Origin of the sequence: Mycetocola sp. CAN_C7 (assembly GCF_015752285.1) — a bacterium.
In the GTDB taxonomy this organism is placed as follows: domain Bacteria; phylum Actinomycetota; class Actinomycetes; order Actinomycetales; family Microbacteriaceae; genus Mycetocola_A.
In genome coordinates this window covers 346029-403699 of the sequence record NZ_JADOUY010000002.1, presented here as the reverse complement: position 1 = coordinate 403699, position 57671 = coordinate 346029, and the positions used below count along the sequence as shown (strand labels likewise).

Below are 57671 nucleotides of genomic sequence, written 5' to 3'. Positions count from 1 at the left end.
CCTCGTGCTCGGCATCGTACTTGCGATCGGCACCGCATGGACCGCTTTGCTGCTCTGGCCGGGCAGCCCGCCGTTCTGGCTTCTCGTCGTGCTGCTCGTTGTTCTCGGTGCCGGTGGCCCCGGGTCGCTCATCGGGTTCGATTTCGCCCGCACCTTCAACCCGGTTCGGGTCCTCGGATCCGCGAACGGTGTGGTCAACGTCGGCGGTTTCATGGCCAGTTTCATCATGATGTTCTTCATCGGGCTCATTCTCGACTCGCAGGCAGGTCCCGGCGCATCGACCGGCGAGCTGTACAGCCTGGAGTCGTTCCGGCTCGCCTTCCTCGTGCAGTACCTCGTCATCGGTTTCGGCGTCGTCATGCTGTTGCTCGCCCGGCGACGGACCCGTCGGAGAATCATTGAGGAAGAGGGAATACAGGTGGGGCCTCTCTGGGTTGCAGCCATGGAAGCTTTTCGGCGCCGTCACCCGTAGAGGCCGCCAGTGCCTCTCAGCGCACCGTGGCTCTCGGTTCCCACAAACCGTGACATAATGTGAAGTAAGGACCCGTTCAAGTCCGTTCTGCCGCCGCCTCCCGAGGCGTGCCCAGCGCAAAGACTTGACATGGGTCTTAGTAATGTCCGAAAACAATCTGGGCCCTCAGCGCTCGTCCGTGACAGCGGCGCTCCGGGACTGAAAGGTGCTCCCATGGCCACCAAGGCCGCACAAACTTCGGCAACGGAAGATCCACAGACGGCAACGAAGGCCGCAACGAAGTCCGCGGAGACGACTCCCGCGAAGAAGGCGCCAGCAAAGAAGGCACCTGCCAAGACCACGACGAAGGCAGCAGCTGCGAAGAAAGCTGCAGAGACTGACGCTCCGGCCGCGAAGGCGCCGGCGAAGGCGCCCGCGAAACGTGGCCCTGCCAAGAAGAAGGCAGACGAGCACGACGAAGAGGTGCACGTCGATCAGACGGATGCCGAACGCGACGAAGCCGAAGAAGCCCGCAAGAAGAAGGCCGAAGAGGCTGAAGCACTCCCTCAGGGTGCCCTCGTGCTGTCGCTCGTCGACGACGAGGACGAAGTACCCGTCTACTCGTCAGCGATCACCGGCGCAACCGCCGACCCTGTCAAGGACTACCTCAAGCAGATCGGAAAGGTCGCTCTCCTCAACGCGGCCGAAGAAGTCGAGCTCGCCATGCGGATCGAGGCTGGTCTCTTCGCCGAAGACAAGCTCTCGCAAATGGATGACACCGAGAAGCGCACGCAGCTTGGTCGCGAACTGCAGTGGGTCGCCAAGGATGGCGCACGCGCGAAGAGCCACCTGCTCGGAGCCAACCTGCGGCTCGTCGTCTCGCTCGCCAAGCGATACACCGGTCGTGGAATGCAGTTCCTCGACCTGATCCAGGAAGGCAACCTGGGCCTCATCCGTGCCGTCGAGAAGTTCGACTACACCAAGGGGTTCAAGTTCTCCACCTACGCCACCTGGTGGATCCGTCAGGCGATCACCCGTGCCATGGCCGACCAGGCCAGGACCATCCGCATCCCGGTGCACATGGTCGAGGTCATCAACAAGCTCGCCCGTGTCCAGCGCCAGATGCTGCAGGACCTGGGTCGCGAACCCACGCCTGAAGAGCTGAGCCGCGAACTCGACATGACCCCCGAGAAGGTCATCGAGGTGCAGAAGTACGGTCGCGAACCGATTTCGCTGCACACCCCGCTCGGTGAAGACGGTGACAGCGAATTCGGTGACCTGATCGAAGACACCGAAGCTGTCGTGCCTGCTGACGCGGTCGGGTTCACCATGTTGCAGAAGCAGCTGGAGAGCCTGCTCGACTCCCTGAGCGAGCGTGAGGCCGGCGTCATCCGGATGCGCTTCGGTCTCGGTGACGGTATGCCGAAGACCCTCGACCAGATCGGTGACACCTTCGGCGTGACGCGCGAACGGATCCGCCAGATCGAGTCGAAGACGATGGCGAAGCTGCGCCACCCGTCGCGGTCGCAGTCGCTTCGTGACTACCTTGAGTAAACCGACCGGTCTGCACTACGTCCTTCCCATCCTCGCCGGCCGCCTGACGCGTTTCGCTACGCGCCTGCGCGGCGGTGGCAGTGCGATGCCCGGCGTCGTCGTCCAGAAGCTCGCACCGAACGTCATGCGTGATGTGGCGTCGCAGCTTCCGTATGGTGTCGTCTTCGTCCTCGGGTCGAACGGCAAGTCGACGACGACGAATCTGCTGTCAGCGATCATGCGCGAACACGGACTGCGGGTCTTCACGAACCCATCCGGTGCGAACATGCCCCAGGGCATCGCATCGGCGATGCTCGCTGAGACGTCACTGACCGGCCGGATGGATGCGGACATCGCCATCCTCGAAATCGATGAGGGCTACGGTGCGGTCATCGCCCGTCAGCTCAAGCCGGACACGGCCGTGATCCTCAACCTGCTCGTCGACCAGATCTACCGGTTCGGTGAACCAGACAAGGTCGCTCAGATGTTCCGAGGCATCGCCGCCGAGATCGGGTCATCGATCGTGCTGAACCGTGACGACAACTTCCTCGGAACGCTCGGTAGCGAACTCGAGGCCGAGGGCCGGCTCGCCGTCGAATACTTCGGGGTGACTCCCGAGGTACAGGCGTCAGCCCCGCACGGTCAGGTGTCTGCCAGGGACTTCTCCGGCGCTGCGGCCGCCGAGCTCCGCCACGCGGTCGCCGAAGTGGTGCACGCAGACGGATACGACGCGAAAATCAGGTTCGGTGACACCATTCACGACGTTCGGATGCCGTCGCGCGGCATCCACTACGCGGTCGACATCGCCGCGGCGTTCACTCTTGCCGCTCGCAACCTCGGACCGAAGTTCGACATCGCCAAGGCTGTCTCCGCGGTCCAGACCACGAAGACGGTCTACGGGCGTGGAGAAATCCTCACGGTCGACGGCGTCGAGATCGAGATCCTCATGCTGAAGAATCTCGCGAGCCTGCAGCTCAACCTCGACTACCTGCAGGGCACCCCGGATTCGGTGCTCTTCGCGTACGACGAATCGAGCAAGGATCCGTCATGGCTCTACGCTGCCGACCTCAGCCGTCTCGACCACGTCGACGTGATCTCCGGGCCGAAGGGCGCATTCGTCGCGCTGCGGCTCGCCTACGAAGGCAAGGACTTCGGTGTCATCGAGCCTGACGTCACGAAGGCAGTTCAGAGGATGCTGGATGGCCCCGTTCCCGCCAGCGGTCGCCACACCTTCTTCCTCGACTACGACCAGATGATGGCCACCCGCCGATACCTCGGCTACAAGGACCTGGAAGCGGGTGCTGCATGACGATCCGAGTCCTCGAGCTCTACCCCACCGATCTGTCGCTGAACGGCGATGTCGGCAACCGCACAGCTCTTGTTCGGCGAATGCGCCTCGCTGGTCTCGACGTCGAGGAGCTCAGCTACTCCCCGGGGAGCGAGCTTCCGGCATCCGCCGACATCGTGCTCATCGGTACGGGATCGTCGAGCGCCGTGCGTTCGATCGCGTCTGACGTGGAGCGGATCGCGCCAACGCTGCGGGCCTGGTCTGACGACGGCGTGGTGATGGTGGCGGCCGGAGCCGGATTCCATCTGCTCTCCGCATCCGTCCGGTTGAGCCCCACCGAGGTCATTCCCGGGGCAGGCGTGTTCGGAGGTTCGGTCGACAACACGTCGCGCCGGATCATCACAGAGGCGTTCGCCATCCAGAGCGATTTCGGTCTGCTGATCGGTACCGAGAATCACACATCCACCTACACCGGTCTGCCTGATCAGAAGCCGCTGGGGCGGGTCAGGAACGGATTCGGTAACGGAGACGGCACCGACGGCGCCGTCGTGCGCAACAGCCTCGGCACCCACTGTCACGGGCCTTTCCTCGTGCTCAACCCGACGATGGCTGATCACCTCATCCGTCTGGCGGCGCAGCGTGCGGGGGAGGACTACCGTCCAGGTCCCGAGCACGCCGACCTCGACCAGGTCGTCGACCTCGCCCGCAACATCCTCCTCGCGAAGCTGCCAGCAGCCTGACCGTCTGGTCGGCATCTGGCCCCCGCATTCGCCGGGGCCGGGTGTCAGCCCTGGTGGAGGTCACCAGCCGCTCCTGATCGGTGTGTGTCCGTCACGAGCGTCGTCAGGCAGAGTCATTTCGGCGCGGAAGCCGAGCAGGCGGATCGGTCTGCCCTCCTCGATCCGGGCGACGAGGTCAAGCGCCCGGGCACGTACGACCTCCTGGTCGACGGTCTGCGGGATCTTCTTCGTGAAAACCCGGGTGACGAACGGCACATACCGCACCTTAAGTGTGAGACCGATGACGGGGCGTGATTCAGCCGCGACGTCCTCGAGAACGCGGGCTACCAGTTCGCGCGCCGCCGTCTGAACCTCATCGGATGTGACCAGGTCCTGCTGGTAGGTCGTCTCCCTGCTGTGACCGCGGGCCACCCACGGTGTGTCGTCGACCACACGGCCGCCCTCACCCCGCGCCAGCTGACGATACCAGGGCCCCATCTTCGGACCGAACTCCGTAACCAGCTTCTCCGCCCCTGCGGCAGCGAGATCGGCGACCGTGACGATGTCGAGCCCGGAAAGTCGACGGGAGATCTTCGATCCGACACCCCACAGATCGATGGTCGGCCTGTCGCCCATCACTTCCAGCCAGTTCGCGGCAGTCAGCCGGAACACCCCCTGCGGTTTGCCGAATCCGGTCGCCACTTTGGCCCGGACGAGGGTGTCACCGATGCCTACGCTGCAGTGCAGCCGCGTGCGCTCGAGGACCGCTCGTCGGACCTGCAGCGCATAGGCCTCGGGGTCATCGCTTTCGATCCCGAGAAACGCCTCATCCCAGCCCAACACCTGCACCCGCGCACCCGGCTGCTCGCGCAGTGTTGCCATCACCTCCCGCGACGCCGCCGTGTACGTGTCTGCGTCGACGGGCAGGAGCACCGCGTCCGGCACCTTACGGGCTGCGATTCGCAGGGGCATCCCGGATCGAACACCGAACGCGCGGGCCTCGTACGAGGCAGTAGACACGACGGCACGCTCGGTGGGGTCGCCGCGTCCTCCGACGATCACCGGAATGCCGGCCAGTTCAGGATGCCGTAGCACTTCGACGGCAGCGATGAACTGGTCGAGGTCAACGTGCAGCACCCACGGTTCGCGCTCTGAACTCACGCGACCAGTCTGCCGTCGGTGCGCCGTTCTGCCTAGAGGAGCGGCCGGGTCCGGGCAGGCCGACACCGGGCAGACAAAAAGCCGCCGCCCGGATCGGGCGACGGCTTTCGGTCGTTTCGGACGTTGCCGGGTCAGGCGCGCTGGTCGTTGAGGAGCCTCGACGACTCGTCGTGCCAGCTGTGGGCGATCGCCGACAGCTTGTCCTGGTACTTCTTGCCGTGGTGCGCGCAGAACAGCAGTTCGCCACTGTTCACAACGACACGGATGTAAGCCTGTGCTCCACAGCTGTCGCAGCGGTCTGCGGCGGTCAGCTGCGGCTCAAGGGTGTCGACACTGCCGGTTTCAACTCGACCGGTACCGTGTTCTCCTGATGACATGAGCTCCTCCTGACCTTGGCGTGCAAGCATCTGTTGTCCCCTAATGAAACCACGCGATGCTGGATATCTTCCTATCCGGCCGGCTATTTCGCTGTACGCGTACGGGTAGTCCCCGAAATCGTGTCACTTCCGGCCGTTCCCGGCTTCGTCGGTAGGCTTGAATATTGTGAGTTCCGACTATTCCGCCCGCCATCTTTCCGTCCTCGAGGGACTGGAAGCGGTGCGTAAACGTCCCGGGATGTACATCGGCTCAACCGACTCCCGCGGCCTCATGCACTGCCTGTGGGAGATCATCGACAACTCGGTCGACGAGGCGCTCGGCGGCCACGGCGACCACATCAACGTCGTCCTGCACGAAGACGGGAGCGTCGAAGTGCGCGACCGCGCCCGAGGCATCCCTGTCGACATCGAACCGAAGACCGGGCTGAGTGGCGTCGAGGTGGTGTTCACCAAGCTGCACGCCGGAGGAAAGTTCGGGTCGGGTTCGTACGCGGCATCCGGTGGGCTTCACGGTGTCGGTGCATCCGTCGTCAACGCATTGAGCGAACGGCTCGATGTCGAGGTCGACCGCGACGGCAAGACCTGGGCGATGTCGTTCCACCGCGGCGAGCCGGGAATCTTCACCGACAGCGGAGAGCCGAGCCCGGATGCTCCGTTCACGCCGTTCGAGTTCGGGAGCGAACTCCGCGTGGTCGGCAAGGTCAAGAAGGGCGTCACGGGTTCCCGTGTTCGCTACTGGGCCGACCGGCAGATCTTCACCAAGGGTGCCGCGTTCCAGATGGATGACCTCATCGGGCGTGCACGTCAGACGGCGTTCCTCATTCCCGGTCTCGGTCTCACCATCGAGGACCGCCGCGCCGGCGAGACCACAGACGCCGACACCCACCTGTTCCAGTACGAGGGCGGAATCTCCGAGTTCGTCGAGCACCTCGCAACAGACACAGCGGTCACGGACACCTGGCGTCTTCACGGCAGCGGTACGTTCACCGAGACCGTGCCGGTGCTGACCGATTCCGGCGCCATGGTTCCCACTGAGCTGCAGCGCACCTGCGAAGTCGACATCGCCCTCCGCTGGGGCACCGGGTACGACACCGTCGCGAAAAGCTTCGTCAACATCATCGCGACGCCGAAGGGCGGGACGCATCAGCTCGGTTTCGAACAGGGGCTGCTGAAGTTCCTCCGCCAGCAGGTCGAGCAGAATGCGCGACGGCTCAAGGTCGGGTCGGACAAACTCGAGAAGGACGACGTGCTCGCCGGTCTCACCGCCGTGCTCACCGTTCGGCTGCCTGAGCCGCAGTTCGAGGGTCAGACCAAGGAGATCCTGGGCACGCCTGCTGCCCGCAGCATCGTGGCGAGCGTGGTGACGAGCGCCCTCAAGGAGCGTTTCGGCTCCGCGAAGCGCGACGACAAGGCGCAGACCGCCCTCGTGCTCGACAAAGTGGTCTCCGAGATGAAGTCCCGGATCTCCGCCCGGGCCCACAAAGAGACGCAACGGCGCAAGAACGCGTTGGAGAGCTCGTCACTCCCGGCCAAGCTCGTCGACTGCCGCAGCAACGACGTCGCCAACAGTGAACTGATGATCGTCGAGGGCGACTCTGCCCTCGGAACGGCGAAGAACGCCAGGGACAGCGAGTTCCAGGCGTTGCTCCCGATCCGCGGCAAGATCCTCAACGTGCAGAAGGCGTCGGTCTCCGACATGCTCTCGAACGCAGAGTGCGCCGCCATCATCCAGGTCATCGGTGCCGGTTCCGGCCGCAGCTTCGATATCTCGGCGGCGCGGTACGGCAAGGTGATCATCATGAGTGACGCAGATGTCGACGGCGCCCACATCCGCACCCTGCTGCTGACGTTGTTCTTCCGCTACATGCGACCCATGATCACCGAGGGCCGGGTGTTCGCGGCCGTCCCGCCGTTGCACCGGGTCGTCGTGATGAACTCCGGTTCGAAGCCCAACGAGACCATCTACACGTACTCGGAGCAGGAACTCCACACCCTCCTGGCGAAGTTGAAGAAGTCGAACCGGCGATACAAGGAACCCATCCAGCGATACAAGGGACTCGGCGAGATGGATGCCGACCAGCTCGCGACAACGACGATGGACCGTAAACACCGCACCCTTCGCCGGGTGCAGGTCGGTGACGCGGAACAGGCAGCACATGTGTTCGAGTTGCTCATGGGCAATGATGTCGCCCCGCGCAAGGAATTCATCGTCGAAAGTTCGGACCGACTGAACCGCGACCGTATCGACGCGTAGCGTCCGGCGCGACGCGGGATTCATCCGTCGCGTCTGACAGTCGCGACGGCCCGAACCCGACATTCGCGACGGATGAATCGTCGCATCCACAGAGTGCCGCCGCTCATCCGTCACGTATGACGGTTGTGACGGCCAAAACCCGACGGTCGCGACGGATGAAGCCGCGAGTCGAACGAACGGTCCTCGCCGTCGCCGCGGCATCCGTTCGTTCAGGTCACCCAGCCGATCAGGCCGTCGCGATCTCCGCGCCGATAGAGCCGATGATGGAGTCGATCGCCGTTCCGGACCCGTCGCGCTTCGCCCCGGCTTCGGGGAGCGTGCGAGCGGAACCGTCGACGCCCACCGCGTGAGCCGGCGCCGGGCCCACCCAGGCAAGAGACAGGCCGTCTTCACCCTTGAGGAAGGCGTGCGCCCGAACGCCGCCCGTCGCCCGACCCTTCGCCGGGAACTCGGAGAAGAACGAGACCTTGGCGCGGCCGGGATCGGTGCCCAGGATTGTTCCGGATGCCACCGAAACCGTCGTCACGACATTCTCGGCTCCGGGGTCGACGGCTCCGAAGAAGAGCACGTGCGTGTCTGCAGTAAGGTTCATGCCGGTCATTCCGCCGGCGGCGCGGCCCTGTGGTCGAACAGCTGACGCCGGGAAGTGCAGCAACTGCGCTGCCGAGCTGACGAAGACCAGTTCAGCCGAGTCCGGGGCGGCCGCGGCCCCGATGACCTCGTCGGAGGGCTTGAGCCCGATGAGTTCGAAATCGGGCTTGTTCGGCCAATCGCCCGGGGTGACCCGTTTCACCACGCCGAGCCGGGTTCCGAGTGCGATCGGTTCGCTGCTGTCGAGAGAGACGAGTGCGAGTACCCGTTCAGCCTTGTTGGGCAAAGCCAGGTAATCGGCGATCTTCACACCGGCTGCAAGCTGCAGGGAGTTCGATGGCACGACGGGCAGGTCGACGGCGGTGAACCTGATCAGCCGACCCAGGGAGGTCACCGCTCCGATCTCGGTGCGGGATGTCGTGTCGAGAACGGCCCGGATCGCATCGTGCTTGCTGCGCCGACGAGCCCGCTCGGGGCCGGGTATCTCTTCGCCCTCGACCCTGTCGATGCGCACTGCTCGACCCGTCGTGCTGAGGAACACCCGGCACGGGGTGTCTGCGACCTCGAGCTGCGCAGGCTGGCGTCGGGATGCCGCCGTCGCGATACTCGGGCGTGCTTCGGTGAGCAGAGTCCGTCGCGGGGTGCCGAAGCGCTCGGCGACGTCGGCGAGTTCGTCGGAGACCTGTTTGCGGATGAGCGCCTGGCTGCCGAGGAGTCGCTCGAGATCGGCGATCTCGGCCTTGAGTTTGTCTCGCTCGGTTTCGAGTTCGATGCGGGAGAAACGGGTGAGGCGACGCAACCGCAGCTCGAGGATGTACTCAGCCTGGGGTACAGACAGGTCGAAGACGTCGATCAGCCGCGTCCGGGCCTGATCGGTGTCGTCGCTCGCGCGAATGACCTGGATGACTTCGTCGATGTCGAGGATGGCGATGAGCATCCCCTCGACGAGGTGCAGTCGTTCCTTGCGCCGAGCCAGCCGGAACGCCGACCGCCGGGTGACGACCTCGATGCGGTGATCGACGTACACCTGAAGAAGCTCGCGCAGGCCCAGTGTCTGCGGTCCGCCGCCGACGAGAGCGACGTTGTTCATACTGAAACCGTCTTCGAGGGGCGTGTACCGGTACAGCTGCTCGAGGACGGCTTGCGGGCTGAACCCGGTCTTGATCCCGATCACGAGCCGGAGCCCGTGCTTGCGGTCGGTGAGATCGGTGACGTCCGAGATGCCACTGAGCTTCTTGTTGGTGACGCCGTCCTTGATCTTCTCGATCACGCGCTCGGGGCCGACCAGGTATGGAAGCTCTGTCACGATGAGGCCGCTCTTGCGGGCCGACAGACTTTCGATGCTCACCTTCGCCCGAGTTTTGAAACTTCCGCGTCCCGTCGCGTAGGCATCTTTGATCCCGTCGAGACCCACAATGGTTCCGCCGGTGGGCAGGTCAGGGCCAGGAACGTATTCCATCAGGTCGTCGAGGGTGGCGTTCGGATGCGACAACAGATGCCGCGCAGCGCCGATCACTTCGATGAGGTTGTGCGGCGCCATATTCGTCGCCATGCCGACGGCGATTCCGCTCGCGCCGTTGACGAGGAGGTTGGGGAACGCGGCAGGCAGCACGTCGGGCTGCGTCAGCTGATTGTCGTAGTTGGGAACGAAGTCGACGACATCTTCGTCGAGCTCGTCGGTCATCGCCAGCGCTGCGGCTTCGAGCCTCGCCTCGGTATACCGGGCAGCGGCCGGGCCGTCGTCGAGGGAGCCGAAGTTGCCGTGCCCATCGATGAGCGGCACGCGCAGCGTGAACGGCTGGGCGAGCCGCACGAGCGTGTCGTAAATGGCCGAGTCGCCGTGTGGGTGAAGCTTGCCCATCACCTCGCCAACGACCCGGGCGGACTTCACATGCCCACGGTCAGGACGGAGCCCCATGTCGGTCATCATGTACAGGATGCGTCGCTGAACGGGTTTGAGACCGTCGCGGGCATCCGGCAGTGCTCGCGAGTAAATCACCGAGTAGGCGTACTCGAGGAACGAACCCTGCATCTCGACGGAGACATCGACGTCTTCGATGCGTTCGGTGACGTCGTCTGCTGGCGGTGGTGTCTGTGAGCGGGGCATCCGGAGTTTCTTCGGGAAGGGGCAGGGCGTCGAGGCCGGGGAACCGGCGACCGCGTCGCGGTTGTGCCAGAATTGCCCGGATGGCCACCATGCTACCCACCGAGAAAGCCGGCGCCCGGAGCCTTGCCGATGTTCTGCCGAATTCGGTGCGAGCACTCGCGGGCGAAACCAATGATCTCGACCTCAGCGCGGTGCGCAGCGTGGTGGTCGTGGTGGTCGACGGGCTCGGCCGCTCACAGCTGGCCGCCCGGGCCGGTCACGCACGGTTCCTCGCCTCCCACCCTCGCGAGGCCGTCACGTCGGTGTTTCCGACGACCACCGCTGCAGCCCTGACCACCCTGACAACCGGGACGATGCCTGGGCAGCACGGGCTCGTCGGCTACCGCACCCTGGATCCAGCACGTGACCGGCTGGTGAATCAGCTCACCGGGTGGGACGACGGGATGCGCCCCGAAAGCTGGCAGCGCCAGCCGACGGTGTTCGAAAGGGCAGCGGCAGACGGCATCCGCAGTTTCGCCGTCGGTCCTGCGCGGTTCCAGACGTCGGGTTTCACTCGGGCCGTTCTTCGTGGTGCGCGGTATCGGGGGGCGAACTCTCTTGGCGAGCGATTCGCCGAGACCCGCGCGATTCTGGCGACCGGTGAGCCGTCGCTCACCTACCTCTATATCCCCGAGCTCGACAAAGCGTCCCATCAATACGGCTGGGAGTCGCCGCAGTGGTTGGGTGCCCTCGAAGCCGTCGATGCCGAGTTGCAGTCGTTCACCCGCTCCCTGCCGCCACGGGTCGGCGTTCTCGTGACCGCCGATCACGGATCGATCGACGTGCCGCACTCCGCACACATCCTCTTCGACCAGGTCCCTGAACTCATCGCTGGGGTCAGGCATGTCGGCGGCGAACCCCGGTGCCTGCACCTCTATCTCGACCCGGATGCCACGGACGCCGACCGTGCTGCGCTGGCCGGCGTGTGGGAACAGAGCGAGGGTGAACGCGCCTGGGTGGCGTCACGCCAGGATGCCGTCGCCGCCGGCCTGTTCGGCGAGGTCGACGACACGGTTCTCCCACGCATCGGTGACGTGCTCATCGCCGCACGCAAGCGGGTCGTCTATTACGACTCCCGCCCGGCGGACCAGTCGGCGCGCAACATGATCGGGCAGCACGGGTCGCTCACACCGGACGAACGCATCGTGCCGCTGGTCAGACTCGGGGCGTTCCAGCGCTGAGGGACGGCCCGAGTTGCCGTGAATCGTCGCCCCGGTTGTTCGTGGGCGACGAATCGCGGCAGTTCACTCCCGAACGCCTGGATCTCCCGACGCCCGGACCTCAGGGGACCAGTGGCCCCGGAGCGTCAGTCCTCGTCGGTCCGCGCGCCGAACACGATCTCGTCCCACGACGGCATCGCAGTGCGGCCGCGCTTCTGACGTGTTCCGGACGCTGAACCGACCGACGACGGCTGAGCGGCGGCCGATGGGGGTGCCGATGACGGTGTCGGTGACGGCTTGTCAGGAGCGGACTCGTCGCCGAGTGCTTCGAAGTCGAGTGGAACGTCGACGAGCCGGGGTGACGAGTGAGCAGAAGACTCGTCGTCCGGCCGGTGCGCCGATTCGCGTTCGCCCCGGCGCTTCCTCAGCGCTTCGAGCAGGTCTGCCGTCTGGTTGGACTGCGCACCGGGGTCTTCGGCACGGTTGATCGCCGCGGCCGCTGCCTCTTTCGACGAGGACTGCGGGCGCGCGACGATCTCGATGTGCGGGCTGAAGTCTCCGTTGTCACTGGCGTCGCGGAAGTTGAAAGCTCCGCTGTCGAACCGGCTGTCGTCCGGGTGGGCGTCATCGCGCTCAACCGCGCGGAGCCGGGGGATGAGCACGGTGGGCAGCTCACCCTGCTTGGACAAGGTCACCGCCTCGCCGTTGAGCGGAGCGAGCGCCTGTTTCTTGGGCTCGAAACTCCACCGGGCATCATGGTCGATGGAGCCGGCGGTGAACGACAGCTTCACGGTCCAGCCGCCGCCGGCTTCCTTCCAGCTCGTCCAGCGCTCGTCGCTGGCCCCGAGTGACTCGAGTCTCGCGCGAATGGCAGAACCGAACGTGGAGTCGTCCTCATCGGTGGTCGGTTCGATCGCGGTCAGGACCTGCACGGCGAGCGCCGCTCCCACGATGTGTTCGCGCTCGGCGAGAACCGGTCCCTCAAATCGCTGGATGTACTCGACATCCGCTCCAGTGAGGCGGGCGACCTCCTCCGCGGACAATCCCGACCGGATGTGCGCCTGCACCTCGCGGGGGCTGAGCTTCGGCGCGGTCGACGGATCCTGGCGACTGCGTCGCACGTGCGACTGCAGCACCTCGTCGATGAGCAGGCGGAAACGCTCCCCACTCTCGGTGGCGGCAATGAGCGCGCCGTCCTCGACACCAATGACTTTCAAGTCGTGCATGATCAACTGCCTCTCAGGCTGCGATTTGTTAGCTAAATGGTGACACGGCTTGGCCGTTTCGCCGGGAATACCGTGGGCGTGCCGTGGGTTCTGATTGCAGTGGCGACAGCCGGACCCGCGCCGGTTTGCTATTCAGGTCGCGATGATGCAAACTATCGCCGCCGACAGCGATCGGACGATGACATAAGAAGTGGATGGACATGGCAACGGATTACGACGCCCCCCGCAAGACCGACGATGATTCGGAGTCGATCGAGGCCCTCAAGGAGCGCGTTCCAGACAAGCTGTCGGGTTCTGTCGACAACGATGACGCCGACAACCCGGGCGGTTTCGATCTTCCGGGTGCGGACCTCTCCGACCTCGATCTCGACGTCGTCGTTCTCCCGCCTCAGGCTGACGAGTTCACCTGCGTGAACTGTTTCCTGGTGAAGCACCGCTCGCAGATCGACCACGAGTCGAAGCTGGGACCGATCTGCGCGGAGTGCGCAGCCTAACGACCCACCTGGGCATCATCTGGCCGTTGCGATCTCACGATCGCGGCGGCCAGTTCTCGTGGGCGACGCGTCGACAGCAGCCAGTATGGCGTCGGGTCGGCCGGGTCCGTGATCGGCACGGTCACGACGGGGTCGATCGATCCGCGGATAAGAAGCCACGCCCGCACGTCGAGCCGCTGCCCGCGCTCCAGTGAGGCCTCCTCGCCGGTGAACGCAGACGGCTCACCGATCTCCGACAGCGGGATCGATGCGCGGCCGGCGCGCAGCATCCCGTCGCGAACTTCGATCGTCGGGGCTCCGAGTACGAGCAGGGCGACGCACCCGCCGTACAGGACGAGAGCGGTGACCACCCCGGCCGGGAACGAAATCGGGGCGAGCACGAGCAGGCTCGCAGGGATGACGAGAGCCGTGGCGATCAGCATCCAGGGCGCAGGCCACAAACGTTCACGATATGGGGTCATCGGCTCATCTCATTCATACTTCTGCACTACCCTCGACACGTGACCGAAAGCGTTGACGTACTCATTATCGCCCCGGAGCTCCCGGCATACGCCCACCCCGGCGACGCAGGCGCCGATCTGAAATCGACGGATGCCCTGACGCTCGGCCCAGGGGAACGCGCGATGGTGGGAACCGGCGTCTCGATCGCCCTGCCGGACGGCTATGTGGCATTCGTCGTTCCACGGTCGGGCCTCGCGTCGAAGCACGGCATCACCATCGTCAATGCCCCAGGGACCGTCGACGCCGGGTACCGCGGTGAGATCAAGGTCACACTTCTCAACACCGATCAGTCGGCCCCGTACACGATCGAACCGGGAGACCGGATCGCGCAGATGATCGTCATGCCGGTCAGCAAAGCGCGTTTCGTGCCCGTTGAGACGCTGCCGGGAAGCCTTCGCGGCGAGCAGGGTTTCGGCTCGACCGGCTACAGCACGCGACAGACAGGACTCCAGACATGAGCAGGAAAAAGAAGAACGCCGAGATCGAGGTCACGGACGCCGACCTCGAGACGCCCGCGGTCGACGCTGAACTGGCGACCACGGATGGCGACAGCGAGGAGGCCGGTACCGACCTGTCGAAGTCGGCACCGGAAGACCGCGAGACCGAAGGCCCGCTCGATGAAGCGGAGGCAAACTCCGTCCGACCATACATCGATCTCGGCGGGGTGAAGATCCTGCCGCGTGAAGGACTGAACCTGCGCCTTGAGGTCGAGGAGAGCACGAAACGCATCGTCGCCGTCGGGTTGGACTACGCCGGTTCGACGCTGCAGGTGCAGCCATTCGCCGCCCCGAGGAGCACAGGTCTCTGGAACGAAACGCGCGTGCAGATCCAGGAGCAGATCGCGAAGCAGGGTGGTACCGCAACGGAGCGCGACGGCGTCTTCGGGCCGGAACTCATCGCGGAAGTCCCCGTCGTTCAGGGAGCAGAGGGCAGCGCGGGAATGCGCATCGCCCGATTCGTCGGTGTGGACGGCCCCCGTTGGTTCCTTCGCGGAGTCATCGCAGGAGAGGGCGCAACCGACCCGGCCGCCGCCGCCAGGGTTGAAGACCTCTTCCGCAGTATCGTCGTCGTCCGCGGCTCATCCCCGATGCCGCCACGCGATCTCATTCCGTTGAAGATGCCGGCGTCGGCGACACCGACCGACTGATCGACACCGCGATGACAGGTCACCCACAGGACGAATCCAGCAAACCGGCAGAACCCGAAACCGCAGAGGCGCTGGCCGCTGCGATCGGGGGAGCAGCCCAGAAGTCTGGGCTCGGCGCGCTCGCGAACGCGGACAAGCCGAACGGCAAGGTCCTCCTGGAGGCCATGGGGGGAATCCGGGGCATCGTCGAAGCCACTGTTCCCGGCCTTCTCTTTCTCCTCGTCTACACGGTGGACCAGAATCTTCCGCTCGCACTCGGCATCTCCGTTGGCGTTGCTGCCGTTTTCACTGTCCTCCGGTTGGTACAGAAGACGCCGGTGTCATCAGCACTCGGTGGGCTGATCGCGGCAGGCGCCTCCGCGGCACTCGCCCTGCTCACCAACCGGCCTGAAGACAATTTCGTTCTGGGTTTCGTGACCAACGGCGCCTACGCCGCCGCCCTGCTCATCTCGATCGCCGTCGGGTGGCCGCTGATCGGGCTCATCGCCGGCTACCTCATGAACGAGGGGACCGCCTGGAGGCGTGTCGCCATCAAACGGAGGGTCTTCGTCATCCTGACCCTGTGCTGGGCGGGGATGTTCATCCTGCGCCTGGCCGTGCAACTGCCCCTCTATCTCGCCGGGAACGTGGAGTGGCTTGCAGCGACCAAACTTCTCATGGGTATCCCGCTGTACGCGCCGCTGCTCATTCTGACGTGGCTCGTCGTGCGCGCGGTGTACCGCAAGCTGCCAGCGTCAGCCTGATAGAGTTATCTCGACATCGAGATAAATCGGGTCGGTTTTCCCGCTGATTCCTGCAGTGCTGGTTAGGTTCGCCTTGCTAGCCACGCACGCGGTCGGGAAACCACTATTGACCTATGGCAGGCGAGTTCGTGCCTGTGCCAACGAAGGAGAAGGCCACGTGTCTACCGTAAACAGCTTTGGGGCGAAAAACACACTCTCAGTCGGGGGCACCGACTATGAGATCTTCCGCCTGGATTCCGTCGAGGGTTCGGAGAAGCTCCCGTTCAGCCTCAAGGTTCTCCTCGAGAACCTCCTGCGCACCGAAGACGGCAAGAACGTCACCGCCGATCAGATCCGCACACTCGGCAGCTGGGTTCCGACCGCAGAACCCGACACGGAGATCCAGTTCACACCCGCGCGCGTTGTGATGCAGGACTTCACCGGTGTGCCGTGCATCGTCGACCTGGCGACCATGCGTGAGGCCGTGGCCGAGCTCGGCGGCGACCCCACCAAGATCAACCCGCTCGCTCCTGCCGAGCTCGTCATCGACCACTCGGTCATCGCCGACCTGTTCGGAACCGAGGATGCCCTCGAGCGCAACGTCGAGATCGAGTACGAGCGCAACGGTGAGCGGTATCAGTTCCTCCGCTGGGGACAGACCGCGTTCGAAGACTTCAAGGTGGTTCCGCCAGGAACCGGCATCGTTCACCAGGTGAACATCGAGTACCTGGCCCGTGTCACCTACACCCGCACAGTCGACGGCGCCCTTCAGGCTTATCCCGACACCCTCGTCGGTACCGACTCGCACACCACGATGGTCAACGGCCTCGGCGTGCTCGGCTGGGGCGTCGGCGGAATCGAAGCCGAGGCGGCCATGCTCGGCCAGCCCGTTTCGATGCTCATCCCGAAGGTTGTCGGTTTCAAGCTGTCCGGCGCCATCCCGACCGGCGTGACCGCGACCGACGTGGTCCTCACCATCACGCAGAAACTCCGTGAGCACGGCGTCGTCGGCAAATTCGTCGAGTTCTACGGCGAGGGTGTCGCTGAGGTTCCGCTGGCAAACCGCGCAACCATCGGCAACATGAGCCCCGAGTTCGGCTCGACTGCCGCCATGTTCCCGATCGACGACGTCACCCTCGGATACCTCCGACTCACCGGTCGCAGCGAAGAGCAAGTGAAGCTCGTCGAGGAATACTCGAAGATCCAGGGCCTGTGGCACGACCCGGCCATCGAACCGGTATTCAGTGAATACCTCGAGCTCGACCTGTCCACCGTCGTTCCGTCCATCGCCGGCCCGAAGCGCCCGCAGGACCGCATCGAACTCAGCCGGTCGAAGGACCAGTTCGAGCTCGACCTGAACAACTACGCCGAGATCGACCACGATCTCGTCGATCTCGAGATCGCCGAGTCCTTTCCGGCATCCGACCCTCCAGGGAACACCCCGGAGAACGGCCAGAGCACGCACACGCACCACCACCACAGCCACGCTCCGTCGACCGCGTCGAAGCCCAGCCGGGTCACCCTCGAGGACGGTTCGTCGTTCACGCTCGACCACGGCGCCGTCACGATCGCCGCGATCACGTCGTGTACCAACACGTCGAACCCGTCTGTGATGCTCGCTGCGGGCCTGCTCGCCCGCAATGCCGCGAAGAAGGGCCTCACCTCGAAGCCCTGGGTCAAGACGACGCTGGCGCCGGGCTCCAAGGTGGTCACCGATTACTACGCGAAGGCCGGACTCACCGACGACCTCGAGGCCCTCGGCTTCTACACCGTCGGCTACGGCTGCACCACCTGCATCGGCAACTCGGGCCCGCTTCTCGACGAGGTGTCCGCTGCGATCAACGACAACGATCTGGCCGTCACCGCTGTGCTGTCCGGTAACCGCAACTTCGAAGGCCGGATCAACCCGGACGTGAAGATGAATTACCTGGCCAGCCCGCCCCTGGTCATCGCATACGCTCTCGCTGGTTCGATGAACTTCGACTTCGAGACGGATGCTCTCGGGACCGACCATGACGGCAATGACGTCTTCCTCAAGGACATCTGGCCGGATGCCGCCGAGGTGCAGCAGACGATCGACACGTCGATCGACACCGACATGTTCACCCACGAGTACGCCTCCGTCTTCGAAGGTGACGAGCGCTGGCGTTCGCTGCCGACCCCTGCAGGAAACACCTTCGACTGGGATGCCGAGTCCACTTACGTGCGCAAGCCTCCGTATTTCGAAGGCATGACGATGGAGACCACCCCCGTCGCAAACATCACCGGCGCTCGCGTGCTGGCGAAGCTCGGCGACTCGGTCACCACCGACCACATCAGCCCCGCAGGATCGATCAAGGCCGACAGCCCCGCCGGCCGGTACCTGACTGACCACGGCATCGACCGCAAGGACTTCAACTCATACGGCTCGCGCCGTGGAAACCACGAGGTGATGATCCGCGGCACCTTCGCCAACATCCGCCTCAAGAACCAGCTCCTCGATGGCGTCGAGGGTGGGTACACCCGCGACTACACCCAGGCGGATGCCCCCCAGTCGTTCATCTACGACGCCTCGCAGAACTACCAGGAAGCCGGCACCCCTCTCGTCATCCTCGGCGGCAAGGAGTACGGTTCGGGCTCATCGCGCGACTGGGCAGCGAAGGGCACCAGCCTCCTCGGAGTGAAGGCCGTCATCACTGAGAGCTTCGAGCGGATCCACCGCTCGAACCTCATCGGGATGGGCGTCGTCCCGCTCCAGTTCCCGGTCGGCGAGAGCTGGGAGTCGCTGGGTCTCGACGGTACCGAGTCGATCTCGATCTCGGGTCTCGACGAGCTCAACGCGGGGACGACCCCGAAGACAGTCCACGTCGTCGCCGAGCCCACCGAGCACTCGGCAGCAGGCAAGCAGACCGTCGAGTTCGATGCCGTCGTGCGGATCGACACCCCCGGTGAGGCCGACTACTACCGCAACGGTGGCATTTTGCAGTACGTGCTGCGCAGCCTGGTCTAGGCACATACCACGACGTGCACCCCTCCGCGATTCATCAGGAATCGCGGAGGGGTGCCGCGTAGAGTGGACAGGTCGGCGTCACGCCGGCCGCTGTGAACAAACAGAGGAGTTACGCGATGGGTCTACTTGAGACGATCAGGGGTCCTCGCGACCTCGACGCCCTCTCAAGAGAACAGCTGACCCAGCTCGCTGCCGAAATCAGGACGTTTCTGGTCAGCGAAGTGTCGCGGACAGGGGGCCACCTCGGACCCAACCTCGGCGTGATCGAACTGACCCTTGCCATCCATCGGGTGTTCTCGTCACCAACGGATGCGATCGTTTTCGATACCGGACACCAGTCGTACGTGCACAAGCTGCTGACCGGCAGGCAGGACTTCACAGCGCTGCGCGAGCGAGGCGGGCTCGCCGGCTACCCCCAGCGCAGTGAATCGCCCCACGACATCGTCGAGAGCTCCCACGCATCAAGCTCGCTGAGCTGGGCAGACGGCATCTCTCGTGCGTTCGAGATGACCGGCCAGAACGACAGACACGTCGTCGCCGTCGTCGGAGACGGCGCCCTCACCGGCGGAATGACGTGGGAAGCCCTCAACAACATCAGTGATGACAACACCCGCAAACTCATCATCGTCGTGAACGACAACGGGCGTTCGTACGCGCCGACGATCGGCGGAATGGCCCGGTTCCTCAACACGGTTCGCACCCGAAGGACCTACCGCGACCTGTATCTCTCCAGCCAGAAGGCCTTCGACAGGCTCGGCCCTCCCGGACGCGCGGTCTACCGCGGCGTCCGGGGCGGCATGCACGGGTTCCTCGCTCGCTTCAGCAACAACGAAGCTTTGTATTCCAATCTCGACATCAAATACATCGGCCCGATCGACGGGCACGACGAGCAGGCGATGGAAGAGGCACTCAGCCAGGCCAAGAACTATGGCGCACCGGTGATCGTCCACGCGATCACCCAGAAGGGCAAGGGCTACGCGCCGGCCGTCTCCGACGTGGCAGACCAGTTCCACGCGGTCGGCAAGATCGATCCTGAAACCGGTGAACCGATCTCGTCAAGCAGTGCGCCGACCTGGACCGGGATCTTCAGCAGCACCCTCGTCTCGCTGGCCGAGAAGAACGACCGCATCGTCGGCATCACAGCGGCGATGCTGCGTCCGACGGGCCTGCACAAGCTTGCCGAGCGATTCCCGGATCGCGTCCACGACGTCGGCATCGCCGAACAGCACGCTGCAACGTCAGCTGCCGGTCTCGCCTTCGGTGGTCTTCACCCCATTGTCGCGATCTACGCGACCTTCATCAACCGGGCATTCGACCAGATCCTCATGGACATCGCCCTGCACAAGGCGGGAGTCACCTTCGTTCTCGACCGCGCAGGTGTCACCGGCCCGGACGGACCATCACATCACGGCATCTGGGATCTCTCGATTCTGCAGGTCGTTCCCGGCATCCACCTGGCAGCGCCGCGCGATGCCGAACGGCTCGCGGAAGAGCTTTCCGAGGCCGTCGGCATCGATGACGCTCCCAGTGTCATCCGCTTCCCCAAGGGCAGCGTGAGCGCCTCACTTCCGGCTCTTCGCCGCACCGACGACGGCGTCGATGTGCTCGCCGAGCACGGCCACAACGACGTGCTCATCGTCACTGTCGGTCCCATGGCCCAGCTCGGACTCGACGTCGCTGCTTTGCTCGATGACGCCGGGATCGGAGCCACTGTCGTCGATCCACGCTGGGTCGTACCCGTCGCCGGCAGCATCGTGTCCCTCGCCGACGCCCACCGACTCGTCATCACGATCGAAGACGGCATCCGTGTGGGCGGTATCGGTACCCGGATCCGTCAGGAACTGCGCAAGGCAGGCGTCGACACCGGAGTCGACGAGCTCGGTCTTCCCGACGAGTTCCTCGCACACGCCACTCGTGAGCAGATTCTCGAGGATGCCGGCCTCACCGCCGGCGCGATCGCGCGCGACATCATCGCCCAGGTGTCGGGGGAGCGGATCCCGGTCGCCAAGCCTGCCGAGGTCTCCGCCAGAGCAGTCCAGCAGGGCTGAACGTCACTACCCGGCTGCGTACCCGTCGCCGTCTTTCCCGTCAAAGGAGCACGAGATGACCGACACGACCAGAACGCCAGCTGAGCCCGCGACCGGGCTGCTCGGTGTCCTCGCTACATCGAGAAAGCCCAACGAACGCCGACTTCCCATCCACCCGCGCCACCTCGCGAGGATCGACTCCGACCTGCGCGCCCGGATAGTCCTTGAGACCGGTTACGGTGTCAGGTTCGGGTTCTCCGATGCCCAGCTCGCTCCGCTGGTCGGTCGCATCGCCGACCGGGCCGAGCTCCTCGCCGCCGCCGACATCGTTCTGTTGCCGAAGCCGCAGGCCGCCGACCTGGCGGAGCTCCACGAAGGTCAGGTCCTGTGGGGATGGCCGCACTGCGTGCAGGACAGCGAACTCACCCAGGCAGCGATCGACAAGCGGCTGACCCTGGTCGCTTTCGAGGCAATGAACCACTGGACCAAGGACGGCGGATTCGCGCTCCATGTGTTCCATAAGAACAACGAGCTCGCCGGATATGCATCTGTTCTGCACGCCCTCGAACTGACCGGCTCGACCGGGCACTACGGCAAGCGGATGAATGCCGTCGTCATCGGATTCGGGGCGACAGCGCGGGGCGCCGTCACCGCACTCAATGCGCTGGGGATCCACGACGTCCAGGTGCTCACGAGCCGCGCCATCGCCGCGGTCGGGTCGCCGATCCACTCGGCAGACATCGTCCAGTTCGATCAGGACGACGACGGGACGTTCCTCTCTGCCGTCATCGACGGCGATGAGCGCAAACCGCTTGCGCCGTTCCTCGCGGAGCACGACATCGTCGTCAATTGCACCCTGCAGGATCCGAACAACCCGGTCGTCTACCTTGCGACATCCGATCTCGCCCTGTTCGAACCGGGCAGCCTGATCGTCGATGTGTCCTGCGATGAGGGCATGGGCTTCGAATGGGCGACGATGACGTCGTTCGACGGTCCGATCTTCGAAGTGGGCGACCACATCCGCTACTACGCGGTCGATCACACCCCGTCACACCTGTGGAATTCTGCCACCTGGGAGGTCAGCGAGGCTCTGCTGCCCTTCCTTCGGACGGTGATGGATGGGCCGACGGATGCCGATCGGAACGAAACCATCAGGCGCGCGGTCGAGATCCGCGATGGTGTGATCCAGAATCCGGCGATCCTCGCCTTCCAGAACCGGTCAGCCGAGTACCCGCACGCGCCACGGTAGGACAGCGGAAATACAACGGAAGGACCGGGAGCTGGTGCACCCGGTCCTTCCGTGTACCGCAGGATCAGTCGCGGATTCCGCGGATCTCCGGGTCGTGGAATGTCCCTCCGAAGGCGCGCCGGCTCGCGCCGACGCGGTCCAGGTACGGTGTCACACCGCCCATATGGAATGGCCAGCCGGCTCCGAGGATCATGCAGAGGTCGATGTCCTCAGCAGCCTCGACGACCGCGTCGTCGAGCATCCGGTGGATCTCATCAGCGAGACCGTCCTCGAGCCTTCGCAGGATGGCATCCGCCGTGAGCGGGTCCTCGCCGCCCGCGACAATCTTGAGTGCGCCCTTATCGAAGCCCTTCACCCGACCCTTGGAGTCCTTGTCGAGCAGCGAGCCGTATTCGGCGAGCTTGTGGAGGTTCTCGCTCCGGTAGAAGCGATCAGGGAACGCCGTGTGATGCGTGTCGAGCACGTGAGCGCCGACCTTGAGCCCGACAAGGTCGAGCAACTGCGACGGGGGCATCGGGAGCCCCAGCGGCGCCAGTGCCTCGTCGACGACCGCGAACGGTGTGCCCGAGTCGACCGCGAACATGGCCTCGCCGAGCACTTTCGCCAGGACCCGGTTCACCACGAAGCCAGGGGTGTCCCTGGTGATGACCGCGTTCTTACGCAGCTTCGCCGCAGTCGCCATGGCTGTGGCGAGGGTCTCGACTGTGGTGTGCGGTGTCTTCACAACCTCGATCAACGGCATCACGGCTACGGGATTGAAGAAGTGGAACCCGACAAGGCGCTCGGGGTGAGCGAGCTTCGCACCGATCTGCTCCACAGACAGTGACGAGGTGTTCGTCGCGAGGATGGCCGTGTCTGAGAGGTACTGTTCGACATCAGCGAACACGTCCTGCTTCACTCCGAGCTCTTCGAAGACTGCTTCGATGACCCAGTCGCAGTCCGAGAAATCACCCTTGTCTGTCGTTCCCGAAATGAGGGCGTTCAGACGGTTGGCCTCATCAGGTGAGATGCGCTTCTTCTCGAGGAGCGTCGCAATCTCTCCGCGGATGTAATCCAGACCCTTGTCGACGCGCGACTGGTCCAGGTCGGTGATGACGACAGGAACCTGCAGTCTGCGCACGAACAGCAATGCGAACTGGCTGGCCATGAGCCCTGCACCGATCACTCCCACCTTGGTGACCTTGTGCGCGAGTGCCTTGTCTGGAGCGCCTGCCGGGCGCTTCGCTCGCTTCTGCACCAGGTTGAACGCGTACACGCTGGCCTGGAACTGGTCGCCACAGGCGAGGGTCGCGAGAGCCTCGTCCTCGCGCGCGAACGCTTCGGCCTTCGTCCCGCTCTTTGCCGCCTTGAGCAGGTCGAGTGCCAGGTACGGGGCGACGGGAACACTGCCGATCTTCGATTCGAGCATCTTGCGGGCGATACCGACAGCGGCATCCCACTTGACGAGTCGTTCGACTTTGCCCGGCGTATTCTTACGATCGACTGTGGTCTTGTGTGCGAGCACCCGGCCGGCCCAGAGGAGCGAATCCTCGAGGAAGGATGCAGCGGGGAAGATCGCGTCGGCGATCCCGAGGTCGAACGCGTCGGACGCCTTCAGCATCCGGTTCATTTTCAGCGGGTTCTCGATGACGACCTTGAGGGCATTTTCGATGCCGATCAGGTTGGGCAGCAGGTAAGCGCCGCCCCAGCCCGGGATGAGCCCGAGGAAGACCTCAGGCAGCGCAATGGCAGGCGCGGATGCGTCGACGGTCCTGTATGTCGCGTTGAGCGCGATCTCCAGGCCACCACCGAGCGCGAGACCGTTGATGAAGACGAACGATGGAACGCCGAGGGTCTCGAGCTTGCCGTAGACGTGGTGACCCAGCTGACCGAGGAGCAGCGCTGAGTCGCGGGAATCGACCTCACTGACCTTGCTGAGGTCGGCACCGGCCGCGAGGATGAACGGCTTGCCGGTGATCGCGACGGCCGCGATCTCTCCGGCGGATGCCCGGTCGCGCTGCGCGTCGAGCACAGCGCCCAGTTCGAGCAGAGTGACAGGACCGAGCGTGTTCGGGCGGGTGTGGTCGCGGCCGTTGTCGAGGGTGAGAAGTGCGATCACCGCTCCGTCCGGAAGGGTGACGTCGCGCACGAACGAGTGGGTGACGACCTCATCCTCCGCATGGGCGAGCAGTGGGCTGAAATCGATTGTCGAATAGTCGGTCATCGCGGTTACTTCTTTCCCTTCCAGTTCGGGTTCTCCCAGATGACGCTTCCACCCTGGCCGAGGCCGACACACATGGCGGTGAGACCGTAACGGACGTCAGGGCGTTCGGCGAACTGCGCCGCCAGCTGCGTCATCAGCCGCACACCGGATGCAGCGAGCGGGTGTCCGACAGCGATTGCGCCGCCCCACTGGTTGACCCGGGGATCGTCGTCGTCGATCCCGAAATGGTCGAGCAGGGACAGCACCTGGATGGCGAAGGCCTCGTTCAGTTCGAACAGTCCGATGTCGTCGATGGTGAGTCCGGCTTTACGCAGCGCCTTTTCCGTCGATGGGACGGGGCCGATACCCATGATCTCCGGTTCGACACCGGCGAAAGCGAAGCTCACCATGCGCATCTTCGGCTTGAGCTTGAACTCCTTCACTGCGGAACCACCGGCCATCAGGCTCACCGTCGCGCCGTCGGTGAGGGGTGAGGAGGTGCCAGCAGTGACGCGGCCGTGGGGGCGGAACGGTGTTTTGAGGGTGGCGAGACCCTCCATCGTCGTCTCAGGGCGGGTTCCCTCGTCGCGAGTGGCAAGGCCCCAGCCCGAGTCGCTGCGGATGGCGACGGGGATGAGGTCCGGCTGGATCTTGCCGGCGTCGTACGCGGCCTGCAGCTTGTGCTGGCTGCGCATTCCGAACCGGTCGGCCCGTTCCTTGGTGAGGTGGGGGAACCGGTCGTGGATCCGCTCCGCCGTCTTTCCCATGTCGAGCGCGTCGGCGGAGACGAGCTTCTCACTGAGGAACCGAGGGTTCGGATCGGCGTCGGCACCAAGAGGGTGCCTGCCCATGTGCTCAACGCCTCCGGCGATGGCAAAGTCGTATGCCCCGAACCCGATCGCGCTCCCGACCTGGGTGACGGCGGTCATCGCACCCGCACACATGCGGTCGATGGCGTAGCCGGGGACAGACCGGGGGAGTCCGGCCAGAAGCGCCGTGGTCCGTCCGAGGGTGAGGCCCTGGTCGCCCTGCTGGGTGGTGGCCGCGATGGCGACCTCGTCGATGCGGTCCTTCGGAACATCCGGGTTGCGCTCGAGAAGCCCGATCATCGCCTTGACGGCGAGATCGTCTGCGCGGGTGTTCCAGTACATGCCCTTTTCTCCGGCGCGACCAAACGGGGTCCGCACACCATCAACAAAAAAGACGTCGGCTATTTCGGCCACGTTGCCTCCCAATTTTCGGATTCGTCATCGATCCTATTGAGGGCGGAAAACAGGCCGGAATCCTTTGATTCTTCCTACGACTCGGTTTTCGGCGCATCGGCGACCGTTTGGCTGGATTCCACAAAAGCAGCGGCGATTGCCTGTGCAGTTGCGTCAATTTGCCAGGGCCGGGCCGAGAGCCCTGCGAGGGCGTTTGCGACGGCATCGGCGGTCGGGGGCTCCGGGGGATTCCAGGCCACCCGCCGAAGTGTGTCAGGGGTCAGCAGGTTCTCTATGGGAATCGCAAGGTCGTCGGAGATCGCAGCTACGGCTTCCCGCGCGGCTTTGAGACGCGCATCGGCCTCGGGATTCCTGTCGGCCCAGGCACGGGGAGGAGGCAGCGTGTCCCCGGAGGAGCCGCGCAGCGGCGGGAGATCCTCCGTACGGAGACCACGTTCGATCGCGGCCCACCAGCGGGGCAGCTCCGTTCTGGACGCCCGTCCCTTGAACTCGCGGAGAGCAGCTAGCGCCGAGCCGGTACGTGGCTCCGCCTTCACCGCGGCGACAAGTGACGCGTCGGGGACCAGACGGCCGGGCGCAGTGTCGCTCTCGCGAGCGACGGCATCCCGTTCTGTCCACAGTTCGCGGGCGATCGCGAGGTTTCTCGCACCGCGTACCGTGTTGAGGCCGGACAGCCGGCGCCAGGGGTCCTGGCGTTGAACCTTCGGCTGCCGGGCGAGCGTGGCGTCGAACTCCTGGGAGGCGATCGCGCGCTTGCCGCCGGCGTCGAGCATGTCGGCGAGTTTGTCTCGAACGTCGATGAGGAGCTCGACGTCGAGCGCGGCGTACTCGAGCCACGCCGCGGGGAGAGGCCGTGTCGACCAGTCGGCGGCCGAGTGCTCCTTGGCGAGATGGATGCCGAGAAGCTCTTCGACAACGGTGCCAAGCCCGACCCGGGGGAGCCCGAGAAGTCGGGCTGCAAGCTCGGTGTCGAAGATCGTCGAAGGGTTGAGACCTACCTCGCGCAGGCAGGCGAGGTCCTGGCTGGCGGCGTGCAGGACCCACTCCTCATTGCCGATGGCGTCGTTGAGCTCGTCGAACCGGCCGACCGCTGGGGGATCGAAGAGGAACAGTCCGGCGTCACGCCGGTACAGCTGGATCAGATAGGCGCGCTGTGAGTACCGGTATCCGGATGCCCGTTCGGCGTCGACCGCGATCGGCCCGGTGCCCTGGGCGATGATGCGTACAGCGTCGAGGTATTCGTCCCTCGACTCGATGACGTGGCGTTCAGTCACGTGCCGTCCTGCGGCTAGACAACAGAGTGACACCTTCGGTTGTTGGCGGAAGCCCTGCAAGCATGCAGAGCAGTTCCCCCCAGCCTTCCACATGCGACGAGATGTCGCTCTCCAGGGGAGTCCATGACGCCCTCAGCTCGATTTGTGCGCCGTCCCCCTGGGAGGCGAGCTCACCGAACCCGCTCGAGATGATCTTCGTCGCTGTTCCTGAAGCCGCGCCGTACTGAGCCGATCGCGCGTCGAGGGCGTCGACCAGCCACGACCAGGCGACTTCGGCGAGGAACGGATCGAGCCCGATCTCTGTTTCGAGCGGGGCCTGGGCGAAACAGACGATGCGGAAGGCGCCACCCCACGCTTCGGGTTCGGCAGGGTCATGGAGAAGGATGAAGCGCCCGGTTCCGAGGTCGGAGTCTGCCCCGTGCCGCGACGGGCTCACGTCTGCTGACAGCGCAACGGCGAACGGCGCGAGGTTGGCTGGAGCCGCGATTTCGCTGATGGCCAGCTCGGGCCGCGACTGCGCGCGGCGGACCGAATCCAGCGCTCTCTGGAACTCTGCCGGAACGTCGGCACTCGTCGGTGTATCAGCCACGGTTGAGAGACTAGAGTTACTTGCTCATGAAACGTCACAGCCACGCCGACCAGCCAGCCCCCCGCACATCAGCGGGCCTCTGGCTCACGGGGCTCGCTGCCACCGGAATCCTGATCACGCTCGCCGGCAGCTTCGTCATCGCCGTCGGAACGATCGCGCGTCGCGTGGTGACTCCGGCCAGGACCCGGATCCGTGAGAGCGACGTGCATTCCGTCGACACCGAGAATGGAACCATCACCCTCGGCACGAATCCGGACACGACACTGCCGGGACGATACGGTCTCTTCTTCGGGGAGCCGGAACACTATCTCCGACTCGGTCCGGTGATCGGCCCGATCGGAACGACGGTCACGCGACGTCTCGAAACACCGGTCAGCGGTATCCCGTCCCGCGGCCCCGCGACCTTCAGCGGCTGGTACTTCTCACGACCGGAGGAGCTCGGTCTCGAGTACAGCGCCGTAGACGTGCAGACGCCCGTCGGGCCAGCGCCGGCCTGGCTGTTCCCTGCCGAGACCGATTCGGGTCGCTGGGTGATCATCGCGCACGGTCGAGGGACGACGAGGAGCGAATGCCTGAGGGCCGTTCCGGTGTGGCGGGACGCCGGTTACACGACACTCCTCGTCTCCTACCGCAACGACGGCGAAGCCCCGCCGAGCGCCGATGGCCTCTACGGGCTCGGGGACACCGAGTGGAATGACGTCGACGCCGCGATCGACGAGGCCGTCAGTCGTGGGGCGACGGACATCGTGCTCATGGGCTGGTCGATGGGCGGCACCATCGTCGTTCAGACCGCGTTGCGGAGCGCGCAGGCCGACCTGATCCGCGGCATCGTCCTTGAATCTCCGGTGCTCGACTGGGGCCGGGTTCTCGAATTCCAGGCGGATGCCACACGCATCCCTGTCCCCCTTCGAATGGCCGCAATCGCGGCCATCAGCAATCCGTGGGGTCGGGCGCTGACCGGACTCGACACGGCAGTGAACTTCACCGGTCTCGACGTCGTCAGCCGGGCCGACGACCTCGCCACTCCCGTACTCATCCTGCACAGCGACGACGACGGGTTCGTGCCATCGTCCGGTTCACACGAGCTCGCGGTCGCCAGGCCCGATCTCGTCACGTTTGTTCCCTTCACCGTCGCGCGCCACACCAAGCTGTGGAACTACGACGAGGATCGCTGGACATCGGCGATCCAGGACTGGGCTCGAGCGCTGGCCTGACCCGTCCGCTCGTGCAGCTCAGACTGCGGCGCGAGCAGCGAGCTGGCGTTTCATCCGCTGGAGCATCCCATTCATCCCGTTGAGACGCAGCGGGGACACCGCCCGCCCGAGGCCGAGCATTTGCGGAAAATCGGATGGGATCGCGAGAACCTCGTCTGCACTGAGACCGTCGACCGCCTGCGCCAGGATGCTCGCGAACCCGCGCGTTGTCGGTGACTCCCTCGGGGCAGTGGCGTGCAGGTGGACACCCTGTTCGTCGACCTCGACAAAGATGAACACCGGAGACTGGCACTCGACCACGCGTTCGAGCAAATCGGGGTGGTCGGCGTAGCGGGCGGGAAGATCGGGCAGTTCCATCGAGAACTCGAGGAGCAGCTGCAGTCGCGACTTCTCATCGACCGCGAGGAACTCGTCGCGGATCTCAGCCATCTGGTCGGGGAGTGTCTGCGTCATGATCTCCTTATTCTCCCACGGCACGACGGAGTCCGGCCGGTCCTCTGACCGGCCGGAGCCATCAGCGGGGGAGTTCGCCCGGTTCGGAGCCGATGGCGATAGGCACTCGCACGGCGCTGCCCCACTCGGTCCACGAGCCGTCATAGTTGCGGACGTTCTCGAAGCCGAGAAGATGCCGGAGCACGAACCAGGTGTGGCTGGAGCGTTCACCGATGCGACAGTACGCAACAACCTCGTCCCCGTCGTTCAGGCCGGCACCGTCACGGTAGATGGCGTCGAGCTCGGACAGGGGGCGGAAGGTGCCGTTCTCGGCCACAGCTCGCGACCAGGGCACGCTCTGCGCGGTCGGAATGTGTCCGGCTCGCAGCGCGCTCTCTTCGGGGTACGCAGGCGCTGTGGTCCGTTCCCCGCTGTACTCCTCCGGCGACCTGACGTCGATGAGCGGCTTGCCCAGGTGAGCGAGGACATCCTCCTTATAGGCACGGATAGTAGCGTCGTCCCTCTCGACGACGGGGTAATCAACGGCGGGCCGTGTGGTGGCATCCGTCGTGATCGGGCGACCTTCGGCGATCCATTTGTCACGACCGCCATCGAGAAGCCGCACGTCGCTGTGGCCGAAGAGCGTGAAGACCCACAGGGCGTAGGCCGCCCACCAGTTGTTCTTGTCTCCGTAGATGACGACGGTGTCGTCGCGGGAGATTCCCCGACCGGAGAGGAGTGCAGCAAATGCTGCTCCATCGATGTAGTCGCGGAGCACAGGATCGTTGAGGTCGGTGTGCCAGTCGATCTTCACCGCACCCGGAATGTGGCCGATTTCATAGAGGAGCACATCCTCATCTGATTCGACCACGACGAGCCCCGGTGCACCGAGGCGTTGTTCCAGCCACTCGGTCGTGACGAGTCGCTCCGGGTGGGCATACTCGGCGAAAGCCGGCGACGGGTCTGTTTCGATGGGCATGATCTACCTCCGGAATCGGCCCCAGCTCGTGCTGGCGGGGCGCTGACTGGCTTAGGCTTGGGACTCGTTCTCCCTGCGAAGATACGCAGCATCACCGCTCGCGGCGGCCACGCCGTAAGACTTCGACACACGAGGTATTATCCCATGAGTCACACCGCCGAAACGGCACGCATCCGGATCGCCGACCGCACTCCGACGATTACCGGGGACGAGATCGCTTCGAGCCTGACGCCGCCACGTCAGTTCGCCAGCGCCAGCTTCGAGAGCTACCGCCCCGACCCCGACTTCGCCTCGCAACAGGAAGCGGTCGCACTGCTCCAGGCTTTCTCGACGGGATGGGCGCCTGCTCGCTCCGGTGGATTCTTCAGCCGGCGCAAGAAGGAACCGGAAGTGAAGCCCGGCGTCTACCTCGACGGCGGATTCGGTGTGGGCAAGACGCACCTGCTCGCAGCGCTCTGGCACGCGGCACCCGGGCCCCGCAAGTACTTCGGCACCTTCATCGAGTACACAGCGCTGGTCGGCGCTCTGGGTTACGCCAAGGCCGTGGAGGCGCTCACCGGGTCGACGCTCATCTGCATCGACGAATTCGAACTCGACGACCCGGGCGACACGATGATGATGACCCGCCTCCTCACCGAACTCGTCTCGACGGGGACTCGCGTCGCCGCGACCTCGAACACGCCGCCGAACGCGCTCGGCGAAGGACGGTTCGCTGCTGCGGACTTCCTCCGCGAAATCCACGCCATGTCTGCGCACTTCACAACCCTCCGCATCGACGGCAATGACTACCGCCGTCGATCCACCGAGGGCAACTCGAACACGCTCTCCGCTGAGGAGTACACCTCCGCTTTGGACGGAGGAGAGCGGGTGTCAGACGATTCGTTCGACGAACTGATCGCCCACCTGGCGACCGTCCATCCGTCGAAGTACATCAAGCTCATCGATGGCGTCGACCGCATCGGCCTTCGGGATGTCCACGAACTTCACTCCCAGACCGAAGCGCTTCGCCTCGTCGCATTCATCGACCGTGTCTACGACGCTCAGATCCCGATTGCGGCGACCGGCCTCCCTCTCGACCAAGTATTCGCCGGTGACATGCTGTCGGGCGGGTACCGCAAGAAGTACCTGCGCTCGATGTCGCGGATGATCGCGCTGACCGAGGTTTCGTAGCCGCCCGTAACGTGGTTTTTACACAGGCACCCCTCACGTAACAGACCCGAAACATCGGGTGCACCGCTCTCGAAACGTCCACAAAGCATGCTGGCTTCACACCGACTGGCGCATCGCGTCCTTTCGTCGGTCAGCCCGATGCACTCGAGAGAACTAAGGACACGATATGGACACCGGCAGCATTGCCTGGGCCATCACAGCCACCGCACTGGTGCTGTTGATGACGCCTGGCGTCGCATTCTTCTACGGCGGCCTTGTGAAGGCCAAGAGCGTTATCAGCATGATGATGATGAGCTTCGGCGCACTCGGCCTCATCAGCGTGCTGTGGATTCTCTACGGCTTCAACATGAGCGCGGTCGCGAACCCGCTGGACTTCGCCGGGAACCCTTTCTCGGACTTCGGCCTCACCGCCCTCTCGCAGGGTGCCGACGCGAACACGAACCTCCTCGGCGCGACCTACGGCGCAACCTTCGCCATCATCACCGTGGCCCTGATCTCGGGTGCCATCGCCGACCGCGCCAAATTCGGATCCTGGATGCTCTTCGCCGGCATCTTCGCGACGATCGGCTACTTCCCGATCGCGGCATGGGTCTGGGGTGGCGGCTGGATCATGAACCTCGGCACCGCTCTCTTCGGCGAAGACGCAGGCATCGGCGTGATCGACTACGCCGGTGGAACCGCTGTCCACATCAACGCCGGTGCAGCAGCCCTCGCACTCGCCCTGGTCCTGGGTAAGCGTGTCGGATTCCAGAAGGGCATCCAGAAGCCGCACAACGTTCCTCTGACCCTCCTCGGTGCTTCGATCCTCTGGTTCGGCTGGTTCGGCTTCAACGCCGGAGCCGAATGGCTCAACGGACTCGCCAACACGGGCCTCATCGTCATCAACACGCTCGGCGCGACCGCCGCGGCGATCATCGGCTGGTTGATCATCGAGAAGCTCAAGGACGGCAAGGCAACATCGGTCGGAGCCGCGTCCGGTGCCGTCGCCGGCCTCGTCGCCATCACCCCGGCGTGTGCCAACCTCACCCCGGGCTGGGCCCTGCTGCTCGGTGTTCTCACCGGTGCGATCTGTGCCCTCGCCATCGAGCTGAAGTTCAAGCTCGGCTTCGACGACTCGCTCGACGTCGTCGGCATCCACCTCGTCGGTGGAATGGTCGGAACGCTGTACCTCGGCTTCTTCGCGACAGAGACGGGTCTCTTCCTCGGCGGCGGATTCGAGCAGCTCGCCGTTCAGTTCATCGCTGCATTCGCCGTTCTCATCTACTCCTTCGTCGTGGCAGGCGTCGTCGGCTTCGCGATCCAGAAGACCCTTGGTTTCCGGGTCAAGAACGAAGACGAGATCGCCGGCGTCGACACCACGGTTCACGGCGAAGAGGGTTACGCCCTCGAGGTCGTCTAACCGGACACACACAGCAGCGCTCCCAGCGCATGAGACGGGATGTCACCTCGGGGTGGCATCCCGTCTCGTCTGTGCTGGCAGGGACCTGCCTCAGGCGCCGCCAGAACCGCACCGCCGCTAGGGTGATGCAGTGATATCTCTTCGCTCGGTCATCAGTTCGGTTGCCGCGTCAGTCATGCGCACGACCTCTGCTCGAACGGGGCCGACCTCCACTCCGATCGGAGGTGAGCAGGGCCGAAATGGAACGAGTGCAACGGTTGAGGTCTCGCCGTCACAGATCGGCACCGTCGAGATGGGTTATGTTCCGTCGACAGATGGAAACCCGGACCCGGGCGAAATCGTCTGGACGTGGGTGCCGTACGAAGAGCAGGACGGCCGGGGCAAAGACCGTCCGGTTCTGCTCGTCGCAACGGAGTCGACCGGCACCACCCTTGCTCTTCAACTGACGAGCAAACCGCACGGCGGAGACCACGATTTCATCGCGATCGGCCGGGGCCGCTGGGACACCGAAGGCCGGCCTAGCTGGGTCGGCCTCGATCGTGTGTTCCGGGTGCACCCGGACGGGATGCGCCGGGAGGCCGCGGCGCTGGACCGGGAGAACTTCGAGCGCGTCACCGGGGCACTGGCATCCCGCTACGGCTGGCGCTGAGTTCGCGATCCTGAGGGATAGAATTTTGTCATCGATGTCAGCGGACATTCGGTGTTGTCGGACGGGGAGTCCTCATCAGAATCATCAGTTACAACCTCCGCAAGCACGCGGCGAGTGCTGAACTCGTCGGCCTCGAGACGCTCTACGACACGGATGTGCTCTGCCTGCAGGAAGCAGACAGCGAACTGCTGCCTGAAACCGTCGGCAGCCTTCGGCTCGCAGACTCGACGAAGGCTAACCGCCTCGGTCTGGCCATCTATTACAACGAGAATCGATTCTCCGCGGTATCCACGACGGCGTTCGAACTGAAGAAGTCGATGCACGACCGACTGTTCTCCCCGGCGCATGAACGCCTCATTGCGACGAAACTGTTCGACAAGGTCGCGAACCGCGAGATGCTCGTCGCGTCGTTCCACGCTGCTCCGCTTACCGCACTGAATTCGTTGCGTCGCCACCAGATCACCACCGCTCACGCCGAGCTCCACTCGCTCGCGGAGGGCATTCCTACGGTCATGGTCGGAGATTTCAACTACCCGATCTTCCAGAACAATCTGCGCAGACGGGTGCAGGAGATGGGCTACGAGCTGTCGCTGAGTAACGCGCGCACCTACGCCAGGTACAAGATCTTTCGGGGCCACTTCGATTTCGTGACGAGTGTCAACATGGGTATCGACGATGTGAAGACCCTCCCACGCGGGGCATCGGACCACCGCGCCATCCTGGTCACGACGACCTACCTCGACTGATCACCACCCTCGATCTCGGTGAAACGGAACCGCAGTCGATCGGCAAGCTCGTCAAGGTGAACCTGACCGGCACATCGATGACGTCAGATCTGCGATGCCTCCCCGAAACCGACGACCGTGCCGTGCGCTCTCGAGGCCCATTGCACTGCCGTGCTCGGCGCCTCAGCTGGTCGCGTCCGAGTCGATTTCGCGAATAGTGCGAACGGCTGACGCGACGAAGGCAGGGTTGGTCTGTCGGTAGTAGGGAATGATCAAAGCGGCCTGGTGGAGGGCGTATCCACGCGCCCTCAGCCAGGTGTCGTCGTCGACCGAGAGGTGATCCCGGAACGCGCGCCGCCCTGAAACACCGAAGACGCTCCAGGCTGCGATCACGTCTGCCGCCGGGTCGCCGATTCCCGCGCCGCCCCAGTCGATCACGGCGTGGAGGTGGCCGCCACGTGCGATCAGGTTCGGGCGCAGGAGGTCCGTATGGATCCAGACCGGAACCCCGGTCCACTCTCTGCCCGTCAGCGCGGCCTCCCAGGCCTGCAGCGCTGCGGCTGCGTCGATGAGGTCACCCGAGGCGGCGATCGCCTCCCGGGTCATCCCATCCAGTTCTCCGAGCGGCCTGCGGCCGGCCGGTGGGCCGCCCGTCGGGTCGAACTTCCTGAGCTCGAGGATGAACGCGGCCAGCTCGCGGGCAGCCACGGTCTCATCCGTGATCGCTTCGTCGGCGTACGGGGTTCCGTCGATCCACTCGTACACCGCCCACGGCACCGGGCACGTTGCGCTCGGACGACCGGCGAAGACGGGCCGGGGGACCGTCAACGGCAGTCGCGGCCCGAGGGTCGGGAGCCAGGCAAGCTCCCGTTCGAGGTCGGATGCCCAACGCGGCACCCGCGGAATACGGGCGGCAAGGCGATCGCCGAGCCGGTAGACCGCGTTCACTGTGCCCGTCGACCGAACCTGCCTGATCGGCAGGTCAGCGGCCTCCGGATACTGGTCGAGGATCAGGGTGCGTACGAGTTCCGCATCGACCGGGATCTCGTCATCATGCATCGTCATCGCTCGTCTTCCCGTTGTCTTGTCTTCGGCATCCTCATTGTTCCCGGCACCACGATATGTCGCATCGGCACTGTGTAGCATTTTCGGAGAGCCGTCGTGACAGGGGCGACCATCGTCGGTCGCAAGGGCTGCGAACGGCTGCCGGGATTTCGAGCGGTCACTCAGACGATGTCTGGCGGTCGGATCAAAGGAAAAGGCCCGCGGAGTCCGCGGGCCGTGCTGGTGGGCGATACCGGACTCGAACCGATGACCTCTTCCGTGTGAAGGAAGCGCGCTACCAACTGCGCCAATCGCCCGTTTGCTCCGAGCATTTCTGCTCGCAACGACGTCTAATCGTACCCGAACCGGAGTGCCGCCGCGAACCACACAGGCATCCGTTTCAGCCTGAACGAGACGCCGAATGACACGGTGGTAACTCGATTTTGTTTCTCGCCTCATCATCAAGTAGAGTCTTTCAAGCACGCAGGAATGCGAGCAAATGCGGATGTGGCGCAGTGGTAGCGCATCACCTTGCCAAGGTGAGGGTCGCGAGTTCGAATCTCGTCATCCGCTCGAGTGTTGGGGTCAGCCTTCGGGTTGACCACGGCATGTGGGCAACCACACGCGGTGGCGTGGCCGAGAGGCGAGGCAGCGGCCTGCAAAGCCGTCCACACGGGTTCGAATCCCGTCGCCACCTCGCACTCATAACTGAATTACACTTGTACGTAGCATGAGCGATTGGCGCAGCGGTAGCGCGCTTCCCTGACACGGAAGAGGTCGCTGGTTCGATCCCAGTATCGCTCACAGAGAAGAAGCCCGGACAGAAATGTCCGGGCTTCTGTGGCTTAACCCCGGGACCGCACCGGCGGCCCCCTGGACCGCAGGGGCCGCGCTCCAGTTGGTTCGATCCCAGTATCGCTCACAGAGAGAAAGCCCGGACAGAAATGTCCGGGCTTCGTGCGTTCATGAGCGAGCTCCGGAACGGATGCCGTCGACGGCTACGAGGTCGACGTGACCTGAAGGGTTGCCTCTCTGCCGAGGAAGCGTCCGAACCGGTGGACGGCCTCGTCGAGCGCTGCGGCCTCCGGGCCGGTTATCGCTCCGAAAAGTGTGGCATCGACAACGACGGCGTCTGCGGTGAGAACTCGCTTCCAACTGCCGACCGTCCGGCCGTCGATGACAACCGCACGCTCTAGTGACGTGTCGGGTGCGGCCGGATGTGCACGGACGACTCGCAAGTCCTTGTAGGCGACAATCGTCTCGTCGTACATCGGGATGAGGAACGCACGCGCGCGTGGGGCCATCGCGCCAGCGACGCTTGCCGCTTGACCGGAATACCAGACTCTTCCTGCCTCGTCGGTGGTTGACTCCATACGGTCGGCCAAGCGGGCGAGCGCCGCGCGAGTTTCGCTGGTTGGCTGGCTCGACCAGGCGCTGAAATCCCTGACCGTAGCCGGTCCGTGACTGCGGAAGTATCGGGACACGAGCTCGGTGAACGCGGACTCCCGCGACCGCTCGTCGTGCTCGGCGACCGGAACGCGGTCATCGAACAGGGCGTAGGTGTGCTGACGCCCGTGGCGGGGACCATTACAGATGATCTCCTCGAGTTCTGCGTGCATGAGGAGATACCCGAGACGCTGACCCTGAGCCTCGATACCCGCACCCGCCAGGCTTTCGGCAAGCTCCGTCCGCGTCCGCGTCTGACCACCAGACAGGATGCTCCGCAGCCGGTCGTGAGCACGAGCAAACAGTGAGTCGTCGAGGTCGTGTCTTCTGTACCAGTACGCGTTGAGTGCGTGAACGCGCTGCCGGGTGAGCCGGAGAATCCAGCGGGCATCATCGCGTGCGAGAAAATGCCAGGTCGGGCGTAGGGCGTGCGTCCTGACGACCTCGCCACGGGAGATCGCCGTCTCGATCTCCTCGTCGGTGCCGTCCCGGATCCGCTCGGCGATCGACCACTTCGCCTCGGCGTATTCCTGGGCCTGCATCGCCCCCAGCCAGCCCACGGCAGCCGCGACGCTCTCGCACGGTTCGCCGGTCAGACCCTGGACGACCAGCCTGCGCCGGATGACGTCGAGTGGGTCGAGAGGAGTTGCCCGTTCCGGGGGAGAGCCGCCGGCCATCTCGCACCCCGCCCCCGATTCGGTTCGATCAAAGTATCGCTCACAGGGAAGAAGCCCGGACAGAAATGTCCGGGCTCCTGTGAGGCTCGGCCGCTATGGCTTGAGCACGACCTTGATGCAGCCGTTCTCCTTCTTCTGGAACATCTCGTACATCTCGGGTGCCTTGTCGAGCGGAACCCGATGGGTCACAAGGTCCTCGACTCCGAGCGGATCGGACGGGTCTTCGACCAGGGGAATCAGTTCATCGCGCCAGTGCTGCACGTTGCACTGCCCCATCCGGATGCTCACCTGCTTGTCGAACAGCGACTTCATCGGAATCGGATCTGCCTCACCCGCATAGACGCCGCTGAGCGAAACCGTGCCGCCGCGGCGGACCGAGTCGAACGAGTTGTACAGGGCTTCAAGGCGGTCGACACCCGCCGTGTTCATGAGCTTCTTGGCGATTCCATCCGGGAGCAGGCCGACGGCGTTCTGGGCAAGCGTCGCGCCCGGGCTGCCGTGTGCCTCCATGCCGACAGCTTCGACGACCGAGTCCGCGCCGCGACCGTCGGTTGCGTCGCGCAGACGTTCGACGACGTCATCGGTCAGATCGAAGGTCTCGACGCCGTATCGCTCGGCCATGATCCGTCGTTCGGCGACCGGTTCAACGGCGAGAACACGATGCCCGAGGTGCCTGCCGATCCTGCTGGCGAACTGCCCCACGGGGCCGAGCCCCATGACGATGAGCGTGCCGTCATCGGGCAGGTCGGCGTACTGCACACCCTGCCAGGCGGTCGGCAGGATATCGCTGAGGAAGAGGTACCGCTCGTCGGGCAATTCGTGTCCGACCTTGGTGGCATTGAAGTCGGCGAGCGGCACCCGAAGGCGCTCAGCCTGGCCGCCGGGAGTCGAGCCGTACAATTCGCTGAACCCGTATAGCTGCGCTCCGGTGCCCTGCTCCGTCATCTGGGTCGTTTCACACTGCGAGTGGAGTCCACGAGCACACATGTAGCAGTCGCCACAGGCGATGACGAACGGAATCACGACGCGGTCGCCGGGGGACAAGCGCGTCACCTGCGAGCCGACCTCCTCGACGACGCCCATTGTTTCGTGGCCAAGGATGTCCCCCTTGTCGAGGAAGGGGCCGAGCGTCTCGTACAGGTGCAGGTCGGAACCGCAAATGGCGGCCGACGTCACCCGGATCACGACATCCGTTGGCTTCTCGATCGTCGGGTCTGGAACAGTGTTGACGGAAACGGATCGTTTTCCTTGCCAGGTGAGTGCTTTCATGTGCCCTGTCTACGCCTCAGACCGGCGGGGCGTCCACGGCCTTGACGCTGCGGGCTACGAGAAGTACCGTGCAACGCCGTCCACCGCAACCGCCCCGACCCGATCGGCGGGGAAACTAGGCTGAAGACATGAGCACTGAGACAGATGTAACGTCAGACACCGAGACGACGTCACCCCGCCGGCTGTGGACCGACCGGATCGGGTACCTCGGCACGCGCAGTATTCAGCTGCTGCTGATCATCACTCTTGCCGCCGTGGTCATCTGGGGTTTGGTCCAGCTCAAGCTTGTGGTCATCCCGGTACTCATCGCTCTCATCGTCGCCGCCGCCGCGTCACCGGTTATTCTCTGGCTCCGTCGGTTCATGCCCGATGTCGTCGCCGCGTGGGCAGCGCTGCTCACCGGTTTCGTTGCCTTCGGTGGCGTCGTGACCCTCATCGTCTTCGCCGTTCGCGGGCAGGCAGAAGAACTCGTCGATTCCGCCGTGCGCGGCATCGATCAGCTTCAGGCATGGCTCCTCGACGGGCCGTTGCCGATCGATGCCCAGCAAATCGAAGAGGCACGTGATGCCGCAGTCGACTTCCTCACCAGCAGCCAGTTCGGCAGCGGGGCGCTGGCTGGTGTCGGGGTGGCCGCAAATCTCATTACCGGCTTTGTGCTGGCCATCGTCATCCTCTTCTTCTTCCTGAAAGACGGGGATGCGATCTGGAGATTCTTCCTCAAGCCCCTCCACGGCGAGCGGCTCGAGCGCGGCAAGAGGATCGGCCACACGGCGGTTCGTGTCCTCGGCGGATACGTGCGCGGGACCGCCCTAATCGCGTTCGTCGACGCATTCTTCATCGGTCTCGGTCTCTTCATCCTCGGTGTCCCGCTCGCCCTCCCGCTCACCGTGATCGTCTTCCTCGGCGGATTCATCCCGATCGTCGGTGCAACGGCGGCGAGCATCCTGGCGGCGCTCGTCGCGCTCGTTGGGGCCGAGAACGGCCCGATCGTCGCGCTCATCGTCATCGGCATCGCCGTGCTGGTGAACCAGCTGGAGGGGAACTTCCTTCAGCCGGTTGTCATGGCGCAGTCGCTCAAGTTGCACCCGCTCGTCATCCTCGTCGCGCTGACCGCCGGCACCATCCTCGGTGGCATCACCGGAGCTGTGCTCGCCGTGCCGATCGCAGCGGTCGCCTGGGCCATCGTGAAGGTGTGGACCAAGCCCGACCCGTCGGTCACGACTCCCGCGAAACAACTGCGCAAACGCAAGAAGGCTACTCCCGCCGTCGAGGCTCCGTCGGAAGAGGTCCCGGCCCAGTAGCCCCGGCGGTCACGGCGGATGCCGCAAGATCCGAAAGGATCTGCGTCACCGTCCCGACGGCGGTGTGCTGGACGACGTGAGCGGCACCCGGCACGGTCACCAGCCGGCCGTCGTGTGAGAGCGTCGCGAGTCGCGCGCCCCAGCCGTGGGGAGCGATCGGATCCCGAGCTCCGCGGATCACAACGACAGGAACGTCGACGACCAGGATCCGTTCCTCGATCCGATAGCCGAGCATCACCGGAAGCTCAGTGAGATACCAGCGGATGCCACTGCGCACATAGTCCGTCATGACGATCCAGTTCGCGGTGGGTGACTCACGCAGGCTGTCGCGCAGAAGCCGCATGCCCTGTTGCCAGGGCGCCGAGGCCCGCTCGTCGACGACCGGCCCCACCAGGGCGATTCCGTCGACGAGACGGGGATGACGGGCGGCGGTCTCCGCGACGAACTGCGAACCCATCGAATGACCGACCAGAACGGTCTCTTCACAACCCCGGGCCTGCAGGTACGCGGCAATCAGATCGGCACCGTCCTCGATGCTGAGTGCGCCGGACGGTCGGGGAGCTCGGCCGAAGCCGGGCAGGTCGATCGCGAGCACAGTTCCGACTGCCGACAGGGCCTGAGCCAGTCGCCGGAAGTAGCGCGATGACATCCCGATCCCATGAACAAGCACGAAGGTCGTGCTGCCGGCTCCTGCGCCCGGTGCCCAGCTTGACGCGACCAGAGTGAAACCGCCGTGGTCGAACCGTTCGGTCCGGGGTGACCGGGGAGCGTCGACAGAACTGGCGATTGGAGTCCGGAAGTCAGGGCACACTGCGTCAGTCCTTTGTTCGGTCGGCGGGTGCACCCACTCTACGAGCACGTCGGCGTACCCGGCGTCGGGACGAGGGATGCGCCCGGCGGCGCTAAAGTTGAAGAGTCTGTGAGAAATGCAGCGATTGAAATGATCTTCAAGAGGAGCACACCCGGTGTCTGACGGTTTCGAGCGATTTACCGACCGATCCGTTGTCGCAATGCGCGTCAACGGCGAGTTGACCGACCTCGCGACGACGATCACTGACACCGACGACGTCGAGGCCGTCACCGTCGATTCTGCCGACGGCCTCAGCATCCTGCGCCACTCTGCCGCCCACGTGCTCGCGCAGGCCGTGCAGAAAGTGAATCCGGATGCCAGACTCGGAATCGGCCCTCCCGTCACCGACGGTTTCTACTACGACTTCGACGTGCGTGAAGCGTTCACTCCTGACGATCTCAAGGCGCTCTCGAAAGAGATGGATCGGATCATCCGGCAGGGCCAGCGCTTCGTCCGCCGTGTCGTGAGCGAAGAAGCCGCACGCGAGGAACTCGCGAGCGAGCCGTACAAGCTCGAACTGATCGGCCTCAAAGGCGGCTCGGCGTCAGCCGACGACAACGAGAACGTCGAGGTCGGCGGTGCCGAGCTCACCATCTACGACAACGTCAACCCGAAGACAGGGGAGACGGAGTGGAAGGACCTCTGCCGCGGCCCGCACCTGCCGAACACCCGGATGATCGGCAACGGCTACGCCCTCATGCGGGTAGCGGCCGCCTACTGGCGCGGCTCGGAGAAGAACCCGCAACTGCAGCGCATCTACGGGACGGCCTGGCCGACCAAGGACGAGCTTCGGGCCTACCAGGGCCGACTCGAAGAAGCAGCGAAACGCGACCACCGCAAACTCGGGGCGGAACTCGACCTCTTCAGCTTCCCTGACGAGCTCGGCTCAGGGCTCCCGGTGTTCCACCCGAACGGCGGGATCATCCGCAACGAGCTGGAGGGCTACTCCCGCAAGCGGCACATCGAGGAGGGCTACTCCTTCGTCAACACCCCGCACATCACCAAGGGGCACCTCTACGAGATCTCCGGTCACCTCGACTGGTACCGCGACGGCATGTTCCCACCCATGCACATCGACGCCGAGTACGACGAGAACGGCGACGTGCGTAAGGCCGGCCAGGATTACTACCTGAAGCCGATGAATTGTCCGATGCACAACCTCATCTACGGTGCGGGAGCTCACTCCTACCGCGATCTCCCGATGCGCCTGTTCGAGTTCGGCACGGTTTACCGCTACGAGAAGTCCGGTGTCATCCACGGGCTGACCCGGGTGCGCGGCCTGACGCAGGACGATGCCCACATCTACTGCACCCGTGAGCAGATGAAGGACGAACTCACCGGCACACTCAACTTCGTGCTCGGCCTGCTCAAGGATTACGGCCTCAACGACTTCTACCTCGAGCTCTCGACGAAGGATCCGGTCAAGTACGTCGGAAGTGACGAGGCGTGGGACGAAGCCACCCGCACTCTGCAGGAAGTCGCCGAGGCATCCGGTCTCGAGCTCGTACCCGACCCGGGTGGGGCCGCCTTCTACGGCCCGAAAATCTCGGTCCAGGCTCGCGACGCGATCGGCCGCACCTGGCAGATGTCGACCATCCAGCTGGACTTCAACCTGCCCGAGCGATTCGAACTCGAGTACACAGCGGCTGACGGCTCCCGGCAGCGCCCGGTGATGATCCACCGCGCGCTTTTCGGCTCGATCGAGCGATTCTTCGGTGTCCTCACCGAGCACTACGCCGGGGCATTCCCGGTCTGGCTGTCTCCTGTGCAGGTCGTCGGAATCCCCGTCGCCGAGCAGTACGGCGCCTATCTCGACGACGTGATCGGCCAGCTCAGAGTCGTCGGCGTCCGGGCGCATGTCGACCACTCCGATGACCGGATGCAGAAGAAGATCCGTACTCACACGAAGCTGAAGGTGCCGTTCCAGCTCATCGTCGGTGAAGAAGACAGCGCCAACGGTGCGGTCAGCTTCCGATTCCGTGACGGTACCCAACTCAACGGTGTCCCGATCGCCGACGCGATAGCCCGCATCCGTTCGTCCATCGATTCACGCGAACAGGTGTCGACCGCATGGCTCGACTAGGCGTCGACGATCACCCCGAGCCGAGCGAACCCGGCATCCCTGTCGCGGAATCCGTGGAGTCGGGTGCGCACCTCGCCGGAGTCCCGGACGAATTCCAGCGCCTGTGGACACCGCACCGTCTGGTGTATATCCAGCATGGTCAGCAGCCTCATGAAGACGACTGCCCGTTCTGCCTCGCGCCGACGATGAACGACGAGGATGCCCTGATCGTGGCGCGGGGCGAACATGCCTACGTGCTGCTCAACCTGTTCCCGTACAACAGCGGCCACCTGCTCGTCTGCCCGTACCGTCACATCCCCACCTACGACCTTGCGACTGCCGACGAGGTTGCCGAGATCGGGTCCCTCACCCAGACGGCGATGACGGTCGTGCGCAATGTGTCGAAGAATGACGGATTCAACATCGGCATGAACCAGGGCATCGTCGCGGGAGCCGGAATCGCTGGCCACCTGCACCAGCACATCGTTCCGCGCTGGGCGCAAGACGCGAATTTCCTACCGATCATCGCGAAGACGAAAGCGCTGCCGCAGCTCCTCGGCGACGTGCGCGCAGCCATCGCGGACGCCTGGCCCTCCTCCTGACCCCGTGCGCGCCGCCCCAGGGGCAGTGCGCTCACCCCGAACGATCTAGGATTGATCATTATGACTAACAGCACCAACACCGGCGAACAGGGTTCCAACCGCGTCAAGCGCGGTCTTGCAGAAATGCTGAAGGGTGGCGTCATCATGGACGTCGTCACAGCCGAGCAGGCGCGCATCGCCGAAGACGCCGGAGCGGTCGCCGTGATGGCTCTCGAGCGCGTCCCCGCCGACATCCGTTCCCAGGGGGGCGTCGCCCGTATGAGCGACCCCGACCTCATCGAATCGATCATCGCCGAGGTCTCGATCCCGGTGATGGCCAAGGCTCGCATCGGTCACTTCGTCGAAGCCCAGGTGCTCGAGGCGCTCGACGTCGACTACATCGATGAATCGGAGGTTCTGAGCCCCGCCGACTACGTCAACCACATCGACAAGTGGGAATTCACCGTTCCGTTCGTCTGTGGTGCGACCAACCTCGGTGAGGCGCTCCGCCGCATCAACGAGGGTGCAGCCATGATCCGGTCGAAGGGCGAAGCCGGAACCGGTGACGTCTCGGAGGCGACCAAGCACATCCGCAAGATCAAGTCGGAGATCGCCGCGCTGAGCTCGATGTCGAAGGACGAGCTGTACGTCGCCGCCAAGGAACTGCAGGCGCCGTACGATCTCGTCGCTGAGATCGCGGAGACCGGCAAACTGCCCGTCGTTCTCTTCACCGCAGGCGGAGTGGCGACTCCTGCCGACGCTGCGATGATGATGCAGCTCGGTGCCGACGGAGTGTTCGTCGGGTCGGGGATCTTCAAGTCGGGTAACCCCGAGAAGCGTGCAGCCGCCGTCGTCAAGGCCACGACGTTCTTCGACGACCCGAAGGTCATCGCTGAGGTCTCGCGCGGTCTGGGCGAGGCCATGGTCGGCATCAACGTCTCCGACCTCGCCGCGCCTCACCGCCTCGCCGAGCGTGGCTGGTAGCGGCGCGCCGCAGGTCGGTGTCCTCGCCCTCCAGGGCGATTTCCGTGAGCACGCCGCTGTTCTGAGAGGTCTCGGGGCGGATGTCGTACACGTTCGGCGTCCCGAGGAACTCGCCCTGATCGACGGACTCGTCATTCCCGGAGGCGAGTCCAGTGTGATGGACAAACTGTCGCGGACCTTCGGCCTTGCCGACCCGCTGAAGGACGCCATCGCATCCGGATTGCCCGTATACGGGACCTGCGCAGGGCTGATCATGCTGGCTGACCGCATCCTCGAGGGCATCACCGGGCAGCAGACGCTGGGCGGGCTCGACGTCGAGGTCCGGCGGAACGCTTTCGGGTCACAACTCGACTCGTTCGAAACCGACATCGACATCCCGGTTCTCGGAGCGGAACCGGTGCACGCCGTCTTCATCCGGGCGCCGATCGTCGATTCTGTCGGGCCGAACGCGACGGCGCTTGCTGCCCTCGAGGACGGTCGCGTCGTCGCCGTCGAGCAGGGTAATCTGCTCGGCACGTCGTTCCACCCCGAGGTGACAGGCGACATCCGTTTCCATGCGTACTTCCTCGAGAAGGTGCGCACACGCGCACGCTGAACCCGCCACACGAGCGCCGCGTGATTTAGACTGATGCGGTTAGACATCCAGTAAGGGAGCACATGTCCGGACACTCCAAGTGGGCGACGACCAAGCACAAGAAGGCGATCACCGACTCGCGCCGTGCGAAGGCGTTCGCGAAGCTCATCAAGAATATCGAGGTCGCCGCGAAGATGGGCGGTGCTGACCTCTCTGGTAACCCGACTCTCGTCGACGCCATCCAGAAGGCCAAGAAGACGTCGGTCCCCAACGACAACATCGACCGCGCGGTGAAGCGCGGAGCCGGCCTGTCCGGCGACGCCGTCGAGTACACGACGATCATGTATGAAGGCTACGCGCAGCACGGTGTCGCATTGTTGATCGAATGTCTGACCGACAACAAGAACCGCGCGGCCGCTGACGTCCGCACGCTGATGAGCCGCAACGGCGGCACCATGGGCGACCCGGGCAGTGTTGCATACAACTTCGCGCGCAAGGGGATCATCGTCGTCCCGGCAGCTGACACGACAGAAGACGACATCCTCGCCGCCGTGCTCGACGCCGGAGCTGAAGAAGTCGTCGATGAGGGCGAGACCTTCGAGATCATCACCGACCCGTCCGATCTCGTCGCCACGCGGACAGCGCTCCAGGAGGCCGGGATCGACTACGACTCCGCCGATGCCGCTTTCGTGCCCAACCTCAAGGTCGAGGTCGATGCCGAGACCGCGCGCAAGATCTTCAAACTGATCGACGCGCTCGAGGATTCTGACGACGTGCAGAACATCTACAGCAACTACGCGCTGTCGCCCGAGGTTCAGGCCGAGCTTCAGTCGCAGGACGACTAAGGCCGCCAGTGACCCTCCGGGTGCTCGGCGTCGACCCCGGCCTCACACGGTGCGGCATCGGCATCGTCGACGTCGAGCCGAACCGGAAAGCCAGGCTCGTGCACTACACGGTCGTGCGGAGTGATATCGACCTGTCGATCGACCAGCGACTGCTGATCATCGGGCGAGGACTCGACGCTGCTTTCGACGAATTCACGCCCGATGCCGTCGCCGTTGAGCGTGTCTTCGCGCAGCACAACCTGCGCACGGTGATGGGGACGGCACAGGTTTCGGGGCTGGCGCTCCACGCTGCAGCGAAACGCGAATTGCGGGTCGGGCTGCACACGCCGAGCGAGGTAAAGGCGTCGATCACCGGATACGGCTCAGCAGACAAGAAGCAGGTGGCGACGATGGTCGCCCGCGTGCTCGGGCTTGCGGAACCTCCCCAGCCTGCTGATGCCGCCGACGCGCTTGCGCTGGCGATCTGTCATGCCTGGCGCGGTGGTGTGGTGCCCGCTGTATCCTCCTCGGGCGGATCCGCTTCCGCTCTCACTCCGGCTCAGCAGGCGTGGGCACGCGCCGAACGGGCGGCCCGCGGCGGTAAGTGAGCGGGTGCCGCGGCCGTACGACAACAAGGGTCGACCACGAAGGCGCGCCCGCGACCATTTCTGTCGTCTGAGCCGGCGGCATCCGCCCACACGACAAAAAGGGTCGTTCTTAGAGCGCACCAGCGACCGTTTGTGTCGCCCGACCGCGAATACCGGGCATCCGCTCCTCGGCACGCTGGCGCACCAGGAAGCGTGGCGCTCCCGGCTGTGTCACCCGGTCGACGTAGGCTTGAAAGGTGATCTCAAGCGTGCGCGGAACAGTAGTCTCGGCGGTCGGCGGCAACGTCGTCCTCGAGGTAGGCGGAATCGGATATGCCGTACAGGTGACCCCAGAACACGCACTAGCGCTGCGGGTCGGCGACCAGGCATTCGTACACACGTCGTTCATCGTCCGCGAAGACTCGATGAGCCTCTTCGGCTTCGAAACCCGCGAGCAGCTCGCCGTCTTCGACCTGCTGACCGGCGTGACCGGCGTCGGCCCGAAGTCGGCGCTCGGCGTCCTCAGCGTCCTCGGCCCCGGCCAGATCGCCGCAGCGGTGGCGTCAGAAGATGACGCTGCGTTCCGTAAGGTGTCGGGCATCGGCCCGAAGACCGCCAAGCTGATCGTGGTATCCCTCGCAGGCAAGCTCATCGCCCACACCGAGACGGCAGCCGCCCCTGTGGCGACGACACCAACGGGTGACCGCGTCGTCGTTGCCCTCGTCGGCCTCGGCTGGAGCGAGAAGGTGGCTGTGCAGGCGGTCGATGATGTCGTCTCCTCGACCCCGGATGCTGCCGGCGCGTCGGTGCAGACGCTCCTGCGCCTCGCCCTGGCTCAGCTCGGGCCAGCGCAGCACAGCCCGGCGCGGACGGGTTCGCGCGCATGAGCGACCTCGACCTGACCGACCCAGCACCCGAGTCAGACGCTGAACTCGTCTTCGAGGGCGCACTCCGACCGCAGAGCCTCGCCGAGTTCGTCGGGCAGACCAAGGTACGTGGCCAGCTGGAGCTGCTGCTCAAAGCTGCAGCGATCCAGGGGCGCACAGCCGACCACATCCTCCTCGCCGGCCCTCCAGGACTCGGCAAGACGACGCTGGCCATGATCGTCGCGCACGAGAGCCAGAAGCCGCTCCGGATGTCGAGCGGGCCCGCGATCCAGCACGCCGGAGACCTCGCAGCCGTTCTCTCAAGTCTCGTGCCAGGCGAAGTACTCTTCATCGACGAAATCCACCGCATGGCCCGCTCGGCAGAAGAAATGCTCTACCTGGCGATGGAAGATTTCCGCATCGACATCATGGTCGGCAAGGGGCAGGGAGCGACGTCTGTGCCGCTTGACCTGGCCCCGTTCACCCTCGTCGGTGCCACGACCCGATCGGGTCTGCTCCCGAACCCGCTCCGCGACCGCTTCGGGTTCACGGCACACCTCGAGTTCTACGACACCCCGGAACTCGAGCGCGTTCTGCACCGTGCGGCGCGGATGCTCGATTTCCCGATCGACGGCGACGCCCTCGCCGAGATCGCGGGACGCTGCCGGGGAACACCGCGCATCGCGAACAGGCTGCTCCGTCGCGTGCGCGACTACGTCCTCGTCCACGAAACGGATGCCGACAAAGCATCCGTTCGTGCAGCGCTCAACCTCTACGACGTCGACGAACTCGGACTCGACCGACTCGACCGTGCCGTGATGGAGATCATGCTGACGCGGTTCGGGGGAGGACCTGTCGGCCTCAACACGCTGGCGGTGTCGGTCGGCGAGGAGGCGGAAACAGTCGAGAGCGTCGTCGAGCCGTTCCTCGTCCGGATCGGACTCATCACGCGGACACCGCGCGGGCGCGTCGCCACGCCCCAGGCCTTCGCGCACTTCGGCATGCACCACGCTCAGGGTTCTCTGTTGCCCGATGTTCTATAATTTGTAATCGGCCTCTCGGCCCCACCCCCTAACCTTGCGGTCGTACGATCGCGGAAGGCATCACAGAACTCATGGATCCCCTCAGCATTGGCATGCTCGCCATTCTCGCCGTCCTCATCTTCTTCATGTTCCGCAACGGACAGAAGCGCAAGCGCGACATCGAGGAAAAGCAGACGAAGGTCGTCCCCGGCGCATCAGTCATGACCAACTTCGGTGTGTTCGGCACCATCCTCAGCGTCAATGACGACAAGGTCGAGGTCGAGACCAGCCCGGGCAACGTTCTGACGGTGCACCGCCAGACCATCGTCCGCTTCCTCGATGACGAGCCTGCACCGGTCGACGAGACCGAAGACGACGTTCTCGCAGATGACGCTCCCGAGCAGATCAACGAGGACCACGCCGCGTTCACGACCGATCCGGAATTCGGAGAGCGCGTCGACCCGATCGACACGAAGCCAGCCGATTCACGTGAAAAGAACTCTGACCAGTAGTCTTCCTGAGGAGCGTCGCCGCTCCAACTGCGGTTTCCCGAATCCGCTTTACCGTCGAAGCGTCCCTTCCGCCCTCCAGCGACCGGACGGTCATAGAAAGCTGAGTACGTAGTTGGCACAGTCGAGATTGTCGCCCGTCCGTAAGGCGTGGCGCTCCCTGACCTGGCTGGGTGTCATTACCCTTGCGCTCCTGGCCGTCCTCGTCGGAGGCATTATCTGGGGCGGAGCGAGCTGGGCACCCAAGCTGGCGCTCGACCTCGAGGGTGGAACACAGATCATCCTCCAGCCGAACGTCACCGACGATCAGCAGGTGACCCAGGAGCAGCTCAACCAGGCTGTGTCGATCATCCGCCAGCGGGTCGACGCTTCGGGTGTGTCTGAGGCCGAGGTCAACACCGAGGGCAGCAACGTCGTCGTCTCCATCCCCGGAGAAGCCGACGAAGAGACCCGCAACCGGATCGAGGCATCCGCGAAGCTCGAGTTCCGTGCGGTTCTCGTCGCCGGTGCGCCGTCGAACACCTTCGTGGGCGAAGACGGGACCGAGACGCCGTACCCGTCGCCCGACCCGGCCCTGCCAGCAGAGCCCACAGCCGAGCCGACCACTCCGAGCGACCTCGCGCAGATCACCCCGGCCCTCGAGGCCCGGTTCCAGGCTTTCGACTGCAGCCAGCCGGTCGAGGCCGGGCTGGTGCAGCCGGCGGATGAGCCCATCATCGCCTGTGAAGCGGACGGCAGCGTCAAGTACATCCTCGGCCCGGTCGAGGTCGAAGGCTCGCAGATCTCGGATGCCACGAACGGCATGCGCACCACCCAGACCGGTGCAACCACGGGGGAGTGGGCCGTCAACATCGAGTTCAACGGTGAGGGCACTGAGCAGTTCTCCGACGTCACCAGCCGTCTGAACGGACTCGAGAGCCCGCAGAACCAGTTCGCAATCGTCCTCGACAATTCGGTCATCTCCGCCCCGCAGACCCTCGCGGTGATCACGGACGGCAAACCTGAGATCTCCGGAAACTTCACCCAGGAGTCGTCGAAGACGCTCGCAGACCAGTTGAAGTACGGCGCGCTGCCGATCAGCTTCACGGTGCTGACATCCGACCAGATCTCGGCGACGCTCGGTTCCAGCCAACTGCAGATCGGTATCCTCGCCGGAATCATCGGCCTGATCCTCGTCGCGATCTACACGCTCTTCCAGTACCGCCTGCTCGGTTTCGTCACCATCGCCTCGCTGGTGGTGGCCGCGGTTCTGACCTACCTCGTGATCGCGATCCTGTCGTGGCGCAACGGCTATCGTCTGTCACTGGCCGGTGTCGCCGGACTCATCGTCGCCATCGGGTTCACCGCCGACTCGTTCATCGTGTACTTCGAACGAATACGAGATGAGCTTCGCGATGGCCGCGGCCTCGAATCCGCCGTCGAAGCCGGGTGGCGCCGAGCCCAACGCACGATTTACGCATCAAAGGGCGTCAACCTCCTCGCCGCCGTCGTGCTGTACGTCCTTGCTGTCGGAAACGTCAAGGGCTTCGCATTCACGCTCGGTGTCACCACGGTCATCGACGTGATCGTGGTGGTGCTCTTCACCCACCCGACACTGCAGTTGCTCGCCAAAACACGGTTCTTCTCCAGCGGACATCCGCTGTCAGGACTCGACCCGAAAGCGCTCGGGGCCGTCTACCGGGGCAGGGCACAGTTCAGACAACCCGTTGAGAGCAAGCAAACCAAAGCAACACGGTCGAGCCGTGAGGCCGTCAAACGCCAGACCATCGCAGAACGCAAGCAGGCTGAGCTCACCGCTGCAGGCGGCAAGAAGAGCCAGGAGAAGGATTCCTAATGGCAAGCCTGACCACATTCGGCAATGACCTGTTCACAGGCAAGCGCTCGTTCAACTTCGTTGGCAACCGCAAGATCTGGTTCAGCGTCGCGATCGCCCTCGTGCTCCTGTCGATTCTCGTTCCGGTCGTCAAGGGCGGGTTCAACCTCAGCTTCGAGTTCACCGGCGGTTCGCAGTTCACGATCGCCCCTGTGGCATCGACGAACCAGGACACAGCGACGGATGCCGTCGCGAGCGTCGTCCCCGAAGCTGTCGCGAAGGTGACGACGGTCGGTGATGATGCGGTGCGCGTGCAGACGAGCCAGCTCACCAGTGCGGAGACCACCGAGGTCACCGCTGCACTCGCCAGCGCCTTCGACGTGCCGGAAGAGGCCGTGGCGACGTCGTTCATCGGTGCGTCATGGGGTCAGGACGTCACCAGGCAGGCGCTCTCCGGCCTCCTGATCTTCCTTGCCCTCGCGTTCGTGATCATGGCCCTGTACTTCCGCACCTGGAAGATGTCAGCGGCTGCGATGATCGCCCTGCTCGACGTGCTCATCATCACCCTCGGTGTGTACTCCCTCAGTGGTTTCGAGATCAGCCCGGCTGCCGTCATCGGCTTCCTGACCATCCTCGGCTATTCGCTGTACGACACGGTCGTCGTGTTCGACAAGATCAGGGAGAACACGACTGAGGACGGCGACAACGCGCCGCGCACCTTCGCTGAGTCGGTGAACCTCGCCGTCAACCAGACCCTCGTGCGATCGATCAACACGTCAGTGGTCGCCGCCCTGCCTGTTGCGTCGATCCTCGTCATCGGTGATTTCGTGCTCGGCGCAGAGACGCTGCGTGACATCTCGCTCTCACTCTTCGTCGGCATCCTGGTCGCCACCTATTCGACGATCTTCGTCGCTGCTCCGCTGTACGCGTTGTTCCGCCAGAACGAACCGGAGATCAAGAAGCGCGATGCCCGCGTGATCGCCGCCCGCAAGAAAGCCGCCGAAGAGCCAGCCGTGGTCCCCGCGATCTGACCAACCGGTTTCGCGCGGGATAATGGGTGTGGAGGAGGTGACCGATGACTGATACGCAATCGTCGAGTGCCTCTCTGCGCCGACTGGTTCCGCGCATCTTCTCCAAGGCACAGCCCGCAGGTGCCGTCGATCGTCTGGTGCGCACCGCAAGGATGCATCACCCCAAGGCCGACCTCTCCATCATCGAGCGGGCGTACACGGTCGCGGAGCAGGCGCACCGCAATCAGAAACGGCAGAGCGGTGAGCCGTACATCACCCACCCCGTCGCCGTCGCGCAGATCCTCGCCGACCTCGGCATCGGACCCAAGACCCTCGCAGCCGCTCTGCTGCACGACACCGTCGAAGACACCGACTACGGCCTCGACGAACTGAGGGCTGAGTTCGGCGACGAAGTCGCCATGCTGGTCGACGGCGTCACCAAACTCGACAAGGTCAAATACGGGGAGAGCGCCCAGGCGGAAACGGTCCGCAAGATGATCGTCGCGATGTCGAAAGACATCCGTGTGCTCGTCATCAAACTGGCCGACCGGCTCCACAATGCGCGCACCTGGGGTTTCGTGCCACCGGAGAAGGCTGCGAAGAAGGCCACAGAGACCCTCGAGATCTACACGCCGCTCGCCCACCGCCTCGGTATCCAGACCATCAAGTGGGAGCTCGAGGACCTGTCGTTCGCGGTGCTGTACCCGAAGCTCTACGTCGAAATCGAGAGCCTCGTCAAGCAGCGGACACCCGAGAGGGAAGAGCTCGTCCATCAGGTCATCGACGCGGTGAACGAAGACCTCAAGGCCGCGAAGATCCGCGGCAAAGTCGTCGGCCGTCCGAAGCAGTACTACTCGATCTACCAAAAGATGATCGTGCGCGGTCGTGACTTCGACGAGATCTACGACCTCATCGGCATCCGGATCCTCGTGAACTCCGTCCGGGACTGCTACGCGGTACTCGGCGCGATCCATGCACGCTGGACGCCGATCCCCGGTCGGTTCAAGGACTACATCGCCACGCCGAAGTTCAACCTCTACCAGTCGCTGCACACGACAGTGATCGGCCCTGGCGGCAAAAGCGTCGAGATCCAGATCCGCACCCACGAGATGCACCAGCACGCCGAATACGGTGTCGCGGCACACTGGAAATACAAAGAGAACGTCAACGGCAAGAGCAGCGCCGGTGCGAAAGCCAACGAGAACGACATGGTCTGGCTGGCGCACATCTCCGACTGGCAGGCCGAGACAGCAGACCCAGGCGAGTTCCTCGACTCGCTCCGATTCGAGATCGGCGCCAAGGAGGTCTATGTCTTCACGCCGAAGGGACGCGTCATCGGGCTCCCGGCCGGAGCGACCCCCGTCGACTTCGCGTACGGTGTGCACACCGAGGTCGGACACCGCACGATGGGTGCCAAGGTCAACGGGCGGCTCGTCCCGCTCGAGACCGAACTCTCGAGCGGCGATGTCGTCGAGGTCTTCACCTCCAAGAACCCTGACTCAGGGCCCAGCCAGGACTGGCTGAGCTTCGTCAAGAGCACGCGCGCCAGGAACAAGATCCGGCAGTGGTTCACGAAGGAACGCCGCGACGAGGCAATCGAGCAGGGCAAGGATGCCATCGCGCGCGCCATGCGCAAGCAGAACCTCCCGCTCCAGAAGCTCATGAGCCAGGACTCATTCGCCGAGGTGGCCGCACAGATGCGCTACGAAGACGTGTCGGCGCTCTACGCCGCCGTCGGCGAGGGTCACGTCTCCACCCAGTCCGTGCTCGAGAAGGTCGCCGCGCTGCTGCAGGGTGACAGCGAGGCCGAGGCAGAAGCCATCGACTTCCCGGTCCGTGGCCGCACCCGGAAGCTCCCGCACAGCGACTCAGGCGTGCTCGTGCGCGGGGCACCTGACATCCTCGTCAAGATGTCGAAGTGCTGCACCCCGGTGCCCGGCGATGACATCGTCGGATTCGTCACCCGAGGCTCTGGCGTCTCCGTTCACCGCAGCGACTGCCATAACGTGCAGGACCTGCTCAAGGAACCGGAACGGATGATCGACGTCGAGTGGGCGCCGACATCGAAGAGCGTCTTCCTTGTGAACATTCAGGTCGAGGCTCTCGACCGGGCCGGCCTGCTCAGCGACGTCACCCGGGTTCTCAGCGAACACCACGTCAACATCCTCTCAGCAACCGTTTCGACGTCTACCAATCGCCTCGCCATCAGTCGTTTCGTCTTCGAGATGGGTGACACCACCCACCTCGATCGTGTCCTCAACGCTGTGCGACGCATCGACGCCGTCTACGACGTCTACCGCGTCAACGGCGGCTGACCCGCCGCGGCGATCCTGCCCAGCGCCCGCCGGGCACCCGGCAGCGAGCTCCATGTCTCGTCAGCCGGTTCGATCCCGAAACGTGCGACGAGACGGTGAAGAGCGAGTAACTCGGTCGCTGTCGGCATCGGTGACCGTGCGAGATCGAATGCGGTTCTGACCGGTGTCGTGACACGCAGGGTGCCGACCACGCACTCCTCATTCCCGGCGATCCGCAGCTCGCGAATCACGAACCGCGGTGGGAGGCGCAGGTTCACCCGTTCGGTGGTGCGCGAGCAGAGTTCGTGTCGCCTCGGAGGAGCATCCGTCGCCCCCAGGAGCCAGGCCGCCGTCAGCCCCATCATCACGAGGCGTTCAGCCGGCGCCGACCGTGGCAACAGCGACGCCAGGACCTGGGCACGCAGTTCGGGTCTGTCTGGTTCGTCGGCGCAGGTCCACGCCTCGTCGACGGCGAAGAGCTCCCCATCGAGACAAGCAGCGGAGAGTTCGGCACGGGGCAGGATGTCGGTGGTGAGCACGGACGGAACGGAAGACACGGCGCCAAGCATGCGCGTGTGGTGAGCATCGAGACGCGACACCCGTTGTCCTGTGCACAGCAGGGGGGCAACCGCGCAGATGTGGAGAGCGGTCGTCAGCCCGACGCGATGGTGGAAGCGGCCGCCCTACGATTGCGCAGGGTCTCGATGGCGTACCAGACGACGATTCCGACGGCGGTTCCGAGGAAGGCGCCGGCGACGACATCCGTCAGCCAGTGTGCGTGCAGGTAGGTGCGGCTCCAGCCCATCACGAGAACCCAGGCTGTGCCTGCCACCCACATCACAGTCCGGCGGAACACGAGCGCGAGGACGACGACGACGGATGCCGCCATGGCGGTGTGCCCGGACGGGAACGAGGTCGGGACCGCCTCTGCGAGGGAGTCAACCGGTCTCGTGCGCGCGACCACTGCTGCGAGCGGCGATGCGATCGCGACGCAGACGACCATGGCTGACGCCAGGGTGGCGGCGACCGCCCGCCAGCGGAGGTAGAGAAACGCACCGACGAGCGCCAGTCCGATTGCGAGCATGGCGATCGGACCGCCGATCACAGCCGGGATCCATGCGATAACGATTCCAGCATCCGTTCGATAGCTGAGCACGAGGTCGTACCACCACTGGTCGAGCGGTGCAGACACCCGAGAAGGGCCATAACTGAGGATGCCGACTGTCACGAACGCGGCGATCGCCAACGCTCCCGCACCGAGGGCAGCGTGCCGTACGCGCGCCGAGGCCGTACTCGGCTGCGCGGCGCGCGTGCGAGGCATCGAGGTCGTTCGCACCGTCAGGACAGGGCGTTCAGCCAGAGCTTCCGTGCCTCGAGCGCGTCGGTTGCCTCGGCGATCTTCGCCTTGTCGCCTGACGCCTTGGCGTCGTCGAGCTCGGCTTCGAGCTTCGCGATGGCTGCGTTGAGCTGGCCGGCGAGACCCTCCGTCCGAGCCTTCGTTTCAGGGTTGTTGCGCTTCCAGTGATCGTCGTCGAGTGCGCGGAGGTGCTGTTCCACCTTGCGGAGTCGTTCCTCGACGTTCTTGACCTGCTCGCGTGGCACCTTGCCGATGTCGTCCCAACGACGCTGGATGTCGGCGAGTGCCGAACGCAGCTTGTCGCGGTCGTTCTCGGCCAGCAGCGGCTCCGCCTCGGTGAGGAGAGCGAGCTTCAGGTCGAGGTTGCCCTGGAACTCCGCGTTATCGCGGGCGTCGACCTCCGACTTGGCGGCATAGATGGCGTCACCTGCGGCTTTGAACCGGGCCCAGAGCGCGTCATCGTGGCGCTTACCCGCACGACCGGACTGCTTCCACTCATCGAGAAGAGCACGGTAACCGGGGATGCCGTCGACACCCTTCTCGATCAGTGCTTCTGCCTTCTCGATCAGGGCCTGCTTGCGGCTCTTGGCGTCACGGTGGACCGAATCGAGCTCAGCGAAGAAGGCGCGACGATTCTGCTCGATCGTCGACTTCGCGGCGCGGAATCGCTTCCACAGGTCATTCGCTTCGCCCTTGGGGAGCTTCGGACCTTCCTGCTGGTGGGTCTGCCACTGGGCGAAGAGAGCATTGATCTGCTCGGTGGTGTTCTTCCACTGGGCTTTAGCCGGATCCTGAGCTGCCAGCTTTTCGGCCTCGGTGACGATGGCCGTCCGCGCGACAAGGGCCTCAGCAACCGCTGCCTTGGCTTCTTCGCCCTGCTGTTCGGTCAGTTCACCGACGGTGCTGTCGAGTGCAGCGACCCGGGTCTTGAGCGAGGCGAGGTCGCCGACCGCGTTGGCTCCCTCGAGAGTGGTTGCGAGATGCGCGACGGCCTTCGCGACGTCCGCCGCTGGTGCCCCACGCTTGACACGCTGCTCGAGGAGGGTGACCTGGCCGGCCAGGTCGACGTACTTGCGTTCGAAGTAGGCGAGGGCCTCTTCTGCGGTTCCATCGGGGAACTGGCCCACTTCTCGCCAGTCCTCGCCCTCACGGACGAAGACGGCGCCGGACTCATCGACGCGGCCCCATGGTTGCTGGTCTGAATTGGACACGTGCCTCACCTTGCTGTGGGTGTCGCACTCGCGTGCGACCGGAAACTCTGGTCAAGCCTATTACCTCGGCGCACGCGCCCGGCAAGGCTATTCGACCGTCACCCCGGTGATGGTCACAGGGATGGCAGGCGGGCCGTCGGCCGAGCCGTCCTGGGTGCCCTGATCGGTCACCTGGGTGATGAGGTCGTCGAGGCCGCTCGTCACCCGTCCGAGAACGGTGTAGCCGCCGGCGCCGTCGGACGGAATCGTGGTGTCCTCGTAGACGATGAAGAACTGGCTGCCCATGCTGTAGGCGTTCTCACCCTGCCTGGCCATGGCGATCGTGCCTGCCGGGTAGACGTCGTCGGCTGGAGCGTTCTCGACCGGGCCGTAGCTGTAACCCGGTCCGCCACTGCCATCGCCTTCCGGATCGCCGCACTGCAGGACGAAGAAGCCACCGTTGGTCAACCGGTGGCAGGAGACCTGCGTGTAGAAGTCCTTCTGCGCGAGTGAGATGAAGGACGACACTCCCTGAGGTGCGGCTGCTCCGTCGAGTTCGATGCCGAGCGGCACGTCGTTCACGCTGAGCGTTCCTGTCCAGGTCCTGTTCTCGGCCAGGGCGGAATCAGGTACGTCGCCGACGTTCTCACCGCTCGGGGTGGTCTCGGTAGGTTCGGGGGCTGTCGTCTCTGTCGCGACGGGGGTGCCAGGGCCGATGGAGAAGTAGGCGATCTGGGCGAAGGTGGCACCAGCGGCGACGACGACGATCGCGATACCGGCGATCCAGTTGTCCCTCACCCGGCGCCGGATCCGGTACTCGTGCAGGGCCTGGCGAGCTTTGTAGCCGCGGAGTCGCTCGCGATTCTCGCGTGCTGCTCGGTCTTCGGTCTTGCTGGGTGCCACGTGGATCCTCCATGGGTGCCTGAGCGCAATCGCGCGGTGGGGAAGCCTGCGGCATCCTCACCCTGATGAACTTTACGGTCCGGCGGGGGTGCGCACCAAATGGCGTCCACCCTGCAGAGGAGAGGTTAGGCATGCCATACTTAGGTAATGCTTACCCTGAGCCCAGCGCCTGTGAAGGACTCACGCCCCGCGTATCGCCCGTTCACGGCATCCGTCGCCCGTCTCGAGCGGCTGAGCCCGCATTTCGTTCGGGTGACGTTCACGGGCGACGATCTGGGAGGCTTCGGAGCCGACCGGCTCGACCAGCGGCTCAAAATCGTCTTTCCTCTCGAACACACCGGTATGAGCGATTTCGGGGCAACCGACCCGGCGACCATCACCGAGGGTTCCTGGTACTCCCGCTGGCGCGCGCTGCCTGACGATGCTCGTAATCCGTTCCGCACCTACACGGTCCGTGCCGTGCGCCAGCAGGAACGCGAGGTCGACGTCGACATGGTCTCGCACGGAGACGGCGGCCCGGCATCTCGCTGGTTGAACCGGGCGCAGCCGGGGGACGAGGTCGTTCTCGTCGGACCGGATGCCCGGAGCATCCACTCCGCGATCGGCATCGACTGGCACCCGGGCGACGCACGCCGCG

The 57671-nt window shown here is 64.7% G+C and carries 51 protein-coding genes and 4 tRNA genes (2 of these 55 cut by a window edge); 35 read left to right on the top strand and 20 right to left on the bottom strand.

The window, feature by feature from the left end; genetic code table 11:
* The 4 genes from IWX78_RS05580 to IWX78_RS05565 all read left to right on the top strand — a co-directional run.
* Nucleotides 1-472, top strand: the 3' portion of a protein-coding gene (locus IWX78_RS05580; protein ID WP_196832503.1) for an MFS transporter. The gene continues 848 nt to the left of window position 1, outside the view; 472 of the gene's 1320 nt are visible here — the last part of the coding sequence; its start codon lies beyond the left edge, outside the window; the stop codon is at nucleotides 470-472.
* 213 nt (nucleotides 473-685) lie between these two features.
* On the top strand, nucleotides 686-2005 hold the full coding sequence (locus IWX78_RS05575; protein WP_196832501.1) for an RNA polymerase sigma factor: 1320 nt from the start codon (nucleotides 686-688) through the stop codon (nucleotides 2003-2005).
* Nucleotides 1989-3293: a Mur ligase family protein gene (locus IWX78_RS05570; RefSeq protein WP_196832499.1), complete on the top strand. Its 1305-nt coding sequence runs from the start codon at nucleotides 1989-1991 to the stop codon at nucleotides 3291-3293. Before IWX78_RS05575 ends, IWX78_RS05570 begins: the two co-directional genes overlap by 17 nt.
* Complete coding sequence (locus IWX78_RS05565) at nucleotides 3290-4012, top strand: type 1 glutamine amidotransferase (RefSeq protein WP_196832497.1); 723 nt, start codon at nucleotides 3290-3292, stop codon at nucleotides 4010-4012. Before IWX78_RS05570 ends, IWX78_RS05565 begins: the two co-directional genes overlap by 4 nt.
* 60 nt (nucleotides 4013-4072) lie before the next feature.
* On the opposite strand, the gene IWX78_RS05560 is transcribed toward IWX78_RS05565, so the two are convergent.
* Nucleotides 4073-5152, bottom strand: coding sequence for a DNA polymerase IV (locus IWX78_RS05560; protein WP_442929212.1), 1080 nt, complete (start codon nucleotides 5150-5152; stop codon nucleotides 4073-4075).
* Nucleotides 5153-5283: 131 nt separating this feature from the next.
* Entirely contained in the window at nucleotides 5284-5529 is a 246-nt protein-coding gene (locus IWX78_RS05555; protein WP_196832495.1) for a DUF7455 domain-containing protein, read from the bottom strand.
* A 163-nt stretch (nucleotides 5530-5692) separates the two neighbouring features.
* On the opposite strand from IWX78_RS05555, the gene IWX78_RS05550 reads away from it, so the two are divergent.
* Nucleotides 5693-7783 (top strand): DNA gyrase/topoisomerase IV subunit B, encoded by a 2091-nt coding sequence (locus tag IWX78_RS05550; RefSeq protein WP_196832740.1) that lies wholly within the window; start codon nucleotides 5693-5695, stop codon nucleotides 7781-7783.
* Nucleotides 7784-8009: 226 nt separating this feature from the next.
* On the opposite strand, the gene IWX78_RS05545 is transcribed toward IWX78_RS05550, so the two are convergent.
* Complete coding sequence (locus IWX78_RS05545; protein WP_196832493.1) at nucleotides 8010-10481, bottom strand: DNA gyrase/topoisomerase IV subunit A; 2472 nt, start codon at nucleotides 10479-10481, stop codon at nucleotides 8010-8012.
* An 80-nt stretch (nucleotides 10482-10561) separates the two neighbouring features.
* Here IWX78_RS05545 and IWX78_RS05540 point away from each other — a divergent pair, with 80 nt between their 5' ends.
* Nucleotides 10562-11701, top strand: a complete 1140-nt coding sequence (locus tag IWX78_RS05540; protein WP_196832491.1) for an alkaline phosphatase family protein — start codon at nucleotides 10562-10564, stop codon at nucleotides 11699-11701.
* 125 nt (nucleotides 11702-11826) lie between these two features.
* Here the strand turns inward: IWX78_RS05540 and sepH are convergent, their stop codons facing one another.
* Nucleotides 11827-12906, bottom strand: coding sequence for a septation protein SepH (sepH, locus tag IWX78_RS05535; protein WP_196832489.1), 1080 nt, complete (start codon nucleotides 12904-12906; stop codon nucleotides 11827-11829).
* Between the two features lie 200 nt (nucleotides 12907-13106).
* Here sepH and IWX78_RS05530 point away from each other — a divergent pair, with 200 nt between their 5' ends.
* A complete protein-coding gene (locus IWX78_RS05530; RefSeq protein ID WP_196832487.1) occupies nucleotides 13107-13400 on the top strand; it encodes a DUF4193 domain-containing protein in 294 nt (97 codons plus the stop codon).
* Here IWX78_RS05530 and IWX78_RS05525 read toward each other — a convergent pair.
* Entirely contained in the window at nucleotides 13397-13861 is a 465-nt protein-coding gene (locus IWX78_RS05525; protein ID WP_196832485.1) for a DUF3093 domain-containing protein, read from the bottom strand. The two genes, IWX78_RS05530 and IWX78_RS05525, sit on opposite strands and share 4 nt — an antisense overlap.
* Before the next feature lie 39 nt (nucleotides 13862-13900).
* On the opposite strand from IWX78_RS05525, the gene dut reads away from it, so the two are divergent.
* From dut to IWX78_RS05495, 6 genes are all read left to right on the top strand, one after another.
* Nucleotides 13901-14359, top strand: a complete 459-nt coding sequence (dut, locus tag IWX78_RS05520) for a dUTP diphosphatase (RefSeq protein WP_196832483.1) — start codon at nucleotides 13901-13903, stop codon at nucleotides 14357-14359.
* Nucleotides 14356-15048, top strand: coding sequence for a DUF3710 domain-containing protein (locus IWX78_RS05515; RefSeq protein WP_196832481.1), 693 nt, complete (start codon nucleotides 14356-14358; stop codon nucleotides 15046-15048). Before dut ends, IWX78_RS05515 begins: the two co-directional genes overlap by 4 nt.
* Before the next feature lie 11 nt (nucleotides 15049-15059).
* Nucleotides 15060-15791, top strand: coding sequence for a DUF3159 domain-containing protein (locus IWX78_RS05510; protein ID WP_196832480.1), 732 nt, complete (start codon nucleotides 15060-15062; stop codon nucleotides 15789-15791).
* Nucleotides 15792-15948: 157 nt separating this feature from the next.
* Entirely contained in the window at nucleotides 15949-18759 is a 2811-nt protein-coding gene (acnA, locus tag IWX78_RS05505; protein WP_196832478.1) for an aconitate hydratase AcnA, read from the top strand.
* Between the two features lie 116 nt (nucleotides 18760-18875).
* Nucleotides 18876-20807, top strand: coding sequence for a 1-deoxy-D-xylulose-5-phosphate synthase (gene dxs, locus IWX78_RS05500; protein ID WP_196832476.1), 1932 nt, complete (start codon nucleotides 18876-18878; stop codon nucleotides 20805-20807).
* 55 nt (nucleotides 20808-20862) lie between these two features.
* Nucleotides 20863-22035 (top strand): N(5)-(carboxyethyl)ornithine synthase, encoded by a 1173-nt coding sequence (locus tag IWX78_RS05495; RefSeq protein ID WP_196832474.1) that lies wholly within the window; start codon nucleotides 20863-20865, stop codon nucleotides 22033-22035.
* Between the two features lie 64 nt (nucleotides 22036-22099).
* On the opposite strand, the gene IWX78_RS05490 is transcribed toward IWX78_RS05495, so the two are convergent.
* The 4 genes from IWX78_RS05490 to IWX78_RS05475 form a co-directional block, all read right to left on the bottom strand.
* Nucleotides 22100-24238, bottom strand: coding sequence for a 3-hydroxyacyl-CoA dehydrogenase NAD-binding domain-containing protein (locus IWX78_RS05490; protein WP_196832472.1), 2139 nt, complete (start codon nucleotides 24236-24238; stop codon nucleotides 22100-22102).
* A gap of 5 nt (nucleotides 24239-24243) precedes the next feature.
* A complete protein-coding gene (locus IWX78_RS05485; protein WP_196832470.1) occupies nucleotides 24244-25440 on the bottom strand; it encodes a thiolase family protein in 1197 nt (398 codons plus the stop codon).
* A gap of 74 nt (nucleotides 25441-25514) precedes the next feature.
* Complete coding sequence (locus tag IWX78_RS05480; protein ID WP_334684579.1) at nucleotides 25515-26714, bottom strand: HRDC domain-containing protein; 1200 nt, start codon at nucleotides 26712-26714, stop codon at nucleotides 25515-25517.
* Complete coding sequence (locus IWX78_RS05475; RefSeq protein WP_196832466.1) at nucleotides 26707-27303, bottom strand: DUF3000 domain-containing protein; 597 nt, start codon at nucleotides 27301-27303, stop codon at nucleotides 26707-26709. The genes IWX78_RS05480 and IWX78_RS05475 overlap by 8 nt, the downstream gene beginning before the upstream one ends.
* 26 nt (nucleotides 27304-27329) lie before the next feature.
* Here IWX78_RS05475 and IWX78_RS05470 point away from each other — a divergent pair, with 26 nt between their 5' ends.
* Nucleotides 27330-28517 (top strand): alpha/beta hydrolase family protein, encoded by a 1188-nt coding sequence (locus IWX78_RS05470; protein WP_334684578.1) that lies wholly within the window; start codon nucleotides 27330-27332, stop codon nucleotides 28515-28517.
* Nucleotides 28518-28535: 18 nt separating this feature from the next.
* Here IWX78_RS05470 and IWX78_RS05465 read toward each other — a convergent pair whose 3' ends face one another.
* Both IWX78_RS05465 and IWX78_RS05460 read right to left on the bottom strand, forming a co-directional pair.
* Nucleotides 28536-28970, bottom strand: a complete 435-nt coding sequence (locus IWX78_RS05465; RefSeq protein ID WP_196832464.1) for a SufE family protein — start codon at nucleotides 28968-28970, stop codon at nucleotides 28536-28538.
* 61 nt (nucleotides 28971-29031) lie between these two features.
* Nucleotides 29032-29928 carry a sulfurtransferase gene (locus IWX78_RS05460; protein ID WP_196832461.1) on the bottom strand — a complete coding sequence of 299 codons (897 nt, stop codon included), beginning with the start codon at nucleotides 29926-29928 and terminating at the stop codon, nucleotides 29032-29034.
* A 144-nt stretch (nucleotides 29929-30072) separates the two neighbouring features.
* Between IWX78_RS05460 and zapE the strand changes: the two genes are divergently transcribed.
* The 4 genes from zapE (at nucleotide 30073) to IWX78_RS05440 (ending at nucleotide 33892) form a co-directional block, all read left to right on the top strand.
* Entirely contained in the window at nucleotides 30073-31098 is a 1026-nt protein-coding gene (zapE, locus tag IWX78_RS05455) for a cell division protein ZapE (RefSeq protein WP_196832459.1), read from the top strand.
* 166 nt (nucleotides 31099-31264) lie between these two features.
* Nucleotides 31265-32497: an ammonium transporter gene (locus IWX78_RS05450; protein ID WP_196832457.1), complete on the top strand. Its 1233-nt coding sequence runs from the start codon at nucleotides 31265-31267 to the stop codon at nucleotides 32495-32497.
* Between the two features lie 130 nt (nucleotides 32498-32627).
* Nucleotides 32628-33146, top strand: coding sequence for a type II toxin-antitoxin system PemK/MazF family toxin (locus tag IWX78_RS05445; protein WP_334684577.1), 519 nt, complete (start codon nucleotides 32628-32630; stop codon nucleotides 33144-33146).
* Between the two features lie 74 nt (nucleotides 33147-33220).
* Nucleotides 33221-33892 (top strand): endonuclease/exonuclease/phosphatase family protein, encoded by a 672-nt coding sequence (locus IWX78_RS05440; RefSeq protein ID WP_196832737.1) that lies wholly within the window; start codon nucleotides 33221-33223, stop codon nucleotides 33890-33892.
* Nucleotides 33893-34054: 162 nt separating this feature from the next.
* Here the strand turns inward: IWX78_RS05440 and IWX78_RS05435 are convergent, their stop codons facing one another.
* Both IWX78_RS05435 and IWX78_RS05430 read right to left on the bottom strand, forming a co-directional pair.
* Complete coding sequence (locus IWX78_RS05435) at nucleotides 34055-34936, bottom strand: aminoglycoside phosphotransferase family protein (protein WP_196832454.1); 882 nt, start codon at nucleotides 34934-34936, stop codon at nucleotides 34055-34057.
* A gap of 220 nt (nucleotides 34937-35156) precedes the next feature.
* Nucleotides 35157-35232, bottom strand: a tRNA-Val gene (locus IWX78_RS05430).
* Between the two features lie 184 nt (nucleotides 35233-35416).
* Between IWX78_RS05430 and IWX78_RS05425 the strand changes: the two genes are divergently transcribed.
* The 3 genes from IWX78_RS05425 (at nucleotide 35417) to IWX78_RS05415 (ending at nucleotide 35719) form a co-directional block, all read left to right on the top strand.
* Nucleotides 35417-35488, top strand: a tRNA-Gly gene (locus IWX78_RS05425).
* 53 nt (nucleotides 35489-35541) lie between these two features.
* A tRNA-Cys gene (locus IWX78_RS05420) sits at nucleotides 35542-35612 on the top strand.
* A gap of 35 nt (nucleotides 35613-35647) precedes the next feature.
* Nucleotides 35648-35719, top strand: a tRNA-Val gene (locus IWX78_RS05415).
* 194 nt (nucleotides 35720-35913) lie between these two features.
* Here the strand turns inward: IWX78_RS05415 and IWX78_RS05410 are convergent.
* The gene (locus tag IWX78_RS05410; RefSeq protein WP_196832452.1) at nucleotides 35914-37038 is read right to left on the bottom strand and encodes a winged helix DNA-binding domain-containing protein; all 1125 of its coding nucleotides are present in this window, start codon (nucleotides 37036-37038) and stop codon (nucleotides 35914-35916) included.
* Between the two features lie 93 nt (nucleotides 37039-37131).
* Nucleotides 37132-38307 carry an alcohol dehydrogenase catalytic domain-containing protein gene (locus tag IWX78_RS05405; RefSeq protein WP_196832450.1) on the bottom strand — a complete coding sequence of 392 codons (1176 nt, stop codon included), beginning with the start codon at nucleotides 38305-38307 and terminating at the stop codon, nucleotides 37132-37134.
* 128 nt (nucleotides 38308-38435) lie between these two features.
* On the opposite strand from IWX78_RS05405, the gene IWX78_RS05400 reads away from it, so the two are divergent.
* The gene (locus tag IWX78_RS05400; RefSeq protein WP_196832447.1) at nucleotides 38436-39608 is read left to right on the top strand and encodes an AI-2E family transporter; all 1173 of its coding nucleotides are present in this window, start codon (nucleotides 38436-38438) and stop codon (nucleotides 39606-39608) included.
* Here the strand turns inward: IWX78_RS05400 and IWX78_RS16350 are convergent.
* Nucleotides 39562-40716, bottom strand: coding sequence for an alpha/beta fold hydrolase (locus IWX78_RS16350; RefSeq protein ID WP_334684576.1), 1155 nt, complete (start codon nucleotides 40714-40716; stop codon nucleotides 39562-39564). The two genes, IWX78_RS05400 and IWX78_RS16350, sit on opposite strands and share 47 nt — an antisense overlap.
* On the opposite strand from IWX78_RS16350, the gene thrS reads away from it, so the two are divergent.
* From thrS to IWX78_RS05335, 12 genes are all read left to right on the top strand, one after another.
* Nucleotides 40619-42541, top strand: a complete 1923-nt coding sequence (gene thrS / locus IWX78_RS05390; protein ID WP_334684575.1) for a threonine--tRNA ligase — start codon at nucleotides 40619-40621, stop codon at nucleotides 42539-42541. The genes IWX78_RS16350 and thrS overlap by 98 nt on opposite strands.
* Nucleotides 42529-43122: an HIT family protein gene (locus tag IWX78_RS05385; protein WP_196832441.1), complete on the top strand. Its 594-nt coding sequence runs from the start codon at nucleotides 42529-42531 to the stop codon at nucleotides 43120-43122. The genes thrS and IWX78_RS05385 overlap by 13 nt, the downstream gene beginning before the upstream one ends.
* Before the next feature lie 60 nt (nucleotides 43123-43182).
* Complete coding sequence (gene pdxS / locus IWX78_RS05380; protein WP_196832438.1) at nucleotides 43183-44085, top strand: pyridoxal 5'-phosphate synthase lyase subunit PdxS; 903 nt, start codon at nucleotides 43183-43185, stop codon at nucleotides 44083-44085.
* Nucleotides 44075-44680: a pyridoxal 5'-phosphate synthase glutaminase subunit PdxT gene (pdxT, locus tag IWX78_RS05375; RefSeq protein WP_196832435.1), complete on the top strand. Its 606-nt coding sequence runs from the start codon at nucleotides 44075-44077 to the stop codon at nucleotides 44678-44680. The genes pdxS and pdxT overlap by 11 nt, the downstream gene beginning before the upstream one ends.
* Before the next feature lie 62 nt (nucleotides 44681-44742).
* Nucleotides 44743-45504, top strand: coding sequence for a YebC/PmpR family DNA-binding transcriptional regulator (locus IWX78_RS05370; RefSeq protein WP_196832433.1), 762 nt, complete (start codon nucleotides 44743-44745; stop codon nucleotides 45502-45504).
* Nucleotides 45505-45512: 8 nt separating this feature from the next.
* Nucleotides 45513-46091, top strand: a complete 579-nt coding sequence (ruvC, locus tag IWX78_RS05365) for a crossover junction endodeoxyribonuclease RuvC (RefSeq protein ID WP_196832431.1) — start codon at nucleotides 45513-45515, stop codon at nucleotides 46089-46091.
* Nucleotides 46092-46327: 236 nt separating this feature from the next.
* Complete coding sequence (gene ruvA / locus IWX78_RS05360) at nucleotides 46328-46957, top strand: Holliday junction branch migration protein RuvA (protein WP_196832429.1); 630 nt, start codon at nucleotides 46328-46330, stop codon at nucleotides 46955-46957.
* On the top strand, nucleotides 46954-47979 hold the full coding sequence (ruvB, locus tag IWX78_RS05355; protein ID WP_196832427.1) for a Holliday junction branch migration DNA helicase RuvB: 1026 nt from the start codon (nucleotides 46954-46956) through the stop codon (nucleotides 47977-47979). Before ruvA ends, ruvB begins: the two co-directional genes overlap by 4 nt.
* Nucleotides 47980-48050: 71 nt before the next feature.
* Nucleotides 48051-48470: a preprotein translocase subunit YajC gene (gene yajC / locus IWX78_RS05350; protein ID WP_196832426.1), complete on the top strand. Its 420-nt coding sequence runs from the start codon at nucleotides 48051-48053 to the stop codon at nucleotides 48468-48470.
* 112 nt (nucleotides 48471-48582) lie between these two features.
* Nucleotides 48583-50301 carry a protein translocase subunit SecD gene (gene secD / locus IWX78_RS05345; RefSeq protein ID WP_196832424.1) on the top strand — a complete coding sequence of 573 codons (1719 nt, stop codon included), beginning with the start codon at nucleotides 48583-48585 and terminating at the stop codon, nucleotides 50299-50301.
* Entirely contained in the window at nucleotides 50301-51311 is a 1011-nt protein-coding gene (gene secF / locus IWX78_RS05340; RefSeq protein WP_196832422.1) for a protein translocase subunit SecF, read from the top strand. Before secD ends, secF begins: the two co-directional genes overlap by 1 nt.
* Before the next feature lie 44 nt (nucleotides 51312-51355).
* Entirely contained in the window at nucleotides 51356-53605 is a 2250-nt protein-coding gene (locus IWX78_RS05335) for a RelA/SpoT family protein (protein ID WP_196832420.1), read from the top strand.
* On the opposite strand, the gene IWX78_RS05330 is transcribed toward IWX78_RS05335, so the two are convergent.
* The 4 genes from IWX78_RS05330 to IWX78_RS05315 form a co-directional block, all read right to left on the bottom strand.
* Entirely contained in the window at nucleotides 53584-54141 is a 558-nt protein-coding gene (locus IWX78_RS05330; RefSeq protein WP_196832418.1) for a type IV toxin-antitoxin system AbiEi family antitoxin, read from the bottom strand. The genes IWX78_RS05335 and IWX78_RS05330 overlap by 22 nt on opposite strands.
* Before the next feature lie 95 nt (nucleotides 54142-54236).
* On the bottom strand, nucleotides 54237-54905 hold the full coding sequence (locus IWX78_RS05325) for a phosphatase PAP2 family protein (RefSeq protein ID WP_196832416.1): 669 nt from the start codon (nucleotides 54903-54905) through the stop codon (nucleotides 54237-54239).
* A gap of 17 nt (nucleotides 54906-54922) precedes the next feature.
* Complete coding sequence (locus IWX78_RS05320; RefSeq protein ID WP_196832414.1) at nucleotides 54923-56152, bottom strand: DUF349 domain-containing protein; 1230 nt, start codon at nucleotides 56150-56152, stop codon at nucleotides 54923-54925.
* An 87-nt stretch (nucleotides 56153-56239) separates the two neighbouring features.
* Nucleotides 56240-57034: a peptidylprolyl isomerase gene (locus tag IWX78_RS05315; RefSeq protein WP_196832412.1), complete on the bottom strand. Its 795-nt coding sequence runs from the start codon at nucleotides 57032-57034 to the stop codon at nucleotides 56240-56242.
* A 147-nt stretch (nucleotides 57035-57181) separates the two neighbouring features.
* Here IWX78_RS05315 and IWX78_RS05310 point away from each other — a divergent pair, with 147 nt between their 5' ends.
* A protein-coding gene (locus IWX78_RS05310; RefSeq protein WP_196832410.1) for a siderophore-interacting protein crosses the window boundary here: on the top strand, nucleotides 57182-57671 show its 5' portion. 464 nt of this gene lie beyond the right edge of the window; only the first 490 of its 954 coding nucleotides appear in the window; it begins with the start codon at nucleotides 57182-57184; its stop codon lies beyond the right edge, outside the window.

Coding starts and splice junctions, on each gene's coding strand:
- IWX78_RS05470 (WP_334684578.1), top strand. CDS start 27,330: ATGAAACGTCACAGCCACGCCGACCAGCCAGCCCCCCGCACATCAGCG.
- IWX78_RS05385 (WP_196832441.1), top strand. CDS start 42,529: ATGGCTCGACTAGGCGTCGACGATCACCCCGAGCCGAGCGAACCCGGC.
- IWX78_RS05495 (WP_196832474.1), top strand. CDS start 20,863: ATGACCGACACGACCAGAACGCCAGCTGAGCCCGCGACCGGGCTGCTC.
- thrS (WP_334684575.1), top strand. CDS start 40,619: ATGCGCGTCAACGGCGAGTTGACCGACCTCGCGACGACGATCACTGAC.
- IWX78_RS05325 (WP_196832416.1), bottom strand. CDS start 54,905: ATGCCTCGCACGCGCGCCGCGCAGCCGAGTACGGCCTCGGCGCGCGTA.
- IWX78_RS05515 (WP_196832481.1), top strand. CDS start 14,356: ATGAGCAGGAAAAAGAAGAACGCCGAGATCGAGGTCACGGACGCCGAC.
- yajC (WP_196832426.1), top strand. CDS start 48,051: ATGGATCCCCTCAGCATTGGCATGCTCGCCATTCTCGCCGTCCTCATC.
- IWX78_RS05545 (WP_196832493.1), bottom strand. CDS start 10,481: ATGCCCCGCTCACAGACACCACCGCCAGCAGACGACGTCACCGAACGC.
- IWX78_RS05460 (WP_196832461.1), bottom strand. CDS start 29,928: ATGCCCATCGAAACAGACCCGTCGCCGGCTTTCGCCGAGTATGCCCAC.
- IWX78_RS05530 (WP_196832487.1), top strand. CDS start 13,107: ATGGCAACGGATTACGACGCCCCCCGCAAGACCGACGATGATTCGGAG.
- IWX78_RS05510 (WP_196832480.1), top strand. CDS start 15,060: ATGACAGGTCACCCACAGGACGAATCCAGCAAACCGGCAGAACCCGAA.
- IWX78_RS16350 (WP_334684576.1), bottom strand. CDS start 40,716: ATGCTGAGGCCGTCGGCAGAATCGACGGTGACGGCCTCGACGTCGTCG.
- IWX78_RS05370 (WP_196832433.1), top strand. CDS start 44,743: ATGTCCGGACACTCCAAGTGGGCGACGACCAAGCACAAGAAGGCGATC.
- IWX78_RS05405 (WP_196832450.1), bottom strand. CDS start 38,307: ATGAAAGCACTCACCTGGCAAGGAAAACGATCCGTTTCCGTCAACACT.
- IWX78_RS05575 (WP_196832501.1), top strand. CDS start 686: ATGGCCACCAAGGCCGCACAAACTTCGGCAACGGAAGATCCACAGACG.
- IWX78_RS05400 (WP_196832447.1), top strand. CDS start 38,436: ATGAGCACTGAGACAGATGTAACGTCAGACACCGAGACGACGTCACCC.
- IWX78_RS05465 (WP_196832464.1), bottom strand. CDS start 28,970: ATGACGCAGACACTCCCCGACCAGATGGCTGAGATCCGCGACGAGTTC.
- secF (WP_196832422.1), top strand. CDS start 50,301: ATGGCAAGCCTGACCACATTCGGCAATGACCTGTTCACAGGCAAGCGC.
- IWX78_RS05335 (WP_196832420.1), top strand. CDS start 51,356: ATGACTGATACGCAATCGTCGAGTGCCTCTCTGCGCCGACTGGTTCCG.
- pdxS (WP_196832438.1), top strand. CDS start 43,183: ATGACTAACAGCACCAACACCGGCGAACAGGGTTCCAACCGCGTCAAG.
- sepH (WP_196832489.1), bottom strand. CDS start 12,906: ATGCACGACTTGAAAGTCATTGGTGTCGAGGACGGCGCGCTCATTGCC.
- zapE (WP_196832459.1), top strand. CDS start 30,073: ATGAGTCACACCGCCGAAACGGCACGCATCCGGATCGCCGACCGCACT.
- IWX78_RS05555 (WP_196832495.1), bottom strand. CDS start 5,529: ATGTCATCAGGAGAACACGGTACCGGTCGAGTTGAAACCGGCAGTGTC.
- dxs (WP_196832476.1), top strand. CDS start 18,876: ATGGGTCTACTTGAGACGATCAGGGGTCCTCGCGACCTCGACGCCCTC.
- IWX78_RS05435 (WP_196832454.1), bottom strand. CDS start 34,936: ATGACGATGCATGATGACGAGATCCCGGTCGATGCGGAACTCGTACGC.
- IWX78_RS05565 (WP_196832497.1), top strand. CDS start 3,290: ATGACGATCCGAGTCCTCGAGCTCTACCCCACCGATCTGTCGCTGAAC.
- IWX78_RS05490 (WP_196832472.1), bottom strand. CDS start 24,238: ATGACCGACTATTCGACAATCGATTTCAGCCCACTGCTCGCCCATGCG.
- IWX78_RS05450 (WP_196832457.1), top strand. CDS start 31,265: ATGGACACCGGCAGCATTGCCTGGGCCATCACAGCCACCGCACTGGTG.
- IWX78_RS05410 (WP_196832452.1), bottom strand. CDS start 37,038: ATGGCCGGCGGCTCTCCCCCGGAACGGGCAACTCCTCTCGACCCACTC.
- IWX78_RS05540 (WP_196832491.1), top strand. CDS start 10,562: ATGGCCACCATGCTACCCACCGAGAAAGCCGGCGCCCGGAGCCTTGCC.
- ruvB (WP_196832427.1), top strand. CDS start 46,954: ATGAGCGACCTCGACCTGACCGACCCAGCACCCGAGTCAGACGCTGAA.
- IWX78_RS05525 (WP_196832485.1), bottom strand. CDS start 13,861: ATGACCCCATATCGTGAACGTTTGTGGCCTGCGCCCTGGATGCTGATC.